The following is a 57,311-nucleotide window of genomic DNA, read 5'->3' as shown; positions in this document are numbered from 1 at the left end:
TGACCAAGGTTAGCACCGTGTGCAATGCTGTGTCTACCAGCATTTAGAAAAAGAATCCCAATAAATAGGATTTAGTGCTGCGGATTGGCTGGCGCGCGTAGGCAACGCCAGCCACGACAACAAAGGAGACGAGCAATGAACCGCATGTGGATGAAGATGTTCCTGGTCGGAGCAAGTGCTGTAATGATTAGTGCAGGCGTGCATGCCGAAACATGGCCTAGCAAGCCTGTCCGCCTGGTTGTGCCTTTCCCTCCGGGTGGCGCAACGGATGCCACGGCGCGGATCTATGCCCAGCATCTTGGCGCTCTACTGAAGCAGCCGGTTGTCATTGACAATCGTGCAGGTGCAGGCGGGGAGATCGGGTCGGAGTTCGTCGCAAAAGCTGCGCCCGATGGGTATACGCTTCTCATGGGTGCGCTGGCGAGCCAGGCGGTTCATGCTGCGCTTCCAGAGAGGCCGGCATACAACTTCACCACGGCCTACAGCGGCGTATCGCTCGCGACCACTACGCCCATGGCTGTGGCTGTCTCCACCAAGCTACCGGCCAATTCAATTCGGGAACTTGTCGATCTGGCGCGAAAACAACCTGGGAAGCTTTCTTTTGGATCGGCGGGTCCCGGGAGTGCACAGCAAATGGCGGGCGAGTTTTTCCAAGCGAAAGCGGGGGTGAAACTGCTGCATGTGCCCTACCGCGGCAGTGGCCCGGCAATCGCCGATCTGCTGGGCGGTCAGGTCGATCTCGTTTTCGATACGTTGCCGGCCTTGTTGCCTCAGATTGCAAGCGGAAAAATCCGCCTGATCGGATTAACTTCGGAGAAGCGGCTCCCTACGCTTCCCGATCTGGCCACCGTAGAAGAGCAGGGCGTGACGGGCTATCGCGTCACTAATACCTATGCGCTGCTGGCACCTGCGGGCACGCCGAAGGAAATCGTCAAGACATTGTCCGGCGCCATGCAGACGGTAGCTGCGATGCCGGCAGTTCAGGACTCGGTGCGCAAGCTGGGCGGGGAGGTGGCTTTCACGACGCCCGAGGAGACAGACCGACTGATCAAGGCCGAGGCAGTCAAGTGGGCCGGCGTTGTGCGCATGTCGTTAGAACAGGCAGCTACTGCGTCCCGCTAACTTCACAAGACAAATGCTCCGATGACCTCGACCATTGAAACGATCGCCATCGTCGGCGGCGGCTCTGTTGGAACTTCGTTCCTGTATCAACTACTCCAGGCGCTGACAAAAGGGCGGCACCGCAAGCCGCGCATTCTGATATTCGAACCCCAAACTGCTATTGGACCAGGGGGGGCATATCAGGATGATCAGGCGAGCAATTTGCTGAACATTCCTGCGGGTTCCATGTCCGCCATTGCGTCGGAACGTGGTGACTTCGTACGCTGGTTGCAAGAGCAGCCAGCAGATCTGCTGGCCAGGTTCGACGTGCAGGGCGTAAACCCTGCCGATTTCTATCCCCGTCCGTTGTTCGGTATTTATATGCGCGATGTGTATCGGCGCGCTGCCATGCTTGCCAAAGACCTAGAGATTGAGCTCGTGCATGTCCGATCCGCCGTCATCTCGTTGCGAACGCTTAGTGCAGGCGATGCGGAGGGCGCCATCGTATTGACCGCAGAGAACGGCGTCGGCTACTGCGCGAGCAGGGTAGTGCTATGTAATGGGAACCTGCCATCAGTATCGTTTCCGGAATTGATGGCGATTGATCAGTTCCTGAATTCTCCATATCCGGTAAAGGCGTTGACCGATCGCATCGGCCGTGACGATGTCGTGGGAATTCTTGGGTCTAGTCTAAGTGCCATTGATGCCGTCGTGGCATTGCAGGCGGCAGGACATCGGGGGCGCATCGTCTGTGTTTCGCGCGGCGGACGGCTCCCATCGGTAAGAAGCCCACGCAACCCTTCAATCTCCCTGCGCGATTTTGGAGAAGCGCGTCTGAATCGCATCCTCCTGGCGGGCAGGAGCGAGGTGACCCTTGTGGAAGTCTCGGAAATGCTGCTCGACGCTCTAAGGAGGATGGGTGGCACCTTTGACCGGGAGGATGTCCTTGGCTTTGACGGTAGTGCACACGAGAGCCTGGACCGGGAAATCGACGCATCGTTGGCCGGACCGCGACCGTGGCAAGCGGTGGCCTCGTCGACTAACGAGCATGTCGAGACAATCTGGCGTGCACTGGGAGCGAGCGAGCGCCAACGTTTTCTGCGTGAATGGAAGGGACTATGGATGGCGAGGCGCGCCACTTTCCCGCTGCGCAACGCATTGAAGATTCAGACGCTGTTTGCCGATGGGCAACTGTCGGTGCTGAACGGCTTTAGTGGTGCGGTATATGACCAAGACGCGGGCCAGTTCTCGTTGTCGCGACGTACCGAATCCGGCAACACGGAAAGCGTTTCATGTGATTGGCTCGTGAACGCGACAAGCTTTTCCACGGATGTCTCGTGTACATCGGACCGGCTTATCCGTAGCCTGATCGATCAACGATTGGCGACAGCGGATCCGTGTGGGGGAATCCAGCTTGATTTCGATACCGGCTGCGTCGTGATGCCAAATGGAGCGAGGAATGATCGCATTTCCTTGTTGGGAAGTCTTGCCACAGGTACGTATTTTTGGACGGCGTCCATGGAGATCAACGCAAGGTTAGCCTACGGTCAGGCGTGCCACGTCGCCAAAGGGTTGGATGCCGCGAGTTTGGGAGACGTGCATCAGGCTTAGCGGAATGGAAACAATCGAAAGTCCCTCGCCTGCGTAGAGCAGGCGGGGGTTTTGCACGTATCTCGACGGGCGATACTACCAGGCGTTGACGGATGAGATGAGTCGGGTATTGAGATACGCTTCGAGTGCTTCGGGGCCGCCTTCCGAGCCATACCCGGAATCACCGATGCCAACAAAAGGCAGTTCTGGATGCGCGGCCGCGCCTTGATTGAGCCATAGCATGCCCACCGCTACACGCTGGGCGAGAACATGCGCAGTCTTGAGGGAGCGCGTGAAACCATAACCGGCTAATCCGTAGGGGAGCCGATTGGCTTCTGTGATCGCATCTTCCAGATCTGTGTACGGCTGGATTGCAGCGACTGGCCCGAACGGCTCGTCATTGAAGATGCGTGCGGTACTCGGCACGTCCGTGATTACGGTTGGCATCCAGTAGTTCCCAGTCGAACCAATTCGTTCTCCGCCCGCGAGCAACTTGGCACCCTGCGCATGCGCATTCTCGGTCAGTTCTTGCATTGCCGAAAGGCGGCGCGGATTGGCTAGTGGCCCCATCTGTACGCCTTCCGTCGCTCCGTTTCCGACATTGAGACCGCTAGCGGTACGCGCAAGCGCGGCCGCAAACTCTGCAGCGATGTCCCTATGTACAAGGAAGCGTGTTGGGGCAACGCACACCTGGCCGGCATTTCGGAACTTGGCGGCGGCCAGAGCACTCACGGCCAGATCGATGTCTGCGTCGGCTGCCACGATGACGGGGGCGTGTCCCCCCAACTCCATAGTGGCACGCTTCATGTGTTTGCCAGCTAGCGAAGCTAGGTGTTTGCCAACCGCCGTGGATCCGGTAAAGCTGATCTTTCTGATTGCTGGGTGCGCGATCAAGAACTCCGAGATTTCGGAGGGGACGCCGTAAACCAATCCGACCACACCGTCAGGGAGTCCGGCCTCAACGAAGGCCTTGAGAAGCGCTGCAGGCGCAGCGGGGGTTTCTTCCGGGGCCTTCACGATGATCGAACATCCTGTTGCAAGGGCTGCAGAAACCTTTCGAACCACCTGATTGATGGGGAAATTCCAGGGGGTGAACGCAGCTACGGGTCCAACTGGGTCTTTCACGACCATCTGCATCGACGATGTACTCCGGGACGGAACGATGCGACCGTACACGCGTTGAGCCTCATCGGCGAACCACTCGATAATGTCCGCCGAACGTTCGATTTCCCCTCGCGCTTCAGCCAATGGCTTGCCCTGTTCCGCCGTCAATGCTTGCGCGGTACTTTCCATGTCCCGCCGGAAAAGCTCTGCCGCCTTGCGCATGAGACGGGAGCGGTCGACCGCAGGTGTCCGACTCCATACGGAAAATCCGCGCTGCGCCGCCGCTACGGCCGCCTCCAGATCCTCCAGCCCCGCATGGGCAACTCTGCCAATTACGACGCCACTTGCCGGATTGACCACGTCGATCTGGCGGCCCTGTGCTGCGTCAACGAACTTGCCGGCGATAAGAAGCTTGGTATCTGGATAGGTTGTCATCGTGGTTCTCAAGGATTCAGTGTTTTTGATTGGGCGGGACACGGTACCGATGCCAGTCGTGTGGCCGATTCGAGCCGTTGGTGGCAGTGGGCCGGCGCAGGGCTGGCGCGATGCCGCGAGGGCGACCGACAAGTTGCGCGCAGGCCTTTGGATACTACGGACAACGATCAGCAAGTGTCAACAAAATATGGGATTAATATCCCATATGTGAGGGGTGATGCCCGAAATTTGAGAGTCCGTCGTGCAGATGCGCTGTGCATAAAAACTGGCTGCGCTTGTTCGGATTTTTTCGCTATCAAGCGGTTTCGCGGTCTTCTAGACTCCGCTTGACTCTCTGCGCCAACATCAGGTTCCGGCGGGGGGCTCGGTAAACTCGATACGAGGAATTGCACAATGAGCACGGCAGATCAGTTTGCAGCGCACGTGGATGCGCAGGTATTGTGGGACGGCCCGTCACCGGCGACGAATTCGATACCTGAAGGCGAACTTCACGGCGACATCGCTTGGACGCGGAACACCCTCAAGGATTCAGACGGCGTGATCAAGCTCGGCGATGAAGTAGTCGCGGAACTGGACTCCCTAGTAGCCGATCTTCGCGTAAATTCCCTGCCCATAGAGGCCTTGTGCACGGCGGATTTTCACCTGCCTCACAGCCGGACCATGATGGCCCAAGCGAAGAAGATTCTTGAAGAGGGGGTCGGATTCGTCATTATCGACAAATTGCCGATGGAGCGTTATAGCGTCGATGAGGCTCGGTCCGTCTACTGGCTGTTGTCGCAAATGGTGGGACGACCCGTAGCGCAGAATTGGCAAGGCAAGCTGCTCTACGATGTCCGAGACTTGGGAAAGCCGCCAGGCAATGGCGTGCGGCCAGACATCACGAATGCGGAACAGAACTTCCATACCGACAACAGTTACAACCTTTGCCCCCCCGAATACGTCTCGTTACTCTGCGTGAGGCCGGCTAAGGAAGGGGGCGTCAGTAGTATCGTGAGCTTCTACTCCGTTTTCAACGCATTGCGACAGCGCCATCCGCAACTTATCTCTCGACTTTTCCAGCCTTACGTTTTTGATCGCCAACGAGAGCATGCGCCTGAAGATCTGAAGCTTATCGCTCATCCCCTCGTGCAGGTAGACAAGTCAAGGGCCGTGTTTCGACTTTCGCATCGGCACGTGGTCACTGGCTATCAGATGTTGGGCAGGGAGATGGACGACGAAAGCGCGTCCGCTCTTGAGACGCTTGAGTCGATCATGCGTGAACCAATTTTTGCGCGCGAGTTTTTTTTCGAACCGGGTCAGATTCAGATCGTTGACAACAAGCGGTGCGGACATCGCCGTAGTGGCTTCGTCGATCACGACGAGTTTGAGCGCAAGCGGCATTTGGTGCGTCTCTGGCTTCGCGATGAGGGGCGACGCTTCTACAACGGCTAGTGAGCCGTTGTCAGCTCATGCGCTTGTGGGCGGTAGGCTTGGCGCCGGTGAGAGATCACTCACCGCCAGACATAGGGCAAGAATCTGATCCACGAGCATCGGACGTCTGTTCCTTCGATAGACCAAGGAGAAAGGGACCGCCGGTATCGCGGGACTAGATGCAATGGTGATCAATTCACCGGATTCAATTTTCGCGCGATAGCCATGCCGTGGGAGCAGGCAGATGCCGAGTCCCCGCGTGGCCAAGGCGGCGAGCACGGACAGGTTATTGCAGGCCACGGCTGGGCGCATATCGACACCCGCGTCACGAAACCACTGCCGGATGATCGGATAATGGTGGGATTCTTCACTTAGCGCTAGCGTGGGTAGTTCGGCCAGCGCCGATGGCGTCAATGGACCACCATCGTCCGAGCGGTCAAAAGGCGCGGCCATCCACACAAAGTCATCGTAGCCGAGCGCCTCGCAACTGAGATCTGGATCGTCAATGCGACCGGCGATGATCGCCATGTCGACCTTTCCCTCCGCCAGGCGATCGACTAGCGCGCGAGTAAGCGCGACATCGAGCATGATGGACACGTTGGGGTGTTGAGACCGAATGCCCTCGACAAGTGCGGGCAACCACGTATTGGCCACTACACCAACCACTCCCAAGCGTATATGGCCTCTGACAGCCGTGTTCGCACGGATCCGATTGGATAACGTTCGCGTGAACTCAACCAGTTGGGTCGCTGACTCGAAAAAGTCCCTTCCTTTCGGTGTGAGTTGAGCTCGATGAAAGCTCCTGTCGAAGAGGTCCTCTCCAATAAAGCGCTCAAGCTCCTTGATCCTCGCGGAGACCGTCGACGGCGATGCGTGCAGGTGTGTTGCTGCTGCTTGGAAGCTTCCCAACTCGACGATTCGCACGAAGGTTTCTATCTGCTTGATGTTCATGGCTCGGAGCGCGTGCTCTGATTTCCAGGGGACATTCCGCGGTCAACAGGGTACGCACTGATAGTTCTATGATGTGGGAATACTATCCTATATATCGAGATGCGGTCATTGTGATGATGGATCCACAAGGTCAATGGTGGGTATGGTGCGAGTAGGCGCGCCGGGCATTTCCGTAGTCCAACGATGTTCAAGCTGGAGGAATGACAGATGAAACGTTTCGCTGTATGGCTGCTCGCAGGAATCGCATTTTTTGCGCAAGTGAATGGCGCTCAAGCTACGGATTTTCCGGTCAGAGGGAGGACACTATCGGTTGTGGTCCCCTTCCCTCCAGGAGGGGCATCGGACCTGATTGGCAGGCTAGTGGCCCAGAAACTTGGTGAGCTGTGGGGCGTGAGCGTCGTCGTCGAAAATCGCGCGGGCGGCGAGAGCATGATCGGCGCAGCAGCAGTCGCAAATGCCAAGAAAGACGGCTACTACATGGGCCTTTTCACTCTGGATTTCGTACTGAACCGAATCGTCCAGAGTGCCATGCCTTACGATGCCGCTCGGGATTTCACTGCGGTGGGGCAGTTGGCGCAATCGCCATTGGTGCTGGTAGTGAACGGCAGCTCACCAATCAAGTCTTTCGCCGACTTGCAGTCAACGTCGAGGAAGAAGCCAGACGCTCTGTCCTACAGCTCTTGTTGCAGCGTTATGTTGTTCTCGACGGAGATACTCAAGACCTCGACAGGGCTGAAGGGGATGCACATCCCTTATAAGGGAAGCGCGCCTTCGGTGCTTGCGGTGGTGGCTGGCGAAACGGACTATGCAATCGATACCCCGTTGTCTGTGAAGAGCTTCGTCGATTCGGGGAAACTCCGGGCGCTCGCCGTGACCTCTCGCAATCGTGCGCCGGCGTTTCCTCAGGTGCAAAGTCTTGGTGAGATCGGTGTACCAGGGACATATGAACTGGGTACATGGTGGGGAATCCTGATGCCTGCAGGCGTTCCCAAGGACGTTGTCGACAAAACGAATCAAGCTCTACAGAAGATCATGGGCATGCCTGATGTCAAGCAGAAGCTTGCCGAGCTCGGTTTGCAGTCAGCCTGGTCAAGTCCGCAGGCCTTCGCAACATTGATGGAGTCTGATTATCAGCGATATACGGAGGTCGCAAAGACCGCAGGGCTGACGTTCAAGCCGTAAGCGAATCCGCGGCGCAGTAGTGGAGCAATGACCTCGCTACTGCGCAACCTCTTCGAGCGCAAAACGCGAAAGGTAAGGGGCGACTAGCGGCGAAGGCCATCCTCATCGCGCGGGGATTCCGCTCGCCCTTTAGCTCCGCAGGGTGTCACTGTAGTAAGGGGGCTACGCTTTCGAATTGAAATGTAATTCTGGGTGAGGGGCTTGGCTGTTCGCGGTGCAAATCCCGGACTACGGCATTTACAAATTCATTGCCATTTCATGCCACGCCAACCCTCCGTGGTCTGAAGTTGAAGGCTTCACATATGTGTAGCCCATCTTCTCGTACAGGCCAATATGCCGGTCCTTGCACATGAGATGGATGGTTTGCTTTCCCATGTTCGTCATCTGCGTCACAAACGATTGCATCATCAGCTTCGCGTAACCTTTGCCTTGGTACTCTGGGTCGAGAACGACGGACATAACGACGACGTTCGGGGCATCAGGATCATGGCCGACAAGTTCCTTGAATGCATCATCCGACATGACGACCTCGTAAGCGCACCCGCAGTTGATGAAGCCCACGATCTTTCCATCGACCTCCAGGATCATGAACCCTTCCGGGTACGTTGCAATCCGAGTGGCAATTTTGTCACGCGTAGCGGCCTCATCGCCTTCGTATGCGGAGATTTCGATGTGGTAGCAGCGGTCCGTGTCGGAAGGAGTTGCCTTGCGGAAAAACGGATGAGCCATGGCCGGAGATATTGTTCTTGAGACTGCGTGTTGGACTATGGCTGTGGAGTGATCGATTGCTAAGCGCATACGAACGTGCGGGCTGCGCGGCGCCACACGCTCCCGCGTTTCAGACTTAGCTGCCGCCTGGGCTTGCCTTGCTCGATGCTAGGTCGATTGATGACCCAGTTGTCGAGAGATTTCACGGGCGCATTCCACAACGTCCGGCGCAAATTCGCGCATGGTCTTGGCGGTTAGCCGTTCCAGTGGCCCCGAGATGCCTACAGCAGCTACCGGCTGGTCCAGCAAATTAAATATCGTCACCGCCAGTCCACCAACGCCGACTCTCCATTCGCCATTGTTGACGGCGTAGCCCACCCGCATGACCTTGCGAAGCTCATCTTTGATCAGCGGCAGCGACGTAATCGTCGAGGGTGTGTGGCGGACTATCCGGTCTTCAAACTGGTCAAGAAAGCCATCGATCTGGTAGGCCAGAAGCGCTTTTCCCGTCGCTACTGCATAGGCGGGTGCTCGCCCGCCAACCATGGAGTACGCACGGATCGGTTGAAGGCTGTCAATTTTCTCGATGTACACCACGTCAATTCCATCGAGGATGGAAAGGTGCACCGTCTCTCCCGTCTTGTTCGCAAGCTTTCTCATGGCCGGTGCAGCAACTCGCCGAACATCCAGTCTTGCGAGTTGCCGGGCTGCCAACTCGAACAATCGGGTGGTTCCGCGATACCCTGAGCCCGTCTCGTCCTTTGCAACATAGCCGGCATGGACCAGGGTCTGCAGCGTGCGATGCGTGTTACTCCGCGTGAGCCCAACGCGCTCAGCCAGTTCGTCGATCGTATGACTTTCGCCGTCGATGTCGATAATTTCCTCGAGCACCATCAGGCCTTTCAGGAGGGTCTTGTCCATCTCGCGGTCCTAAATATTAGGACGTATCTTAGCATTCTGCGTTGGCAACAGGTAACTGGGCGGAGTGCTTACCGGAAAATTCGATTAGTCATATGAATACAGTGAGTTGGACCGCAAGTTGGCGGATCCGCTACGCTCCATGTGCGAGGCAAAGCACCAAAACTATTCCACAGGAGACTTCGTGAATAAAGTCATCGCAATCCCGTCTGAAGCCCTGCGGCGTCGACGCTTTTTGGCGCAGGGCGCCGCTCTGGCGGTTGGTGGGGTACTTGGTGCCCACGAGAAGGGATTGTTTGCCGCGACGCTCTCAAGGGATATGGCGTTTGAGAATGGGCATCGGGAACTTGTCGCATTCCCCCAGAAGCGCCCATTGATTCTGCTGACCAATCGGCCTCCCCAGTTGGAGACCCCATTCGAGATCTTCAACGAGGGACCAATTACCCCCAATGACGCGTTCTTTGTGCGCTATCACTGGAGCGGCATTCCGACCTCCGTTGACGCATCGACCTATCGACTTAAGGTAGATGGCCACGTCGGGCGCTCGTTGGACCTGAGTCTTGCCGAACTGCGCAAGATGGGGCAAGCCGTCGAGATTGTCGCGGTGAACCAATGCTCGGGAAACAGTCGCGGCTTTTTTTCCCCTCGCGTGAATGGTGGGCAGCTAGGCAACGGTGCCATGGGCAATGCGCGATGGACGGGCATTCCCCTTCGCACTGTCCTTGAACGGGCCGGCGTCAAGCCCGGTGCGGTGTCTGTTTCTTTCGATGGCCTCGATCGGCCGCCACTTGAGGGCGGACCAGACTTTGTCAAAGCGTTGACGTTTGACCATGCCATGGACGGCGAGGTCATGCTTGCATGGCAGATGAACGGCAAGGATTTGCCATTTCTCAATGGCTACCCGCTGCGTCTGGTGGTGCCCGGATACTTCGGCACGTATTGGGTTAAGCATCTCTCGCATATCGAGGTGCTGGACAAGAATTTCGAAGGATTCTGGGTCAAGTCTGCGTATCGCATTCCGAAGAACGATTGCGCGTGCGTGGAGCCCGGTAAGACACCCGCGGAAACTGTCCCGATAGGGCGGTTTGGCGTGCGCTCGTTCATCACTAGCCTTGGCCAGAACAGCATACTCCGCGCGGGGCTGACGACCACGATCAAGGGAATCGCCTTCGATGGCGGAAGCGGTATCGCAGAGGTTTCTTTCTCCGACGATGCGGGCAAAACATGGCGCCCCGCGAAGCTGGGCAAGGACCTGGGCAAGTATTCATTCCGCGAGTGGCATATCGACTATCGGCCATCGCAGAAGGGCAATTTGGATCTTCGCGTCAGGGCCCGCAGCCAGGCGGGCGAAGTTCAGCCAACCACCGCTCGCTGGAACCCGGCTGGATATATGCGCAACGTCGTAGAAAGCACGCAAGTCACGGTGGTTTGAGAGGCACGCGATGAACAACAAACTTATCGCGGCATTTGCCGCGGCCACGTTCGTGAGTCAATTTGCCTCCGCGAGCCCCAAGGAAATCAAACTGCCCCAGGAGACTGCCACGTACAAGGCCAGCACTCTCCCAGGCTACAACCTTGCATTGCAGAACTGCATGATCTGTCACTCTGCGCAATACGTCAGTACACAGCCGCCAACATCATCTCGCGCATACTGGGATGCGACCGTAAAGAAAATGAAGAAGCCTTTTGGCGCACCTCTCAAGGATGAAAATATCGAGCCGATTGTTGACTATCTGGTGAAGACCTATGGCGCGGAGGCGCAAAACACGGTCAAGGATCCTGCCCGGCCCTCTACTGCCGGAATGTCAAAATAGAACGAGCGCTATAGCGGGATGGCTCGTTATAGCGTTCTCGATGAAGTTATCTGGTGCGGAGCGCCGTCGTGAGGTGTCACATAGGGGATATGTGGTTTCCGTAGCGTCGAGCGCAGCGGAAGGTACCGGTCCTCACTCGGCAGCTCTCGTGGGGGATCGACATTTTCCGCCTGTCTGGGAACGGCCGATGAGCTTGATGGCCGCAGTAATCGCGTGTAGCCACCCTGACAATTGAGCCAGGGCGAGCGGTCAACGAGTCAGGCAAACATCGCGAGGACGGCTGGAAGCATAAGGCCGGCGCCAATGACCATGAGCACGGAATAGGCCAGTCGGCGTGATGCCTTTAATGACAAGGGCGGTGGCCACGCACGAGCGACCAGTGTGGCGAGCGCGACGACCGGTACCGCCGTTACAGCGACCGCCAGGGTCTCCTGCGAAATTTGACCTTGCCACGCATTGAAAGCAGTCCGAACTGATGAGGTGACCGTAAAGATAAAGATCAATGCGCAGCGGATGCCGATAAGCGAGAACGGTTGCCTATAAAACTGAAAAATCAGCGGTGGGCCCGAAACCCCGAACATGCCACTCAGCACACCGCCGAGTACGCCGCTCACCAAAAAGCTGACATTGCTTGATCGTTCGGGCAAGGAAGCCGGACGAAATGCGGCCGTCACGCCGCCATACATTACGACTGCGCCGAGAACAAAGTGAAGAATTCCGGACGCCGCTTGGCTCAAGTATTCCAGTGCCAGTACGCCAACGACGACGGAGGGGAGGATGCCGATCGTAGCAAAAAGTACGGCGCGCCAATCAACGTGGTGTAGTTTCCCGGGCAGCGCCATCGCGCTGTTTGCGAGCGTCACGAGGCTCGCCACCATCGCAATAACAGCTACGGGTGCAAGGTGGAGACCGCTGACTACGCCCACGGCAATCATGCCCAATCCAAAGCCGGTGACTGTCTGAAAATAGCTGGCCGCTGCCATAGTCACCAAGATAGGAAGTGCTGCGTCTAGCGTCATCGCCCTAGAACGTGTTCGCCAGTTCGGCAGCCGCTCGCTGCAATCGGGGTACAAGTGACAGCGACCTGGATAGCGGAGATCGCACGGCGGGCGCATGGACAGCAAGGGCAGCCAGAACCTGCCCATCAGGATCGTAGATCGGGACGGCGACACATGAAATGCCTGCGATGAACTCTTCATCGTCGACGCCGATTTGCTGTTCCACACAGCGGTCGAGTTCAGCCTCCAAACGCCCCATATCAGTAATGGTCTTTTCGGTATAGCGATCCAGAGGCAATTGTTGAACAAGCGCCGTACGCTGATTAAGCGGAAGTGCGGATAGCAGCAGTTTGCCGCTGGCTGAGCAATGCAAGGGTACCCGGGAGCCGGGCTGCAGGTCGAGCCTCAGCGGCCAAGGCGCTTCCATCCGGTCAAGATACAGAATTGAGTTTTCATGGAGAACGGTGACGTTGACCGTTTCTCCAATATCCTCGACCAGCTTTGCCAACACCGCGATGCGGAGTTGCTTGGGGCCCGACCGCGTGACGATCGCCAATCCGAGCCGCGCCAGCCGCGGTCCAACAGCATAGGTATTGCGGTTGCCGGGCTCGCGTATTACGAGTCCGCCTGCTACCAGCGCCGTGAGCATCCGATGTAGGGAAGCTTTTGGGGCTTCGAATCCTTGGAGAATCTCCGAAGGACTGAGCGGCCGATCAGCGGCCACCAGGAATTCGAGCAGAGATAAGGCTCGCAATGTCGGCGTTTCCCGTTCGAAGGAAAGCTCCGGCGTCAAAGGGACAGAGGGCCCGCCTTGCGCTGCCGGAGGGATCTGTTGGTTGAGAGAATTTGTCGGCATCATCGCGGACCAGGGACTATTTGTGCAGCAGGGATTCGAATGCCCTGATCAACCGATCAACATCATCAGTATCTAGAGCGCCCATCGTTGAGACCCTGAATAGTGTCCTGGAGAGATCGCCCTGACCTGCATAGATTACAAAGCCATGCGCTTTCAATGCGTCGTGGAGGTGAGGATAGTCAAGGCCGCTCGGGAGGGCGTAGGCACGAAGCACAACAGATGACATGAAGGCCGGGAGCAACTCTTTGATGCCCAGGGCAGCGAGTCCCTCGCGGACTCGGCCCGCCAACGAAGCATATCGGCGATGGCGGGCCTTCCAGCCACCTTCCTCGTCGTGCTCGCGGAGTGCTTCAACCAAAGCGTAGAGGGCGTGCACCGCCGGCGTGAAGGGGGTGTTGCGCTGATCCTGCAATTTGGCATGGCGCGCGATATCGAGATAGTAAGTACGGCTTGTTGCGCTCGCGAGGGCGCTGCGTCGCGCAATGACGAACGCAATTCCCGGAACGCCGTGCAGACACTTGTTGGCGGTGGCGGCTACGGCGTCGATGCTGCCATTGAAGTCGATTGCCTCCGCGCCGAAGCTGCTTACTGCATCGACCAGGAGACGAACCCCCTGCGCCTGACACAACTTGTCGATGGCCGCGAGATCGTTCAGGCGGCCCGTGGTGGTTTCGTGGTGGATCACAGCTACGTGTGTAATCCCCTTGTCGGAATGTAACGCAGCCCCGATGCGGGCGATATCCGGCGCGTCCATCCAGTCGTGCTTCACAAGGGTGTGCGGTATCTGATACTGCGCGGAAATCTGCGCAATACGCTCACCATAGACGCCGTTTTGTACGATCAGGAGCTTGCCGCCCGCCGGTACAAGTCCTGCGATCATACTCTCTACGGCCGCCGTGCCGGATCCCGTGAGCAGCACCGAAGCCCATTCGTTGCTGTCGAGTCCATACACGCCGCCGATACGCCGTCTGGCCTCATCCTGGAGGTCGAAGAACTCGCTCTCGCGGTGGCAAAGGTCCGGTTGCAGGAGGCTACGCCGAACACGCTGCGATAGTGTGACGGGGCCGGGGTTGAGAAGCAGCATGGAGGTTTCGAGAAAAGAGTTGGAAAGCGCTGGTGTATCGCATTGAAAATGCCCAACGCGGATACATCAACGGGGCAATTCAGTGGATGTCAAACATTTCGCGGCCTGTGCCTGTACGACGGTGACCGCAATGACGTGAAATACGTCGTCGGCGCTGCATCCGCGGGATAGGTCGTTGGCCGGCTTTCGAAGCCCTTGGAGGAGAGGTCCGATGGCCTTGGCGCCGCCCACTCGTTCGGCAAGCTTGTAGCCGATATTGCCAGCTTCCAGGCCGGGAAAGACTAGGACATTGGCATGACCCTGAACCTGTGAGTGTGCAATCTTCTTCGCCGCGATCTCCGCGACAATGGCTGCGTCGAGTTGAACGTCACCGTCGATGGCCAGTGCTGGTCGCCGTTGGCGGACTATCTCGGTCGCCCGAACTACCTTGTCCACCGCAGGGTGATGTGCACTGCCACTGGTTGAGAAGGAGAGCATTGCAACGCGTGGTTCCTCCAGCAGCAAGTTTGATGCACTATCTGCGCCCGCCATTGCGATTTCCGCGAGCTGACGATCATCGGGGTCGACCACCAGGCCGCAATCGGTAAAGATGACGCCGCCTTTGACCGTATGGAAAGGCTCGCAGAGCATCATGATGAAGAAACTGGAAACCAGCTTGCACGCCGGGTCGAGGCCGATCAGTTGGATGGCGCTGCGAACGACGTCGGCCGTGGTGTGCGCGGCGCCGGCAACGGAGCCATCCGCATGCCCCATCCGCACCAGCATGTTGGCGAAACATAGCGGCTTGCGGACTTCCGCCGCTGCGGTGTCTCGTGACATTCCCTTTGCTTTGCGGAGGCGGAAGAGCTCTTCTGCGAAGGGTTCGCCGACGTCTGCGTCCTGCGGGTCAAGGATTGTGATGTCACGAAGATCCACGTTGGCGTTGTCGGCGCTTACGGTAATCCTGGGGCGATCGCCCACCAGGATAGGGTGGGCGATGCCTTCGGCCATCGCGCGCCGCGCGGCGAGGAGGACCCTGGGGTCTTCCGCTTCGCAGAGCGCGATGCGCTGGGGATCCGCACGGGCACGATCGATGATTCGGTGAATCGCTTTCATGATGGGCCCCCCAGAGCCGAATCAGACGAAGTCCTTGTACTTGTCGAGCATGCGCACGGGCTTCGACAGCGCATCCCGACGGAACGGATCGCCGAGTTCGCGCGTACACATGATCTCGATGATTGTGGTCTTGCCATGATTCATCTGCAGATCGACAGCGCGCTTCAGCGCAGGGCCGACGTCTTCGAGTCGATCGACAACAATGCCTTCGGCGCCCATTGCCTTGGCAATGCCGGCAAAGCTCTGGTTGTCCAGTTCACCGGCCACGAAGCGGCGGTTATAGAAATCCACCTGGTTCTTTTTCTCCGCGCCCCATTGGCGGTTGTGGAATACCACCGCGGTAACCGGGATGTTGTGGCGCACGCACGTCATGGTCTCCATCAGGCTCATGCCCCACGCGCCGTCGCCAGCGTAGGAGATTGCCGGACGATGAGGCGCCGCAACCTTTGCGCCAATAATGGTGGGGAATGCGTAGCCGCAGTTGCCCCAGCTCATCGCGGCGAAGAAGCTTCTCGGCTTTTCAAAGCGAAGGTAGCTGTTTGCCACCGAGTTGATATTGCCGATGTCGGTGGACAGCATTACGTCCGGCGGCATGGCACGTTCGAGTTCGCGTAGCACCTGACGCGGGTGGAGGTAAGTGCCGCCTGTCGGCGTACGCTCGTGTTGCTGCTCCTCGATCATGTCAAGACTGTAGGGGTCACGCTCGTGCGTCCACTCATCGAGCTCCTTCTCCCATGCAGCCTTTTCTGCGGCGATTTCCGTCGCCCGGCTGTCGCGACTACTGTCGCAGGCGAGGGTACGATTCGCCAACCGCTGGGTGAGCGCCACGGCGGCGGCCTTGGCATCGCCGCAGATGCCGACTGAGATCTTCTTCACAAGGCCAAGCATCTTGTGGTCCGCGTCGATCTGGATGATCTTTGCGGTCTTCGGCCAATAGTCCATGCCATGCTGCGGAAGCGTGCCGAAGGGACCCAGGCGGGAGCCAAGTGCGACCACCACGTCGGCGCGGGAAATCAACTTCATGGCGGCTTTGGAGCCTTGGTATCCCAGCGGGCCGCACCAGAGCGGATGGCTGGCCGGGAACGAATCATTGTGCAGATAGCTGTTGACGACTGGGGCGCCCAGGCGGTCCGCCAAAGCCTTGCACTCCTCCACGCCGTCGGCCATGACCACGCCACCACCCGAAATGATGACGGGGAATTTCGCATTGGCGAGCAGTTCGGCCGCTTCATTCAGACTTTGCTCTCCACCGGGGCCGCGATCGAGTCGTTGTGGCTTCGGGATTTCCGCCTTGATCTGCCCGTAGAAGTAATCGCGCGGAATATTCAGTTGGGTGGGGCCCATCTCGGCCATGGCGCGATCAAAGCAGCGCCCGGTGAATTCGGCCATGCGCGCCGGATGCGTGACGTGTCCTTGGTACTTGGTGAATTCCTGGAACATCGGAAGCTGCTTGGCCTCCTGGAACCCGCCGAGGCCGATGCCCATGGTGCCGGCTTCCGGCGTCACGATCACCACCGGGCTGTGGGCCCAATATGCCGCCGCGATTGCGGTCACACAATTACTGATGCCCGGGCCGTTCTGGCCGATCACGACGCCATGTCGACCAGAAACACGAGAGTAGCCGTCTGCCATATGGCCAGCGCCCTGTTCGTGAACGACCGGGATGAGCCGGATGCCGGCCGGCGCGAAGATGTCCATCGCATCCATGAACGCGGAACCCATGATGCCGAACATGTCGGTGACGCCGTTCGCGGCCATAGTCTCAACGAAGGCTTCCGACGGCGTCATGGCCTGCGGGCCGGAATCGGTCGAAGCTGCGGCACCACCTTTGTTGCCTGTGGCGTACGTGTTATCTGAGTCTCGCATCGGTTGTCTCCAGTCTCTAAAAACGGAACAGATCGTTCCGAAAAAGCTGTTTGTGCAAAGTTAGGACGAAACTTAGGCGATGTCAACCGTGATTTCAGAGGCGCGGTGAAATTGGGCCCAAAAAATTGAATTAAATGGTTTCTTAACCGGAATTTTCACCATTAAAGAGGTTTATAAGGCGCTATTGCGCGGATGGCGGGCGCAGTCCATATCGAGGTTAACACTGATAACGGAACATTCCGTCTCAACTATGCTGATTACAGCGTCGAATTTAAAGACGTTGGCTGCCGGTGTGCTGCGGGAAATCAAGCGCGGTACCGTGCGAGTGAGGAAGGACTACAACTAAATTTGAGTTCATCGATAGGCGGCTTCCGATCGCCTACAGAACACGGAGACAACGATGTCACGACGTCAACTGGTTGCTGTACTGGCCGCAGCATGTGCATTGCCGGTCAGCTTTTCCGTCAGCGCTGAAAAGGCCTGGCCGCAGAAGCCGATCAAACTGATCGTTCCCTATCCGGCCGGGGCGGTCTCCGACTTTCTGGGTCGCCAGGCAGCCAGCGTGATGTCACAAGAGCTTGGTCAGCCGGTTGTCGTGGAAAACAAGCCTGGAGCCGGCACCAATATTGGCTCGGAGAACGTGGCGAAGGCTGCGCCCGACGGCTATACGCTCCTGCTGGCGAGTACCCCCAACTCCGTCAACATGACGCTGTTCCCCAAGATGACGTATGACACGCTGAAGGATCTGGCGCCGGTGTCGATTCTTGCAAACGTGCCGAATTGGCTGGTAGTGAACAGTAATTTTCCCGCGAAGAACGTTTCCGAACTAATTACCTATGCAAAGCAAAAGCCGGGGGAGGTAGCCTACGCATCGTCCGGTCCCGGTAGCCCTGCACACCTTGCTGCGGAACAGTTCAATCGCATGGCAGGGGTGAAACTACGCAATATCGCGTATAAGGGGGCCTCGCCCGCCATTACCGACGTCATGGCCGGTCATGTGCCGGTGATGTTCACCAACTACGCGGCCGTCCGGGGCGCAGTTGACGCCGGCAAGGTCCGGGTTCTGGCGACTGGAGGAGCAACACGCTGGCCATCGATGCCAAATGTCCCGACGGTGGCTGAGTCCGGTGTGGCGGGTTACGAAGCTGGCGCGTGGTATGGGCTGATGGCGCCGGCGGGGACGCCGCCGGAGATCATCGCCAAGATCAATCGTGCACTGGCGGGACTTCGCTCGCCGGCGATGGAAGAGTCATTCAGGAAGCAGGGTGCCGAACTTGTACTGTCCACACCTGACGAAATGAAGCAGAAGATTCAGGCGGAGATTCCTTATTTCTCAAAGCTGATCAAGGACGCCGGCATCACGATCGAATAGGGTGGGTGGTCGTTTTCTGCTGTGAGCGCGGCCGCGAAAGGGGCCGCGCTCTTTGTCAAAGCGTCGAGATTTCGAGGCCGCGCTCAGGAAGGGTAGATACGTTGAAGTGTGGAGAGAAAAGCTGACGCGGACTTGTAGCCCACGACACGCTCCGCTTTGAGCTTGCCATCCGCGTCATAGAAGATCGCCGATGGCGGGCCAAAGATCCCGAACCGTCGGAGCAGTTCCCGATCTTCCTGCGAGTTGGCCGTGACATCTGCTCGCAACAGTACAAATCGTTGCAGTTTGTTTTTCACGCTGGAATCCGCGAACGTGAAACGTTCCATTTCCTTGCAACTCGTACACCAATCGGCGTAGAAATCCAGCATGACCGGACGATGGTCGCCAGCGGCCTGTGCAAGCCTTGCCTCCAGTTCGTCAACGCTTTGAACCGATTCGAAGTGCAGATCGGACTGATGAGGACCAATCGCATCCGAATTCGCGGCGGCGCCCGAAATGATTGTGAGCTTGCCAAGGGGTTGTAATACGTCCCGTCCACCCGAGCTGACCCCCAGGATCAGCACCACGCCGAACGAAATGGCGAGAATGCCGACCGCCTTTTTCACCGCTGCGAGCGGGGCGGACCCTTGAAAGGGAGTTAATGCTCCCAACGCGACGCCCACGGCCAGGAGCAGGGTTGCCACGGCGAGCATGAACATCCACGACGGCATAATCGGATTCGCCATCCAGAGTGCCAGAGCCAAGAGCATGTAACCCGAGGCCGTCTTCGTATGTACCATCCATTGGCCCGTGCGAGGCAACAACACGCCAGCACCTGCGCCGACGAGAAGCAAAGGCGTGCCCATTCCCAGTGCCATCGCAAAGAGCGCGCTGCCGCCAATCACGGCATCACCGCTGCGGGCAATGTAGGCAAGAGCACCAGCAAGCGGGGCGGTCACGCAAGGCCCAACTATCAGGGCGGACATTGCTCCCATGACCGCTGCGCTGATGAAGTGTCCTCCGTGAAGCTTGCCAGACGAAGCTTGCAGGCGAGTCAACCAGGACTGGGGAAGCTGGAACTCGTAGACCCCGAACATGGCGAGTGCCAAGACGGATAGCAGCACGGCGAAGCTGGCCAGGACCCACGGCGCCTGGAGATACGCGGTCAGGCTTTCGCCGATGATGCCGGCCGTGACGCCCACGCCGGTATAGATTACCGACATGCCCAGCACGTACGCGGCAGACAATGCCAACGACCGCCACCGTCTCGCTTCGGTACCTACGACGATGACCGATAGAATCGGGACCATCGGAAGCACGCAAGGCGTCAGGGCCAGCAGAACGCCCATTCCGAAGAATAGCGAGACAACCAACATCAGACTTCGACTGGAGAGCGCCCGGTCGATGCGCGCCGACGCGTCTGGCACAGATGAAAGTTCCAATTCGGAAGTTTCTATCGGCGGCGTATGCTGCGCGACCGTTGTGACGTTCTGATTGATGACCGGGGGGTGCTCACTGGTTAGCGGGGAGATCGGCACATCATGCTGCTGCGGCGGGTAGCAAATTCCAGCGTCGGCACACCCCTGAGACGTAACGCGCAGTACCCAATCGCCAGGCGCGCCTCCTTCATCGAAGGGGAGCGTAATGTTGACGCCTTTGCGATAGATATCCACGTCCTTGTCAAACGTTTCGTCAAATTTTCGTTCTGGTGTGGGATATGCTGGCGCGAGCAGCCGTACGTTGTTCGAGTTCGAGGAGAACGCAAATCGTTCGCGATACATATAGTAGCCATCTTCGATTTCGAAGCGGATCGCCACTGTATGAGAGTCGACACGATCCGCCGTCAATCGGAAGGCTTGGTCGGGCGGCAGAAAGTCAACGCCCATGGCAAACCTCGGGGCGACGCACAGCAATGCCCATATGAGACTCGGGCGCGCGCCGGGGAGGGGCAGACGATCCGTCAGGCGAAGGCTCCAGCTTGCCCATAAATGTGCAAGCCGAGACAACGCAAGTATCCAGCGTGTAATCTCATTGGTCGGCTCTTTTTTCATTGGAACCTCGCAAACTCTGGGTCCGAGATTTTCTGTCTAGGCAGGCCGGTGATCCTTGGGAGTTCACTGAGCTTTGGCATGCCCGCCTGCAGATGTACCTCTCCCTTTTCGTCCTTCCAGACGAAACCAGGTGTTCCGCCGAATTTGAACCGCTCCATCAGGATGGCGTTGCTAGCCAGGCCTTTTTGGATCGTGGCAGCTTTGCTTGGGTCCGTTTTCACCGTCGAGTTCCACGGCTTGCCGTGATTCGACTCCATTGATCGGAAGGTGTCAGTTTTATTGGCCGAGCCCAGTATCTCAACTGCCTTGGGCAGACTTGAGGGCTTGATGACGGCAACCATGACCCATCTGACCTGCAGGCCCGCCGCCTCATAGGGTTGCAGCGCCTTCCACGCGAGGTGACAGTAGGGACATTCCGGGTCGGTGAAGATGTAGAGAACTCGCTTCGGATTGGCTTGCGTTCCTTCGACAACTTGCGGCGCCTTTTCCAGTTCCGCGTACAAGCCGGCGAAATCGGCTTTCGGCATGTAGCGATCTTCGTACTCGGCAGAGAGGATCTTCCCGTTGTCGGTCACAAGATTGCCGACTAGCATTGTTTTGCGGTCGCTCGTCGTGTAAACGATGGAATGCTCGCCGTCGCGCTCCAGTACCCAGCCCGTGAGGCCCGAGGCCGCCGGGAAGCTCTTTACGATACTGATCCCGTTCTTCACGGCGTCTTGGATGACACTCGGGTAACCCGATGTGTCGCCGGCAATCGAGGGCTCGGCGATGCAGAGGAACGTCAGCATGCCCGCGCACGCGGAACGGAGGACGGCAGTTTTTGGCTTTCGGAAGATTGGATTGGGCATCCGCAATGACAAGGTTTCATTGGCTGGACTCAGATCGCCACAGCGCAGTCGCGTCGAAGCGGCAGGTGTTCGCGATGAGAGGCAGTCCGTGGCAAGCACGGATGTCGCGGATGCTAGGATTCCAACATTAAGGCGTAGTTAAAGGCATGGACTGCGAGCCCAGACGATGCCCGAATGAGATTGCCACGCACGTTGCGTTGCGCGCCTGGTGGATCAATCATCAGCGGCGAATGGGAATTCGAGGCAGACGGTCAAGCCGGTCGACGGGCTACTCAAAGTAAGCGTTCCCTCATACTCGGACGCGATGGCTTTCACAATGGCGAGTCCGAGCCCGCTTCCCTCGGCGGACGGACTGCAGCGCCAAAAGCGCTCTGTCGCGTGCGTGATCTGATCAGGTGAGAGGCCTGGTCCACGGTCGACCACGAACAGTCGGACCACTCGGTTGTCCGTCCGCTCGATGCGCGCATCGACAACAGTGTCGAACGGTGCATGTCGCAAGGCGTTTTCCAACAGGTTGCGTATCGCCGACGCGAGGAGTGCTGGTGGGACGCTGACCCAGATTGGACTGGCGTCAGCGGGGGGAGTTACGACGATGCGTTCCATGGCGCCCATTGACGAACCCAGTTCCTGCACGGACTGCCGCAGAGTGTCCACGAAATCAGTCGAATGCTTTGCGGGATCGTCGTCGCCGGCTTCGACCCGAGCGAGGAGCAACAGGCTTTCGAGTGTGGCTTGCAGCCGCAACGCTCCCGCTTCCGCGTTGGCCATTGAGCGTTCCACCAGCGGAAGCGGTGCGTGATTGCGCAGGCCAAGTATGGCCACCTGGATGTTGGTCCTGATGGCCGTCAAGGGCGTGCGTAACTCATGCGCGGCATCATCCGAGAACTGTCTCTCACGCAGTAGTGCTTCCTGTACGCGAATCAAAAGATGCCGCAGCGTACTGATCAGCGGACGCAGTTCGCTGGGCGCAGAAATGGCGGGCAGCGGGCTGGTGTCGCCTGGAATGCGCTGCGAGAGGAGTAGTCGTATGCGTTCAAGTGGAGCGAGTCCGCGAGCGATCGCGAGCCATAAGATTGCGAGGCTGCCCATCACCGCGGCGAGAAATGGCACGCCCCCAGACATCGCATAGTCCCGCAGCAAACCACGTCTGACATTCTCCGGCTCCGCCGTCGAAATCCGTACACCATCACGTTGGAGCACGTAGACCCGCCAGGCCATCCCGCCGATCTCGTAGGTACCATACCCCGGCTGGGCATGCATCAGGCCGGGGCTTCCGGTGGTGCGAGCCAGCAATGTCGGTGCCGTCGTATCTCGGGAAAGACTGATCTCGCAGACCAAGCCGCCAGACGCATCCTTTGCGATGGGGAACGCGGGGGAAAATCGTGTGTTCGGTTGCGCTGTCGGAAGCCTGTCCATCAGGTTCGATACCATCCGTGCCGATGCCTGCAATCGGGCATCCAGCACCGATCGGACCTCACGGTTGAAATCCCGGTACATCCATACGGCGACGGCAGTCCACATCAGTGAAAGCGAGGTGCCGATGATGACGAGCAATCGAAATCTAAGACTCATGCGAACGCTTCCACCGGTCCCAGCCTGAACCCGAGTCCGCGGACGGTTTCAATTGTTCTCGGCCCGAGCTTCCGCCTCAAGTGGTGGATATGAACGTTGACGGCGTTGCTTTCCACACTCGTCTCTAGCCCATATATGCTGTCCTGGAGCTGAGTGGTAGTCAAAATCTGTTGGGGGTATTGGAGAAACACCTGGAGGAGTCTGAACTCGCGGCGCGTGAGCTCGATCAAGTCGCCATGACGATGTACCTCCCCGCTGTTGGGGGAAAGCGTCAGCGGCCCCCAACGATAGCGATTGACGATTGCCCCAGTCGAGCGTCTGAGAACGCTCTGCATTCTGGCGACCAGTTCATCGAGATCAAAAGGCTTTGTCAGGTAGTCGTCGGCGCCAGCTTGCAGACCCGTGATCTTGTGCCTGACGGAATCCCTGGCAGTCAGTGCAATAACCGGAAAGCTGACGCCATCTGCACGCCATTGTCGAAGGAGATGAACTCCATCGGTGTCGGGCAATCCGAGATCGAGCAAACAGAGGTCAAAATGGGACGCTCGTCGGACGCTCTGGGCGCTGCTGGCGTTGCCCACGGGTGTCACCTCAAATCCATGTATGCGAAGGCCGTTGGCAACTCCGTCGCGTACCAGCGGATCATCTTCAACGAGCAAGACGTGCATTATTCCTAACTCTCACGGGGACTGCGACGGATTCTTCCGTCGTGATGTTAACGGTCCGTTAACGCTTTCCGCGCAACCTTGGCCGGCTTCGCAGATTTACCGGGTTCCTCGTGCGGATCCGGATACATCACGCGGCAACCTCATTACGGACCTGACATCGACAGCATGCCCCCCAAAGGGTTCCTTTCCGCCATCTTCCTTTTTGCCGTGATGACCGCGACAGCCGCCACGCCCAAGGAATCCAGACTCTTCGACATCCTTCACAACCGGGGCATCTCAGTACTGCGCCCAATTGCGTCACAAGGCGGGTTGCATGCGTGGGCGGCGGAAAGTGACGGGCGACCAATTGCCATCTACCAAGCGCCAGATGGGGAGCACGTGGTAATCGGAACAATGCTCGATATGGCAGGGCGTGAAACCAGCAAGGCGGAGGTGATCGCCGCGGTACGCGTCGCTCTGTCGCAAGCCCTAACGGAGAAGTTGGCGGGCACAACCTGGATCGCAGACGGCAGGACCGATGCTCCACGCATCGTCTATGTGTTCACGGACTTGAATTGTGAATCGTGTTTCAAGTTCTGGCTTGACGCTCGACCTTGGGTTGATAGCGGAAAAGTGCAACTCCGGCATATTCTTGTCGGGTTGCGCGGGGTGGAGAGTGCAGGCCGTGTCGCGGGAGTTCTGACAGCAGCCGACCCTTCCTCCACCTTTCTGAGGCAGATGGACGAGTGCGCGATGAGGGCGGTACGCCCGCATCTGCCCTGGACGTTCCACTGCGAGATGCCGGCTGCCGCCGCGACTGAAGTGGTCCAGCACCAGATCGAAGCAAACATGCGCGTGCTGCGGCAGTTCGGATTCAACGAACTACCCGCACTAGTCTGGATCGACGGTCACAATAAGTTGAGAAGGCAAATCGGAGTGCCCGAGGACACGCTAATGGGCATCTTCGAAGACTGACTCTCGGGTGGTGCAGCAGGCGATGGCGCGGAGCAACGCCCGCCGCCAGGTCGCCAGCAATACTAATCATGACGTGCCATCTTCTATCGATGCTTCATGGTGCCTCGGTACGTGGAGAATAAGCAAGCGAAAGCTGCTGGCGGCCGCCTAGTGAGGCCTGCTTAAAAAAAGCTCGTAGCCAAACAGTGCGGCACTGCCTCCGGTGTGAACGAAAATAACGTTCTCATCTTTGGAAAAACGACCCGACCGAACATAGCTAATCAAAGCTGCCATGCTTTTCCCTGTGTAGACCGGGTCGAGAAGAATGCCTTCATGGCGTGCCATGAGATCAATCGCTTCTCTGACCGCTGCCGTCGGCAGGCCGTATCCCGGCCCGATGAACTCATCATCGACCCGTACTTGTCCAGGAATGTTTTCCACGGGAAGCTCGAGCTCGCGGCAGACGGCAGCGGCCAGATGCCCTACCTTGTTTGCTTGGAGGGATGTCGGGGCGCCCACGCTGATGCCAGAAATCGCGCAGGAGCTCCCCAATGCATCGAGGCCCACAAGGAGGCCTGCATGCGTACCGGCGCTGCCGGAGGCAACGACGAGGTGGTCTGGGGATACCTGTAGTTCGGCGGTCTGGGCCAGAATCTCCCCCGCGCACTCTACAAATCCCAGTGTCCCGATGACATTTGATCCACCAGCCGGAATCACGTAGGGCGAGCGGCCTGCATCACGCAGACGTTGCGCAACCTCTTCCACCAGGGCTGGTATGTCTGCGCCCGACGGCGCCGAGACAATCGAGGCACCCAGCACCTTGTCCAGCAGCGCGTTGCCCGACGAACTGTAATGCGGCTCCATAGACGGGACACGCGCCTCAAGTACGACCGTACATTGAAACCCCATCTTTGCTGCTGCGGCCGCTGTCTGCCGTGCATGATTGGATTGCGTTGCACCACTTGTGACAATCGTGTCCGCTCCCTGTCTCTGCGCGTCTCCGAGGAGAAACTCAAGCTTTCGGGTCTTGTTTCCGCCTGTGGCCAGTCGCGAGCAGTCCTCCCGCTTGATAAACAGCGAGGGCCCTCCGAGCAATTTTGTAAGTCGGGGCAGATATTCCAATGGAGTGTGCGTTCCCCCCAGGAACAGTCGTGGGTACCGTTGCAAATCAAGATTCATGACGGGCGCTCTGGGCTAGTGGCTAGTGGGTAAGAATCTTTGAAAGGAAGTCCGCTGCGCGGCTGGAGCGCGTGGACGCGCCGTCGAAGAATTCGTGCGTCGCGCAATCCTCGACAATCTGTCCGGCGTCCATGAACACCACGCGGTTACTGACACGTCGAGCGAATCCCATCTCATGGGTCACACACATCATGGTCATCCCTTCGCCGGCCAATTGACTCATGACATCAAGTACTTCGCCAACCATCTCGGGATCGAGTGCTGATGTGGGCTCGTCAAAGAGCATGACGATCGGGTCCATGCTGAGTGCGCGGGCGATCGCCACGCGCTGCTGCTGCCCGCCGGAGAGTTGCCCAGGATATTTGTCCTTGTGAGCAAGAAGGCCAACGCGGTCGAGCATCTTGAGCCCTCGCGCGTGTGCATCCGACTTGCTCCGGCCCAGTACCTTAATCTGTGCAAGCGTCAAATTTTCCGTGACGGAGAGGTGCGGGAAGAGTTCAAAGTGCTGAAAGACCATGCCGACACGGCTACGCAACTTGGACAGATTTGTGCGCGCGTTGGTGACGGAGGTATCCGCGACGAGAATTTCTCCCTTCTGGATCGGCTCCAGGGCGTTGACAGTCTTGATGAGCGTGCTCTTGCCGGATCCCGATGGACCGCAGACAACGACGACGTCCCCTTTGGCGATACGTGTTGAACAGTCGGCGAGAACCCGAAAGTCACCATACCATTTTGAAACATTATCGATACTGATCATGGCGCAACCTTTTATCTAACGACGGCCAGGCGGAACTGGAGTCTCCTCACCATCAGGCTAAGTGAGTAGCAAATGCAGAAATATGTGATGCTGGCGATTAAATATGTTTCGACCGGCCGATTGAAGTTGACGCCAACAATTGAAAAGCCCTTCAGCAGGTCATAGGCGCCGATGGCGTAGACCAGCGATGTCTCTTGAAATAGGACGATCGTCTGGGTCAAAAGCAGTGGCAACATTGCGCGGAATGCTTGAGGAAGCACGACGAGCCGCATGCATTGCCCATACGTCATACCCATGGCGTATCCCGCATGGATCTGACCGCGGGAGACACTTTGTATGCCCGCGCGCATGATTTCCGAATAATAGGCGGCCTCAAATGCAACGTAAGTGATGATTGCCGAGAGCTCTGCACCAATCGGATGACCAACGAATAGTGGTATCAGCAGATAGAACCAGAGGATGATCATCACAAGGGGAATCGATCGCAGCGTATTGACGTAGATCGAGGCCGGACGCTCCAGCCAACGCCTTCCCGATAACCGCATCAATGCCAACACCGTGCCGATGGCGATGCCGCAAAGCATCGCGATCAATGTAAGCTTGATCGAAAAGAAGAGCCCTTTTTTTATGAAAACAAGGAAGGTATCCCAGTTGAAGAAAGAGAAGTCGAGATTGTTCATTGCTTGAACCCCAGCATTCCAGGTATGCAGAATCGATTTTCGATTCGCCTCGCGGCCAGGTTTACCGCAAACGTCGACGCGAAATAAAGGAGGGTAACCGCGAGATAGATTTCAATCCCGCGAGATGTCTCCTCCTGCGCTTGCATCGCGAACATGGTCAATTCGGAAACGCTGACGGCAAATGCGACCGAAGAGTTCTTGACGATCGTCATAGCCTCGCTGGTGAGCGGCGGTGCGATGATGCGAAACGCTACGGGAAGAAGAACGAATCGATACGTTTGCCACCGGGTTAGACCGAGCGCCTGGCCAGCAGCCCGCTGACCTTTGGGGATCGCCTGAATACCGGTACGAACCTGCTCCGCTATCCGCGCGGAAGTGAACAGTCCCAATGCGATGACGACAAGTAAGAATCTAGGCGTACCTGACAGACCAGGTATCAACTGAGGCACAACGTGATACCAAAGGAAGACCTGCAGAAGCAATGGGATGTTTCGAAACAGATCGATCCATATGCTGCTTATTCGTAGGATGAGCTTATTGTCAAACGTGCGAATCACTCCGATAATGGTTCCAATAATGACACCGATTACGAGCGCGCACGTTGCGACGGAAAGGGTCCATCCCCAGGCTGAAAGCATCCAATCCAGGTACGTAATACTGCCATTCTCACCGAAGCATCTTGGCGAGATCTCGCCGCTGATGGTGTCCGTGCAGAAAACCTGCCAGTCCCATATATTCACGGCAGATCCTCACGCCTATTATTGAATGATGAAAATTGATTCATGGTTTGCAGAACATTCTGATAATAATTAGGAAAAGGGGGCCGTTTAGAGTGGTCCCCTTTTCTAATGAGGCGTAAGGAACCTACAGAGAAGGCTTGTCCGAGAGCGTCTTCATGTTGTCTCGAAGCGCCTGGCTCATCGGGACATTGAGCGAAATTCCCTTGGGTGGAATCGGCGTTTCGAACCATTTCTTATACATCGCATCAAACTCGCCACTTTTCATCAGGCCGGAGATCGTGTCGTCCACAAGCTTCTTGAACTCGGGGTCGTCTCGGCGGAGCATGATGGCAAAAGGTTCGACCTGGATAGCATCGCCGACGATTGCGTAGTCGCCCGGATTGCGCGATCCGGCGCGTTGGCCAAACAGGAGGATGTCGTCCATCCCGAAGGCCGCCGCCTGGCCAGACTGCACAAGCAGCATCGCTTCCGCATTGTCTTTTGCAGCGATAATCTCCATTCCCAGATTTTGCTCTTTGTTCACACGACGGAGTACAAGGAGATTCGATGAGCCAACCGTCGAGACTACCGTTTTGCCTTTCAGGTCAGTGATGGAATTGATGCCGGAGCTCGATTTCACAAGAAATCGGGTACCTGTGTAGAAGGTGTTCGTGGCGAATGCGACTTGTTTGGCGCGCTCTTTATTGTTGGTGGTGGAACCGCACTGCAAGTCGATGGTGCCGTTCACAAGCAGCGGAATTCTGTTTTGGCCAGTTACCGGCTGACTTTTGACTGCAATGTCATTGCGCCCGATGGCTTTCTTTACAGACCCAACGATCCTCTGGCAGATCTCCCAGGTGAAGCCAGTGGGCGCCGCATTGTCTCCAAGATAAGAGAAAGGAACGGCGGTTTCCTGGTAACCAAGCGTCATCGCTCCGGAGCTTTTGATTCGGCTTAGCGTATCAACATCTGATGCATATGAGTTGCATGCGATGAACGTCATCGCAGCGATAAGGAGGTGCGTGGATTTCATGGTCGTAGGCTTCCTGGTGGGATCGATGCATGGTCGTGGTTGGATTCATTAAAGCAAATTGAAAATTTGCCGAGAAGCGCATTATGTTCATGAGACCTTTGAGTTATTGTCCAAAGTGAATTGAGCAATATTTAGGTGCAACGACAAAAGCCACGACGGGCTGTCGTGGTTTTTGTGAATAGGTGACGTTTAAAGCTGCGTGATGATCAGGGTGGTGAATTCAAGCGCTTGCAACGGCATGAAAATCCCGAGGATAGCCCCTGGGGTAAGACAAGCTTGGTGATGCAGGGGCATCGCGCTCCCAAGGTGGGATGTCGCCGAATTCATTTGCCAGAAAATCTATAAAACTTCTAATGAGGGGATTCTCGTATTTTGAGCGGTAGTACATGGCATACAGCGTGTGAACTATCGCGGATCGGTATTGGGGAACTACCACGCGGAGATGGCCTTTGCTGATGTCGGAGGCCACCAGGTAGGTGGGAAGGCAAGCAATGCCTCGATGTTCGAGCGCGGCTTCTCGCAGCGCCAGGCTCGAGTTGCAGATCATGCGGGGTGATACTTTGATGTGCTGGGTATGGTCGTCTCGCCGGAATGTCCATGCCCCGTCGAGCGTCATGGCCGGATAGACAAGGCAGGCATGATGCGTGAGATCCTGGGGATGATCGATATCGGCATGATTGGCCAGATATTCAGGTGAGGCGCAGTACAACCATCGGATACAGGCTAGCTTCCGTGCGGCATAGCCCCAATGTGTGTCGGCGGTGATACGCAGCGCGATGTCAAAATTTTCCTCGGAGAGATTGACGTTGCGATCGTCCAGAATAATGTTGGCGTTGACCTCGGGATACGCTTCGAGATATCTGCCAACGATATTTGTCAGTTGCTTTGTGCCGAACGCGATGGAGCTGCTGAGCTTGAGATTTCCATGGGGGTGTCCAAACTGGCGCGCGGTGTCGAGAGTGTTCTCCACATCAGAGAGGATGGACGTTGCCCGCTCAAGAAACAGCCGGCCTCCCTCGGTAAGGGTGAGGCTTCGCGTCGTGCGCTTGACGAGCAGCACGCCCAAGCGCTCTTCGAGCTGAGCCAGGCTTTTGCTTACCGCAGATGGCGACAGATTGAGATCCCGCGCGGCGGCTGAAAGGCTTCCGGATTCGGCGATTCTTGCGAACACCGTCATTTGGGTAAGTGTGGCAAAGCTCTTCATCTCATACCCTATTCCACCGCGGTTCATCGTCTGGGACGGATCCCAATCACATCGCAATTCCCCAACCAGGCTCAGGGCCTTCCGGGAGGGCTTCTCCCGCGGCGTGCTGCACCGAAAGTGTGGGGCGGCGCCTCACATGCTCGATTGGTAGGCCGGACGCCACCATGATGGTGCGCCGACGATGGACATCTACGTCTCGTGAATTGCTTAGGAATGTTATTGGAATGGAACCAAACGTTCCATTCGGGTAAATCCCATGGTAGTGAATGGGGGAGTGTCAAAAGGACCACATGCGAAGCGGCCTTGCTACGGGACAAGAGTGCCAGGCACCGAGAAAGGCCGCGCTACATGGAGCGAGGGCTGGACTACGGGTCCAACATGGCTGAGATGCCTGGCAAGGTAAGGAAACCGACGGGCGACTCGTCTGCAGCCGAGGAGCCACCAGCGTGGCTTTTCGACTGGTCGGGGTGCATATGGAGGGCAACCGGAGGGCGACACCGGAGAATCCTGTGTCGGTTAGACCGACCCACATGTGGGTCGGATGATCTTAAAGATGTAGGATTGACGGAGTGGCCGAGCGTTGCATCACTTCGCTTCGAACTGTTGGAACGCCTCAAACGCGCGCACAGAATAGACGTACGCTGCTCCGGCATTGAGCGCCATCGCCGTGCCAAGTGCATCGGCCAACTCAGCTTCGGTCACACCTGCCTGCCGCGCGGCATTAGCATGGGAGGCAATGCAACCTTCGCAGCGGGTCGTTACTGCGACCGCCAGTGCAATCAACTCACGCGTTCGCGCGTCGAGCGCACCATTGCCATTCTGATTGGTATTCAGTGCCACAAAGCCTTCCATCAACTTCGGCGAGGCCTTCGCGAATACGGCGCCTGCGGCGCGATTCTTCTTAAGTTGATCGATCCAGTCCTTGATCATTGTTGTATCTCCATTTGGGTGACGACAAGGTGTGCATGCGCTTTCGCCTGCGTGTGCGGGAATGCCTCCCAATTCTTAGTCACGAGCACGTCGTAGTGAAAGCGCAAGTTCGTCCAAGCACCTATGAATTGCGTTCAAAGATCGCCAGGGAGTTGTCGCTTGCGACGGGATGAAACCTCGCCGATGGGGGCATGCCATCACGAAGTTCATCGCTATGCAATTCACCGAACCGCATAGCATCGCAATGGACGAGGGGGATGGTTGAAGGATGGTTCGCGTGACCGTCCGCCCACGGCCTTTATGCGACTCTCGTTCTCGAAGCGAATGCCGCGAAGAATGATCGCTGGTATGCAGCCCGCGAGAGCGCTTCGTCAGCGTTGAGGCGCAAGCGGGCAGGGGGCAGCTTACAGGTAGGTCGTTAGTCGTCGGAGCGCTTCGTTCACGGTGCTACGCGGGCAGGCGAGATTAATGCGCATGAAGCCTTCTGCCGTCGCACCGAACTTGGAGCCAGGATCGAGCCAGAGACCTACGTTCCGCAGCATGTGATCATGCAGTTCATTAGGGGGCAGACCAAGTGACCTGCAATCCAACCACGCGAGGTAGAGCGCGCCAGTCGGAACCACGTTGACTGGTAAAGCGTGATCGCGAACAGTTGCTGCGAAATGACGTTGATTTTCGCCAACGTAGTCAACCATTGCGTCCACCCACGACTCTCCAAATCGATATGCGGCTTCGCACGCGATGGCCCCAATCGTGTTCACCAGGTTCAGCCCGCTGCGTTCACATTGCGCACGGAAGGCTGCTCGGAGCCGAGGGTTGGGGATGAAGATGTTGGCGCACTGTAGACCTGCGGTATTAAACGTCTTACCGGGAGAGGTGCAGACGATGCAGTTTTCGGCAAGCCCGGGATCAAGCGAAGCGAACGGTATGTGCTGCAGGCTGCGGTCAAAGATCAGGTCCGCATGAATTTCGTCGGATACGACGATGATGCCGTGCCGCTGGCAGATCGCGCCCATTGTCATCAAGTCCTCGCGCGACCACACGTTTCCCGTTGGGTTATGGGGGTTGCACAAGATGAAGAGTTTCGTTCCCGGGCGAATGGCGGCTTCAAATGCTTCAGGATCGAATCGGTAGCCGTGTGTCGTGCGTGCAAGGGGGGCTTCTAACAGCCGGCGGCCGTTGATGACGATGTCTTGATGGAAGTGTATGTATACGGGCGGTTGTACCAGGATGTAGTCACCGGGGTGCGAGAACGTCTGGATTGCCATGTTCAGCGCATTGACAACACCGGAAGAAGGTACCAGCCACTCGGGCCGCACCACCCAGTTGAAGCGACGACGTTGCCACTCTATCGCTGCCTCAACATAGCTCTCTGAGATTTGGCCATACCCAAACACCCCGAACTCGGCTTCACGATGTATGGCATCGCGAATGGGTTGTGCGACGCGGAAGTCCATGTCTGCGACCCACATTGGCAATGGGTTTGCGGCTTGCTGATCCGGTGTCAGGCGGTGCCGCATACCATCCCATTTCATCGAATTCGTCTGGAGCCGGTTGATAGTCTGGTCGAAGTTGTACATAGAGGGTGCTCGAGATGGATCTCGTCATCTTGAGCAGTTTGGTTCTCCAGCAGAAGCGCAACGTTCTACAAACACCTTTGAGCCTCATTCAAAGATGGGAGTCGCCTCGTCCTTGCGCGGCATGCCCCGTGTTCCCGGTCACTGAACATGGCTCGAAAAATGCCCCATGCAGAGGGCGATATGTGACGAGGCGAATCCCGGGGCGAGGGCCTCGAGCGTGCATGAACGGCCAGATCAACGTGATTCCTCGCCGGCGCTCCGCCCGGCGTGCCTGATGACTTACCGATTGGCGCATCGTTGACACCGGGGCAATCTTAGAACTATCATGATCTATATTGTACTAATACAATATAGTACGTAGTCGCCACAATCGTGTTCTTTCGGGACGCTACGGCGATGCGCGGTTTCTTCCAGGTGGGTCCGCCTGCATAGCGTGATCGGCCAACGTCGATGGTTCCCGTCATGATCAATGGCTTCAGAATTTTCCCTGCATTCTGTGTCCCCAGTTGGGTTCGAAGCGTAAATGCCTTCACCTTAAGAGCGGACTTGATGGCCGGGCTTCTGGGAGCTGTTCTCGCGTTACCACAGGGCGTCGCTTTCGCGACGTTGGCGGGCCTTCCTCCACAGTATGGGATCTACAGCGCTGTAGTTCCTTGTGTTGTCGCGGCGTTGTTCGGCTCCAGTTTGCACGTCGTATCGGGCCCTACCAATGCAAACTCGCTAGCCTTGTTCGCGATGCTGAGTCCGCTTGCCCTCGTGGGTAGTCCGGACTACGTCAATTTGGCGCTTGCGATTACAGTGGCAGTCGGCTTGCTCCAGTTGTGTATCGGCGTCTTTCGACTCGGATCGTTGGCCAACTTCATATCGCCGTCTGTGCTGCTTGGGTTTACTTGCGGGGCCGCGATGCTCATCGGCTTGTTTGCTCTCAAGGATCTGTTTGGCCTCCAGTTGCCGCCCGGAACATCGGCATTTGGCGTACTGAAATACCTTGTCACTCATATCGATGCCATCAACTGGAGTGCAGTGCTTGTTGGAGTGGGCACACTTGGCACGACGCTGATCGTGCGGCGACTCGCACGGCACTGGCCGTTCATGCTTCTTGGTCTTATGGCGGGATTCGGCATCGCTTACGGCTTGAATCGATCCGGATTGTCGTGGGTGCAGCATGTAAGCGTTGTCGGCGCAATACCGTCGCCGTTGCCGCCATTGCACATCCCTCAAGTTTCTTTGGCTGCGCTGCCCAACCTGTTGGGAATGGCTGCAGCACTGACGATCGTAGCTATCGGGCAGTCGATCTCTATTGCGAAGGCAGTGGCTCTGCGCTCAGGCCAGCAGATCGATAGCAATCGCGAAATTATCGGGCAAGGCCTCTCCAACATCGTTGGTGGCATCTTCTCTTCCTATGTGTCCTGCGGCTCGTTGAATCGGTCGATGCCCAATTTCGAAGCTGGAGCGCGAACACCGCTCTCCAGCGTGTTTGCGGCCGTGGCGCTTGTAACGCTGGTGTCTGTCAGTGCTGCCGTTCTGGAGCAGATTCCGCTAGCTGCGATCGGTGCAATGCTTATTCTGGTTGCCTGGGGGCTCTTTGATGTAGAGCGTTTGCGGCGCGTCTCGCGGCTAAATCGCACCGAGTTTGCAATTGCGTTGAGCACTTTGATTGCAACACTGGTTCTCCGTCTTGAGGTGGCAGTGCTTCTGGGGACGGCTCTCTCACTTGGGGCATACCTGTATCAGACGTCTCGTCCTGCGATTCGTAACCTCCTTCCAGATGCCAATCGTATCGAGCGTACATTTACGCCTTTGGATGAGCTGCCGGAAGTTCCAGAGGTTTGCCCGCAGCTTAGACTGGTGCGTATCGAAGGGGCCATTTTTTTCGGCGCCGTGCCCCACGTCACTGAGCAGCTCCACGCCGACGAAAGAAATGGTCAGAAGTTCGTGCTCGCCATGGTCAAAAGTATGAACTTCATCGATCTCGCCGCCGCAGAAATGTGGGAGAAAGAGTTAAAGGAGAGGCGCGAAGGCGGTGGAGATCTCTATTTTCATCGACCTCGGCGTCAGGTACTCGATACCTGGAAGCGTAGCGGCTTCCTGCAAACTCTGGGACACAAAAACATCTTTTACGGCAAAGATGATGCGCTCAAGCATATTGTTCCCCGACTTGATCCCGCGGTTTGTGCGACGTGCCGCGCACGGGTGTTCAACGAATGTCCGCCAAGCTTGGTGAGTCGTACCCCGGACGCTTCTGAGCAGCAATGCAGCTAGTATCACGGGTTCCCATCGTCGTGCAAACGGTGCCGCGGCACCCTTGACGACCTCATGCGTGGTGATGGGTTACCTGCTTCAACAGATCGAAGTACGTCGGGAAGGTCTTGGACACGCAGCCAGGATCATTAATGACAACTGGATTCGGTCCGAAGGCCGCCAGCGAGAAACACATTGCAATCCGGTGGTCCTCGTACGTGTCGATGCCGTGGCCTGGGGACAGCCACGCGTCCGGTGCTTTTACCTTTAAAAAATCTTTCCCCTCGTAGACTTTCGCCCCGAGCTTTCGAAGTTCCACGGCCATCGCGGCCAATCGATCAGTCTCTTTTACTCGCCAGCTAGCGATATTCGAGAGCGTTGTTTCGCCTGTGGCGAAGAGCGCCACGACGGCGAGTGTCATGGCGGCATCTGGCATGTCATTGCAGTCCACGCTGATGCCGCGAAGTGGGGCCTCCGGGTTACGACTGACTTGTATCCACTGGTCTGTCATCTCGATCGATGCGCCCATGTCCTTCAGTGCCTGCGCGAAGCGGATGTCGCCTTGACTACTTGAAGATCCCACACCTTCAACACGTAACGGGCCGCAACCAATCGCGCCGGCCGCCAGAAAATAGGATGCCGAGGAGGCGTCGCCTTCAATGGTCAGATTCGTCGGAGACTGCAAGCGAAGATGAGCTGGGATGCGGAAGGTCGCATGATCGATGACCTGGACAGGTACCCCAAATACCTTCAGAAGCTGGATCGTAATATCAATGTACGGACGGGAGATCAGCCCGTTGCGAACGCGTAGATCAATATGCTCGGAAACCGAGTCGGCCTGGGTCAGGGCAATCAACAATGCCGTCAGGTATTGGCTGGACGCGGAGGCGTCCAATTCGATGCCATTTCCCTCAACAAACACGTCGCTGCCTTCAATGGTAAGAGGAGGGTAGCCTGCTTTTGCTTCGTAGCGGATATCGGCGCCAATGCTATTCAGGCTGTCCACAAGGGCGCCAATAGGGCGCTCATGCATCCTCGGCGCCCCGGAGAGATGGTAGGTCCCCTCTTGCAGAGATAGGGCGGCCGTCAGAAAGCGCATGGTGGTGCCCGAGTTTCCAACTTTGAGATCGGCCTTCCTCGTCGGGAACGAGCCGCAGCAGCCCTCGATGACGTAGTCGTTTCCCTCTCGTCGCCATCTAATCCCAAGTTGCGCCAGGGCGCCGAGCATCAGATCTGTGTCATCGCAAACAAGAAGGTTGCGAATGCGTGTCGTACCTTGGCATAGCGCTGCCAGCAGGAGGGCACGATTCGAGACACTCTTGGAGCCCGGAATGGTGACTGTGCCGCTAGCACTTTGCGTGGGTTCAATCGCCAAGCGTTCAGAAGTTGACATGATTGCTTACTGTTTTGAGGTGCGAAGCAGGTAGAGGACTCAAGCGTCTTCGCTGCGGAGAAGTGCAAAGACTCCCGCACCGCGGGAGTCTTACGCTCGAATCGGTCGGGCGTGCTGTTATGCCCTTTGTTCGTTGGCTACGGGGGCGGGATCTTTTTGGTAGCCCGCTGGCCTGAACGCTCGATCTGGACGCATGAAGAACGAGAGAATGATGCCAAGCACCAAAAGTCCCATTGAAATCGCGAAGGGCAACTGCCAGTTACCAGTGCGGTCGATCACCCATCCAAAGACCAGAGGCGATGTAATACCTGCCAGACCGAAGCCCACGTTCATGAAGCTGCTGGCGGTCCCCGCATAGTTGGGTGCGATATCCATCGGGACCGACCACAGCGGAGCGATTACAAGCTCCATGAGGAAGAAGGCCGCACAAAGGCAGAAGCACACTGTCGTAAGGTCGCGCACAAATAGCACTGGCGTCAGGAAGATCAGAGCGCCGGTCATTCCGCCCACGATGACGGTCAGACGTGCCCGTTGAACGTTGCCGGTGCGCTCATAGATCTTGTCGCTCCAGATGCCACCAAGCGTATCGCCGACGATGCCTGCAACGAAGACGCCCGACGTAAAGAGTGCCGAGCTCTTCAGATCCAGTTTGAAGTTGTTCAGGAAGAACGAGGGCAACCAGGTCAGGAATACCCACAGTGTCCACGCGTAGCAGAAATCCACTGCCGTCACGGGCAGCATGCGGCGCAGTAGCGGAAAAACGGGGACGTTCGCCTTGGAGCCTTTTGCCGGGGCTTTTGGCAATGTCTCCAGTTCGGCCTTCGTAATACTTGGATGCGATGCAGGCTCGTCGCGGAAATACCAGAACCAGACCACTACCCAAACAATACCAATGACGCCAGCAATGATGAAGGAGACGCGCCAGTTCCAGAGGGCCATCAAGAACGCAATGAGGGGGGTGTAAGGGCGCTACCCACGCGTGCGCAAGCGTGCGTGAGGCCTTGACCCAACCCTCGCCTATGAGCCGGCAGCCAACGCGCCATTGCGCTGGTGGCCGTTGCCAGGGTGGGAGCCTCGCCGACGCCAAGCAGGAAGCGACAGGCAGCCAACGAGAGCAGGCCACCAGCAAACGAGGTGCAGATGCACGCAATCGCAACGATAAGTCCGAAGACCGTGAGCATGCGCCTGGCGCCAATCTTGTCACCCAGCCATCCCCCGAACAATTGGACCACGGCATACGGGTAGGCGAACGCGGAGAACACGAACCCGAGCTCTGTATTGCTAAGGTGCAGATCCTTTGCGATGGCGCCCGCGGCCGTGGCAATGTTTACTCGGTCCGAATACTGGATGAGGTACAGCAAGCAGATCAGGATCAGTACCCAATCGCTGGCCCTGAACTTCCAAAACTTTCTCGATACGTTTTGCACTCGTTGTCTCCTGGGGTGTCCGCACGCAACCTCATGTCGCATGTTGTTATATAAAGTATCGTGGCAGAGTAGATGTTTACAGGACAATGCGCAAGCTAACCTGACGTTACGACTGAACCATCCTATTTGTATATTTGTTAATAAAGACGATAAAACGCCACTTTATGAACAATAAAAAGCTTTTTGAATCACAATGATGTGAGGCTCGGGAGCAAAGTAGTACTTGCTGTAGTCGAGTCTATGGAATATGATGTTCTATAACAAATAAGGACAAGGATTGTCATGGACATGACAGAACCGCTGGATTCGAAAAGTGTTGAGCCGCTCTATGTTCAGCTCGCGGGTCGATTGGCGGCGCGCATTTCGGAGGGTGAACTGTCGCCGGGAAGCAAGCTACCCACCGAGGCCGAACTCATGTCCGCCTATGGCGTGAGCCGCATCACGGTCCGGCAGGCAATTCAGATGCTGACGCGCAATGGGCAGGTGACCGCCCATCGGGGCAAGGGAACGTTTGTCACGCGAACTGGGCTGCATCAAGACTTGGGTATGCTTCAAGGCTTTCAGGAGGCTCTGCGAAGCCAAGGTGTTGAGCCAGAAACGGAGTTGCTGGAGTTTTCGGCCTCAGCGGGACGAATTGATTCGCAGATCCCACCCGGACTAAATTTTCCAGTCCGACTGCGCCGTCGCTATTGTCTGAACGGTGAACCGTTTGCAATCGTCGAGGCATTTCTTCCGGAAGCGGCTGCAGCGCTTGGGGAAGTCAGGGCGAGGCAGATGGCGGTCTACGAGATTGTCGAGCAGTACATGGGGCTGCGCATTGGTCGTGCCGACGTGGGCATCCGCTGCGGCCGGCCTGGCGATCAAGTCGCCAAAGAGCTGGGGCTCCGACCTAGTTCAAACGTCCTCGTTATGGAACGCACGTCGTTCAGTGGGACGGGTCAAGCTTGTGAGCACATGCGTATCTACATTGTGCCTGAGAGCTATACGTTCAAACTCAGTCTGCCTGGTCCCTTGGAAATTGCGCGGGCGCTGAGGCCGACAGCGACGGCGGGACGATAGCGCTATGTTCTGACGCTGAAATTCGAGACGACCGAAGAGTCGTAAATACCCACAGGAGACAACCCACTATGTCCTTCCATTCGAGAAGGAGGGTGCTGGCCGCCCTTACGCTTGGCGCGGGAGCTTGCGCGCTTGGAGTATCCGCCCGTGCCCTCGCTGCGAAGTATCCTGCTAAGCCCATTCGTCTTATCGTGCCGTTCCCGGCAGGTGGTCCGACTGACATCGTTGCAAGACCATTTGCGAAATTCTTGGGCGACGCATTGGGTCAATCAATCGTCATTGACAATCGGGGCGGGGCGGGTGGTTCCATTGGGGCAATGGCGGTGGCTTCCGCACCGGCGGATGGCTATACGCTGTTGCTCGGAACTGTGGGGACTAACGCCATAAATCCATCGCTGTATCGAAAACTTGGCTATAGCCCAGATAAGGATTTCACGCCGATTGCAACATTGGCGAATGCGCCAGTGGCGATTGTTGTAAGCCAAAATTCAGGCATTTCCTCACTCGCGGATCTTGTGGCGAAAGCGAAAGCGAAGCCCGCCACTATCAACTATGGGTCCGCCGGGAATGGCACTCCAGGGCACCTGGCCAGCGAACTGTTTGCGGCGAGAGCGGGTATCAAGCTGTCACACGTCCCGTACAAGGGAAGTGCGCCCGCAATGACGGAGTTGATTGGTGGCCAGATCCCACTGATGTTCGATCCGCTGCAATCCGTGCTGCCGCATGTGAAATCCGGAAAGATCCGCATTCTCGCGCTGACCAGCCGACAACGCTTCGGTGCATTGCCTGACGTGCAGACCGTGGCAGAGCAAGGGTATCCGGGGTTCGAAGCCTTGGCTTGGTGGGCGCTCTATGGCCCAGCGGGGCTGCCGGCAAATATCACCGAGCGTCTGAAGTCGGAGGCGCAGAAGATTGTTCAGTCCAGCGAATTCGGAAGCTTGCTCACGCCAATGGGCTTGCAACCGATGAGCGTTCCCCTTTCAGATTTTCAACGATCTGAAGCCGCCAAGTGGAGCGATGCGGTTCGTTCCACGGGCATAACTATCGAGTGATTCACATGATACTGAATGAAGAGGAAAAAGCAATGCTTGCGGGTGAGGCAGGCATTGTGGCGAAGACCGCCATCGAGCACCAGATCAAGGTGGGTACGTTCTTCGGTGCAAAGGATTTCGTTCCCGTCACCCAGGCGCACGTCATGGCCGATACCGAGAGTCTCGGACAAGCCGGCGTGATGTGGCTGGAACGTCTGGCGGACGCCAACGAGGGCGGCGTACGCATCCCGACGATCACCGATCCGCGAGGGACCGATTTCTCTAAGGCGTCCGACCTTGGGCAGGCCGAGTGGATGGTTGAGCTCGAGCGTCGCGCGATCGAAGCCTTCTCACGCCTGGGCGTCAGCATGACTGACACCTGTATCAACTACCAAACCGTGTTGGCAGCGACTCGAGGAGAGCACGTTGCATTCGGTGACACCGGTGTCGTGATCTATTCCAACTCCGTAGGCGGCGCGCGCTCCAACTTCGAAGGTGGCCCCTCGGCGCTGTCGGCGGGACTGACAGGACGGACGCCCCGATATGGCTACCATCTCGACGAGCAACGCCAGGCGACCCTGAGGTTGCGTGTGGATTGGACGCCGAAGGATCTCAGCGAGTGGGGTGCGCTGGGTGGTGTGGTGGGCAAATTGTCGGGAAATTATTGGCAAGTACCCGTCGTGGAGGGACTTGACCGGGCGCCGACCTCGGACGAACTGAAGCACTTCGGTGCAGCGATGGCGAGTTTTGGATCGTCGGCATTGTTCCACCTGGTCGGCATTACGCCCGAAGCCTCACGGCTGGAGGATGTAGGCGGGCACAAGTTGCCCGTGGCGCATCGCATCGGCGAAGCAGACCTTCGAGGGCTGCGGGATCACTATGCTGTCGAGAAAGGTATCGACGTAGTTGTCTTCTCGGCGCCGCAGCTCAGTCTATTCGAACTGCGTGACATCGCCAGACTGTGCAAGGGGCGTCAACTCAAGAAGCCATTGCTGGCGGTGACTAGTCCCCAGGTAAAGCCGGACTGCGATCGCTTTGGATACACGCAAACGATCGAGGAGGCGGGTGGCAGCGTGCTGTCTGGCATGTGCTTCTATCAGTCTTATGCGCGAGAAATGAAGGAGGCCAAGGGCTGGACGCGCCTGGCCACCAATAGCGCGAAGCTCGTCAACATTCTGGGTGGGTATGGATATGTGCCGATGTTGGCAACGATGGAGGAATGCGTGGACGCCGCCGAAACTGGGGAACTGAAATGAAGAAGGATACGTATATCGCCCGTCATGCGATGGGCAAGAAGGTGATTGGCCAAGCCTTGGTAGCTCACGATGGTTTTTCGGCTCGTTATGACCTGAACCGCCTCCAGGGTGTCTTTTCCCGTCCAGCTCATAAGCTCGCGGGTCAATCCTATATTGACCGCATCCTCGTGCTTGACACTGCAAAGGGCGGGGTTGCAACCGCGTGGATGCTGCATGAGATGCGTTCTCGCAACATGGTGCCGCAGGCCATCGTGTTCAACACAGTGAATACGATTTTGGTCCAAGGCGCTGCATTGGGTGACGTCTCGATGATGGCCGGCTTTGATGTCGATATCACAGAAGCCATTCCTCACGGCAGTTTCGTCGAGATCGATCCCGAAGCGAAGTCGATTCGGGTTCTCGATCCGTCCGAAGTGCCGACGCAAGAGGCGCTCGAAGAGGGCCTGGCTCGAGTGCATTTCCCTAAATAGCGCTGCTGCGGCGAGGTAGGCGGCATCTGCCACAACGGATGGCAAGCTGTCTACCCGCCAAATCAACGTAACCACATCGCCCGAATCACGCCTTCGTGTGTGGGACCGTGTTCTGCGCAGCGTCGGCGGGTTGCGTCGGGCTCCAAGCCGGCGGCCCTTTTAGTTGCGGCCGTGCACGAGGGAACAAAATTGAATGCCATCACCGACGCGCCAGTCACAACTGGTGCGCTGCAGCGGCTCGACCGCCGTGCGTTGCTACTTGAAGATCTGGGAAAGATCGTCGCGAGCGACGCGATTCTGTTCGAATCCGAGGACACCACCCCTTACGAGTGCGATGGCCTGGCTGCTTATCGTCAGAAGCCCCTCGCCGTCGTTTTACCCTCCACCGAGGAACAGGTGGGCGAGATTCTGCGTCTCTGCTGTCGGCTGGGAGTTCCGGTTGTCCCGAGAGGTGCTGGCACAAGCCTATCTGGTGGCGCAATGCCAGTGCCCGACGGCTTGGTCTTGTCGCTTGCAAAATTTAAGACGATCAAGCGGATCGATCCAGTGGCATGTGTGGCGGTAGTGCAGCCGGGTGTCAGAAATCTGTCGATATCCGAGGCCGCCGCACCCTACGGCTTGTACTACGCCCCCGATCCATCCTCTCAAATCGCCTGCACGATCGGCGGGAATGTCAGCGAAAACTCCGGAGGCGTCCATTGCCTTAAATACGGTCTAACGATACAGAACGTATTGCGTGCTCGAGCTGTGACGATGGACGGGGATGTTGTGGAACTGGGATCGGAGGCACCCGACTCCCCAGGGCTCGATCTCTTGGCGTTGCTGGTGGGGTCGGAGGGGATGTTGGCGGTTGTCACGGAGGTGACCGTAAGGCTGATCCCTAAACCGCAGCTAGCCCAAGTGATTATGGCTAGCTTTGATGACGTAGAAAAAGGCGGTGATGCCGTGGCCGCTGTTGTCGCCGCAGGGATCATTCCTGCCGGGCTTGAGATGATGGATCGCCCTGCCACCGCTGCGGTAGAGCAGTTTGTACATGCTGGCTATGACCTCGATGCCGCAGCCATTCTACTGTGTGAGTCCGATGGGACGCAGGAGGAGGTTGGTGAGGAGATTGTGCACATGACGGAGGTGCTTCTCGCAGCCGGCGCCACCGGAATCAAGGTCTCCCAGTCAGAGGCAGAAAGGTTGCGTTTCTGGAGTGGCCGGAAGAATGCTTTCCCGGCCGCCGGCCGAATGTCCCCCGACTACTACTGTATGGACGGCACGGTTCCGCGGAAACACATCGGTACGCTGCTCAAGCGCATCGAGAAAATGGAAAGCAAGTATGGCTTGCGGTGCATGAACGTGTTCCACGCTGGCGACGGAAATATGCATCCGCTCATCCTCTTCAATGGTGCCGATCATCAGGAGTGGGAGAGAGCAGAGCTGTTCGGCGCCGATATTCTCGAGACCTGTGTCGAACTTGGCGGAACCGTCACTGGCGAGCATGGCATCGGTGTGGAAAAGCTCAATTCGATGTGTGTGCAGTTCTCACCCGAAGAGATCGAGGCGTTCTTTGCAGTCAAATCAGCTTTCGATCCGCGCGGGCTGTTGAATCCTGGAAAGGCCATACCAACGCTGGCTCGATGCGCGGAGTACGGAAAGATGCATGTTCGAAAAGGGCTGCTGCCACATCCACAACTTCCTAGGTTTTGAGATGTACCAGAGTCACCTTATTCACACTGTCCTTTGGTGGTGCCAATGCAATCAGTTCTAACTCAACTTGTCGACACCATTCGAGAGGCGGGAAGCAAGAAGCAGCCTCTGCGGTTCCGTGGTGGCGGAACGAAAGATTTTTATGGGCAATCGCTCGTCGGAGATATCGTCGATACGCGTGGTTACGCCGGGATTGTCGACTATGACCCCGCAGAACTGGTCATCACGGCGCGCTGTGGTACTGAACTTCGAGAGATCGAAGCTGTGCTAGCAGAGAGCGGGCAGTGCCTGCCATTTGAACCACCCCATTTCCGCATTGATTCAGCGCAGAGCACCGCCACGATTGGAGGAGCATTCGCAGCAGGCTTGTCGGGGCCGCGGCGGCAATCTGTCGGAGCGCTTCGCGATTTTGTGCTCGGCGCGAAGCTAGTGGATGGGAACGCTCAGCTCCTCAGCTTCGGTGGACAGGTGATGAAGAATGTTGCCGGCTACGACGTCTCGCGACTGTTGGCGGGATCTCTAGGGACCCTGGGACTGGTTACCGAGATTTCGCTGAAAGTGCTTCCGATTCCGGCTGCGACGCTCACGCTGGAATTCCAGATGAATCAAGAAAGCGCCCTGGAATTCTTCAACAAGTGCACCAGCCAGCCGTTGCCCATTGCGGCAACGGCATGGTTCGAAGACACCGCCTTAGTGAAGTTGGCCGGCGCCCGTGCAGCGGTGCGGGCTGCAACGCAGAAGTTGGGCGGCCAAGCGCTGCCTGAACAGATGGCAAAGGAACAATGGGAAGGTCTTCGCGGCCAATCCCACGATTTTTTCGCGCGGCATCACTCCGAGCCACTTTGGCGCATTGCGGTTCCTAGTGTTGCGCCTGCCCTTCGGCTCAAAGGCGAGCAGCTTGTCGAATGGGGGGGAGGGCAGCGCTGGTGGCATGCACCCGATGACCATCTGGCCACAGCCGAACAGGTACGACTTGCCGCTCGGGCGGTGGGTGGACATGCCACTCTCTTCCGGAATGGCGAGAAATCCAACGGGGTGTTCACCATGCTGCCCCCGGCAGCGTGGGCGATCCACAAGAGACTGAAAGCGACGTTCGATCCCATGGGTATCTTTGGGGTGGACCGCATGTATGTAGGTCTTTGAAACTACTGCCAACAGCGACACAGAATGCAGACAACGTTAGCGGACTTCCTCATCGGTTCCGATGATGCTGAGGAGGCAAAATCTATCATCGAGAAATGCGTGCATTGCGGCTTCTGCACAGCGACGTGTCCCACCTATCAACTTGTCGGCGATGAGCTCGACGGTCCTCGGGGCCGGATCTACCTGATGAAGCAGGTCTTGGAAGGCAACGAGCTGTCGCAAAGCACGCGCAAGCACTTGGACCGCTGCCTGACTTGCCGAAATTGCGAGTCGACTTGTCCGTCGGGCGTGACTTACGGTCGCCTGGTGGATATCGGGCGCGTCATCGTAGATGAGCGTCTGGACACGGCAGGTATGAGACGTCCGACCAAGGAGCGCTTAATCAGATGGGCGCTTAGGGAGGGGCTGACACGGCCACGGTTGTTTGGCGCTGCTATGCGAGTTGGCCAGATTATGCGGCCTGCCCTGCCGGAAGTGGTTCGAAGGAAGATCCCAGTCAGGCAAGCCGTCGTGCCTGGCGGAGAAGTGTCCACGCGTAAGCACGAAAGGAAGATGCTTCTGCTTGAGGGATGCGTACAGCCAACGATGTCGCCGAATATCAATCTCGCTACGGCAAGAGTCCTGGATAAGGCCGGAGTAGAACTGGTTGTCGCGCGCAAGGCTGGTTGTTGTGGTGCCATTCGCTACCATACTGGCGATCACGATGGCGGCTTGGATGACATGAGACGAAACATCGATGCATGGTGGCCGCATGTTTCGAATGGCGTGAATACCCTTGTCATCAATGCATCGGGGTGTGGCGCAATGGTGAAAGAGTATGCTCATCTCCTGCGTAATGACCCGGCATATGCCGAGCGCGCCAGGGTCATTTCGGCATTGGCCAAAGACTTGTCGGAGGTGTTGCCTGAATTGATGCCTGTATTGACCAATGGGATACAGTCAACCTCGACGCAGGAGCCGGTAGCCTATCATCCGCCGTGCACGCTGCAGCATGGACAACGTTTGAAGGGCGTCGTGGAGCCGTTGCTTGCCGCCTTTGGGATCGAAGTCAGGCTCTGCGCGGACAGCCATCTTTGCTGCGGTTCTGCGGGTACTTACTCGGTACTGCAACCCGAGTTCTCGATGCGCTTGCGCGATGACAAGCTGAAGAAGCTGACGCAGACCGGCGCTCAAACCATCGCTACGGCCAACATTGGTTGTATTTCACATCTTCAGAGTGGAACGATGCAACCTGTCGTACATTGGGTTGAGCTGATCGATCGCGTGCTAGCAAACGGAAATGGTGCGGCAAAGGTGCTCGAGGACAAGGCTGCTTGATGCGCTGCGAGCGGTGTTCTTTGCAGACTAGCAAGGATGTGCGTGGGTTTCGACGGTGGTCGCGACCCATGCAACTTGCTCGGAGGGCTCGTTCTGAACCTGCTCGGGAATGACGCCGGCTAGAACTCCCCAGCGCCAGTAGCCTCTTGCTTCGGCGCTGCGCGTGTAGTGACCAACTTTTCGAAGGCCGCGTCGAAGACCGCTGTAGGGGGTTCCGTCCGTCCCACGTGCGACCACTGTGAGCGCAGCCTTGCCTCCTATCTGTAGTACGGTCAGGATTGTGCGGTATCCGGGTAAAAGAGCGGATACAGACGCTGCGCGGCCTCCTGAAGCAAGGGCAACTGAGTCCGAAGTTGGGTGAGTGTGGTTCTCGCTGTCGCTGCGTGACAGACGAGGGCGACGTTGCACCGCTCTCCTGGCCGCGCGATCGGCACGGCAAGACCCACCATCCCAATTACAAACTCCTCTTCGTCCCAGCCCACGCGCTGTGCGGCCAGCTTGTCGAGTTCGGTCGTCAACATCGGACGACTGACAATGGTTTGCGGCGTCATGCGATTTAACGCGATGCGATCGAGTAGCGCTTCTCTTTCCACCCTGGGAAGCAGGGAGAGAAACAGTTTGCCACCGGCAGTGCAGTGCAGTGGGTGTCGGGAGCCAAGTTCCAAGTGCATGCGCAAGGGCTGACTGGTCTCGACGCGGTCTAGATACAGCACCCGGTCGCCATCGAAGGCGGAAAGATTGCAGGTCTCACCGAGTCGATCCACGAGAGCACGTAGTACGGCCCGCGACAACCTGCGGAACGCACTGTTGCCTATCACAGAGGTGGATAGTTGGGTGCTGCGAGGTCCGGGAATCAGGCCGCGCTCACCCGGCATGCGCACAAGGAATCGGTTGGCAACTAGGACATCTACTAGCCGACCGGCGGACGCCTTTGGGATGTCCAGGCGCATGGATATTTGCCCGATCGTTACCGACTCCGAGGCGCTCGCGACGCATTCCAGCATGCGCAGCATCCGAAGCATTTTGTGTTCGGTGGAGTTCTGTTGGTCGTCGTCCATGGCGTGACTTTCGATGGCGATAGGTGAAATCGAGCCGCGAATGCGATTTTCGACTCAGTTTCTGTGAGTTTGAGTAGTTCTACTTGAGACGACAGAGACGGGAGACAAAGATACCAAGACAAGCACCTCTGCATCGCGATGAGCCTCAGAGGCAGGCAAATCATAACGGAGACAACAGTCATGCGGACATACGACTATGTGATCGTCGGCGCCGGTTCTGCCGGATGCGTCCTAGCCAATCGCCTGACCGCAAACGGGCGGTACACAGTGTGTCTGCTCGAGGCCGGTCCCAAGGACAGTTACCCCTGGATCCATGTGCCAATTGGCTATGCCAAGACGATGCAGCACGACCAGTACAACTGGCGCTTCTACACCGAGCCCGAGCCGGAACTCGCCAACCGAAAAATCTACCAGCCGCGCGGTCGGACCCTTGGTGGCTCCAGCTCCATCAACGGGCTGATTTACATCCGTGGTCAGCAGCGTGACTACGACGAATGGGCGTCACTCGGGAACAAAGGCTGGTCTTGGGAGGATTGTCTGCCATATTTCCGCAAGCTCGAAACCAACGACCTTGGTGGTTCTCGGACGCGGGGAGATGCCGGACCGATGCACGCGACGAGCGTGCCGGCCGGCAATGAGCTGGTCGACGCTTTCATCGCTGCATCGCAGCAAGTTGGCGTGCGCCGCGTGGATGACTTCAACACCGGTGACCAGGAGGGCGTCGGCTACTTTCAACTCACGACACGCAAAGGTCTTCGTTGTTCGACTGCCGTGAGTTACCTCAAGCCCGCTATGCCAAGAAGCAATCTGCATGTTGAAACGGAAGCGCAGGCTGCGCAGCTTCTGTTTGCGGGCAAGCGGGCAATCGGTGTGAAGTATCGCCAGTCAGGGCAGTTCAGGGAAGTGCATGCGAGGCGGGAAGTGCTCTTGTGCGCCGGCGCCATCCAGTCGCCCCAGCTCTTGCAGCTTTCCGGCGTGGGGCCGCGCGGGTTGCTCCAGCAGTTTGGAATTCAGCCGGTTCACTTTCTCGAGGGCGTGGGCGAAAACCTGCAGGATCATTTGCAGGTGCGGCTGATGTATGAAGTGAGCAAGCCGATTACGACGAATGATCTGATGCGTACGCCATGGGGCAAGACGAAGATGGGTCTGCAGTGGCTGCTGAGTCGTAGTGGGCCACTTGCTGTCGGAATCAACATGGGTGGGATGTTCTGCCGCGCGCTGCCGGAAGAAAACCTGACTCCGGATATTCAGTTTCACTTTGCCAATCTCTCGGCAGACAGTACGGCGGGGGCGGTGCACGATTTCCCGGGATGCACCTATTCCATCTGTCAGCTTCGACCTGAATCACGTGGTCACGTGCGCATCAATTCCTTGGATCCATTCGAAGCTCCAAGCATTGTCGCCAACTACCTTTCGACGGATACCGACCGCCGTACCACGATTGCGGGAGTGAACTTTGCACGACGGGTGGCAGCAGCAGGTGCCATGGCCCCCTATATGAAGCGAGAGTATCGACCAGGTCCCGATGTGGTGACCGACGATGAAATCCTGCACTTCTGCCGCGAATACGCGACAACCATTTTTCATCCTTGCGGCACGGTCAAGATGGGACTGGCGGACGATGCGCGCGCAGTAGTGAACAATCGACTGGAGGTGCATGGCCTGACAGGCCTGCGCGTGGTGGACTGTTCCATCATGCCCACGCTTACTTCGGGAAATACCAATATTCCTACGGTCATGATCGCCGAGAAAGCCGCCGACATCATTCTCGATGCCGCCGGGAACGCCGATCGGGCCATCAACCTGGAGACGATCGCGAAGACCTCGTCTGCTACTCGTGCGTTGACGGAGGAGGCCACCGCCTGCATTCGCTTGTAGTTCTTAGATAGTTCGATCAAGTTCATTCCGAAGGAAAAGTGTGGGAGAACACCGCGCGTCCTTCAGACGAGGAGACAAACATGAATACCAACCCCAAGGCCCTTCGGCGCGTTGCGACTGCTAGTGTCATCGGCGCCATCATCGAGTGGTACGACTTCTTTCTCTACGGCGTCGTGGCGAGCCTTGTGCTTAACAAGCTGTATTTTCCCAACAGCGATCCGGCAACAGCGACGATGCTTGCCTACGCCACCTTTGCAGTGGGTTTCGTAGCGCGCCCGTTAGGCGGCATTATTTTCGGGCACTTTGGCGACAAAGTTGGACGAAAGAGCGTACTCGTCATCACGCTGATGATCATGGGCCTCTCCACAGTCGCTATTGGCCTGGTGCCAACGTATGCGCAGATCGGTTACTGGGCCCCTGGGATCCTGTTGTTCCTGCGGGTGCTTCAGGGAATCGGCTTGGGCGGTGAGTGGGGTGGGGCCGTACTGATGGCGTATGAATGTGCGCCGGAAGAGAAGCGTGGCTTCTATGCGAGCTTGCCGCAGATTGGCCTGTCAATTGGAGTACTGCTTTCCGCCGGGATCATCGGTGCGCTGTCGATGGCGCTGACCGACGCGCAGTTTATGGCCTGGGGCTGGCGCGTTGCATTCGGCATTTCGTTCCTCTTTGTGCTGTTCGGCATGTGGGTGCGGCTGAACGTCATGGAGTCGCCAGAGTTCGCTCAGATGAAGCAAAGTCATGGCGAGGCGCGCGTACCATTCGTCGATATGTTCAAACGTTTTCCAGCAAACGTCGTGCTGGGTCTCGGCGCGCGGCACATTGATGGCGTGTTCTTCAATATCTTTAGCGTCTTTACGATCAGCTATCTGACCTCCAAGATTGGCATGACTCGCGAGGACGCGCTGACGGGGGTGGGAATTGGCGCGTTCGTGCTGACGATTTTCATCCCGATCTTCGGTTATCTGTCGGACCGGCTTGGACGTCAGCGCCTGTATGCGGTAGCAGCGATTCTCACTGCACTGTCGGTGTATCCCGCGTTCTGGGCCTTCACCCATTCAAATGGCGATCGAACCCTAGTTTGGGCTGCCATTGCGCTGCCGTACGGCATTCTCTACGCCGCCGTGTACGGGACAGTTGCAGTATTCCTGTGCGATCTCTTCGATGCGCGAGTGCGTTACACCGGTATCTCGTTTGTCTACCAGGTTTCGAGTATCACGGCAGGCGGTCTGACGCCGATCATCGCAACCTACTTGGTCACCATCAACGGTGGCGATCCCTGGTATGTCTGTGCTTATGTAGTGATTTCTGGGTTGCTCTCCTCGTTGTGCGCGTTTGCCATTGCGCGGCGTGTGAAGAGGGAGCGCGACTCTTACGAGCGAGAACGGACACATCGGGGACATCCGTCGCTTAAAAAATCCATCAGCATGTAACGAATTAGTGAGTTTCCATGGACATTCAACATTCTCGATACTCCGTCACCGCTGCGTCGGTCCTCGGAGAGTTCAAACGCTGCGGCATCACGCATGTTGTTACGGTGCCGGACATGTTGCAGATCGCGCTGCACAAACTCCTGGAGGAACCGGCATGCGGCATTACGGTAGTGCCGACAACAACGGAGGACCAGGCCATAGAAGTCGCTGCGGGTCTCTACGCGGGCGGCAAGCGGGCTGCGGTCCTGATGCAGAACCAGGGTTTGTTCGCGTCGATTAACAGCATTCGCGCTCTGGGGTTGGACTCGAAGATTCCGCTACTGATGCTGGTCGGCCAGTTCGGCAGGGAGTTTTCGAACCTCGGCGACGATCCTAGAAAGTCCAAGCGGCGCATGGTCAGGATTCTGGAGCCACTGCTTGAGACTCTAGATATTCCTTACTGGCGGTTGGAAGGCCCGGACGATGTCGACGGTGTATCCAAAGCATGGAATGCCGCCCAAGAGCGCGGTGGCCCCGCGGTGGCGATCGCAGGGCATTTTGTGGGATGGTCGCAACCCAGTGAGATTGCGGTCGCGTAAGGGCGAAGGGGAACCAAGATGAATATGAGAACAGTCGAGGCCTGCGAGGTCATCCAGCAAACCGCGCCCGATGCGGTCTATGTCACGACGATGGGTGCCATGAATGGCATGGACAAGCTTGAGGTCGATGTACTCAGTGTTGCGTGTGTGCCGCTGATGGGCGGAGCCGCTTCGCTTGGTCTGGGCATCGCATTGGCTAGGCCAGACAAGACCGTATTGGTGCTCGACGGTGATGCGAGCCTGCTGATGGAACTTGGCGGTCTGGTCACCGTTGCCCAGGCTGGCCCGGCCAATTTTGTCCACGTGGTATTCAATAACAGCATTCAATTCAGCGGATTGGGCAATCTCGAGACCCCAGGAAATGCGGTGGCTGATTTCCCGGCCCTGGCCAAGGCTGCCGGATACCGCGCCGTGCGGCGCTTCGCGAGCATCGATGAATTGACCCAGCAGCTTCCCGGCATCCTCGCGGGTCCGGCGCCTGCATTCATTGAACTCGCAGTCGAATCCGAAGTGCCCAAGCTCGGAACCGATTTCCCGGCGGTGGAGATGACCGATGCGCGCTTCACGCGGATGGGAGACGAGCTGCGGCGCGTTCGCGCTGCATTGACCTCTATCTGATTCCCGAATAATTTTTCCGCCTCCTCTGCGGCGTCGATGCGTCCGGCAACTCCGTCTCGCCGGACGCATCTTTTTTGCGACAGACAAAGCCATGAATGCTCCTGCATCAGAGCGGGTAGTTGCCACGAAGTCAGCCGCCACCCTTCTTAGGAAGCTTCAGGATGAACACGGGCCGCTGGTTTTGTATCAGCCGAAAGGGTGTGTTGGGCGGACGGGGCTGGCATGCTTTCCGATCCGGGAGTTTCTGCCGGGTGCCAACGAATTGAAGATCGCCGATATTGCCGGTGCCGCGTTCTACATCCGCCGTGATGATCTCCGCGATCTGCAGAAAAAGCAGATTGTTGTAGATGCCGGACCGGGGAGTGGAGGGCTTTTCGCCTTGGAGCGACGGTTGGGGGTCCGATTCTTTGCACGCTTGCGGCGAGTTGCGCCATCGCGCGGGCTGGCGGCTCAGGTTGGCGCATCCTGACCGCCCGTATCCTTCGATCGCGGGCGGCCTCTTCACACTTGCGAGCCTTCTTCTAGACCTCTTTGGTGTCGAAGATAAGTAGATCGGCGCCGGCTTGGGCAAAGTTCCCGAGATCTGCGGCGGCGGCAGCGCCTTCCGACGACGACATGCCTTGCTGGATAGCCTCCAAAGAATCGAAGCCGAGTAGCGCCACCAAATGGAATGGCGAATCACCAGCAGGACTCGCTACTGGCCCAGTGCTAATCTCATAGCTGCGCAAGCCGGGAATCCTCTTCGCAATCGGAACGTGTTTCGACAGATAGTAGGAATCGAAAGCATCCTTGTCCGCAGGCTTCTTGTACAGCACCACCAGCTTCGCCATTTTTCGTTCTCCAGTTGATGAACGCAACTGTACGCGCCGGGAACACGTTTGTCTGCACAAGATAGGTCGGCTAGTTGGCTCAGCGCGATCGCCACGTCCTGTCCAACTGCTGCATTGCCGATCACCCGCAGCGCTTCGCTGCTGGCAGGTCGGAAGTGCTCTTCGGGGAACGGCTTATTGGGTTGCCTACTTTTCTATCTGAAAATGGGCAATCGTCTGGCCCGCGTTGACCGCACGCTCTAGCCAGTCTGGCAAATCACCATGGCCGTCCCAGGCGTGGCCTTGGGCATCCCGGAATCGGACGGGTCCGGGTAGGCTAGGAGCTGGCTGTTCGACAAAACACCCCGCCTTCTGCAGGTCGACCAGGTGCAGCCCGAATTTCGCCATTTGGGTTTTGATCCACACGATTGTGTCGGCGCGTTCGCGCAATCGTTGGGTATTCAAATCTGGGGGCAGAGTCATGCAGCAGGGAGAGGGATGGCGGAACGAAGAAAACGGAATCGCGCAGGCCACCGTGAGCTCGGGGGGCGCGTGACTGATTCTAACGCGTCTGGCCATGGTGTAGAGGCTGGTTCCGACTCAGGAATACCCGCCTCCCGCTCATCTAGTGGCCGCGTTGCGCACGGTGCGTCTGACATCGCTAGATCAGAAGAAAATATGCTCATGGAGACGCTTTTCCTTGGTCGCCCAATTAGTGCATTTTTTTACGAAACTTGTTTAGGCTTTGCGGGCGGTCCGCGTCTCGCGTCAGGGTCGGTAGCTCCCGTTGTCGTCGGCATTGCGATATCCGGCCATTATCGCAATGGTTTGGCGGCACGCGGTTACCGTGGGAGGGGCGTGCGCGCCCGGTGCAAATCTTGAGTAATACGCCATAACTTGGGGCCAGAAAACCTGACGCGTTTGCCGCGAATAAAGCCCGTGTGAGGTTTGCGGGGCTGCTGGACTGGCGATCGGAACGGTCGTCCTCGGAAAGATCTTCACAGCGGGAAGCCAGGAAAGCTGAGTCGCACCATTAGCCTCTGGAGTGTGACCAGCGGTATTTCGATATCGTCGAAGTGGCTCCTCCAGGCGTTCGGGACGGGAATCCCGCGCACCGCGCAGGTCCAGGAAACAGGCAGCCCCGTCTGCCGGCAGGCGAGCGCAAAGGTATAGCGGAAGCTGTCCGCCCCCTTGCCCGGCCCCACAATGCCCACGTCCCGGTGGAGGAAGCGGTGAAAATAGGTGGAGAAGCGCGCGGTCCGGCGTCCCGTTCGGTCGGGGGGCAAGAGCGGGAACAGATCACTGCCGGGAGGGAGGGCCGCGACATAGTCGAGCAGGCCCAGTCGGCAAAGAATCGGATGGATGGGCTGCAGGTACTCGGTGACATAACTCTTGGAGAGGACGAAGCGCCGGTGCTCGAACTGCCAATAGGGCACGGGAGGCGTATCGGCACTGTAGCGGAGGTGGTCGGTACGCAGCGCGGCCGCCGTATCGAGTCGCACGCCCGTGCACAACAGGATCAGCGGTAGCCAATAGGCGGCAACTCCGCCCGCGCCGCATTGGAGCGGGAGTTCGCGAGTCGTGAATACTCGATGCGTGAAGATGCGGGTGAGCTCGCTCGGTGTGAACGGCGCATGCGAACGCGTGGCGGGAGAGGACAGAGCGACGGTCATGCCGCGCGCGGGATTGGTGTCCAGTAGCAGTGTGCCGTACCCGAAGGCGAGCAGGGCATGAGCTAGGCCGAACATCTTGCGCGCGGTCGGCGCCGCGTAATGGGCGAGCAGGTCGTTCCGAAAGGCGCGCAAATGTCCAGGGGTCAGCGCGCGCGCCTCGCTCACATGACTCAATGCGCCTAAATCATGCGCGATCACGCGCATCTGTCGCGCGGTCTCGGCGGTCGGAAGACGCGCGGCTTCCCAGTGTGATGCGAGTTCGGTCAGGCTGAGATTGGGCTGCGGCATGGCAGATCTCCGTGTGGTAAACCGGGCTTCCCCAGGCGGGCGAGCGAAATGGGCTGTCGTCACAACGGAAAACCCGCAAAGGTGAGCCGCGCCACCGCCTGCTGCAGTGCGGCCAGCGGTATCTCCTTGCCGTGCCCGCGACGCCAGGACGCGGTAGGGTGGCCCAGCAGGGCACACACGAAATCCGCGGGGAGCGCCGCCTGGCGGCACGCCTGGGCAAAGGTCAGGCGAAAGCTGTGTGCTACCTTGTTCGGCTCGGCGAGGCCCACCTCCTCGCGCAGAAAGCGGTGGAGGTAGGCGGAAAACCGCGTGCTCCGGTTTCCCATGTGGTCGGGCGGGAGCAACGGAAACAGGTCGCTGCCGGCGGGGAGGCTTTCGACATAGTCCAGCAGGCCCAGCCGACACAGGATCGGGTGGATCGGTCGGGCGCATTGGGACGCGGCGGTTTTGACGACCCGGTCGACGACGCGCCAGTAGGGAATGGGCGGCGTATCGGCACTGTAGCCAAAGTCGCCCGTGCGCAAGGCCGCTACCTCCCCTGGTCGCGCCCCCGTACCCAGCAGGATTAGCGGCAGCCAGTAGGCGGCGATCCCGCCCGCGCTGGGTGCCAACGGCAGGGTGTGCGCCGTAAAGATTGGATGACGGAAAATGCGGGTCAGGTCGTCCGGCGCAAAGGGATAGCTGGTTGTCACGGCAGGGGCGGGGGACGGGCGGATCGCCATGCCCCGTGTGGGATTCGCAGTCAGTAGGGTTTCACTGACGCCAAATTGCAGCAGGGCTTGGATGAGGTCGAGCATCCGGCGCGCGGTGTGCGGCGGATAGTGGATTAGCAGATCGGCCCGAAATACTTCAAGGTGGGCAGGGGTCAGCCTGCACGGATCGGTGACGGCACTGATCACGCTCAGGCAATCCGTGACGTGACGCATCTGTCGCGCCGTGATGGCGTCCGGATGACGTTTCACCGGCCAGTGCGCGGCGAGTTCGCTCAGGGAGAGGGGGGGCTGGGCCATGATGAATCTCCGGGACGGCGCACGGTGCGAGATGCGGCCCCACCAAGGTCGCGCCACGCGCGCCGCGGCTGGCCGGCCAGCATCCGTTGGCGCCGCCGCGAGTGCGACAGACCGTGCGTGGCGCCCCGCGCAATCGCGACGGCGGTCACGCGGGCGATGGGATAGAGGGTCGAGCGCAGGAGCGGCCACCAGGCGCTCGGGTCCGGCGAGCCCGCCAGGTCCTGGCCGGTCGCCAGCTTCTGTACGCAGGTGGAGGCGGCGGCGATAGCCTGAGGAGAGATCGAGCGATAGGTCGCCAGTCTGGCCCGCGCCTCGGCGGGTGGCAGCGCGGGCGAATGTCGTGTCCCCCGTTGCAGACCCTCAAGTTCGAGACCGAGCAGAAGAGTGGGCACCATGGCCCGGAGTCCGCCTCGCGGCGCGGCCGCGCGGCCAGGCAGGGGAAAGGCCGCTTCCCAGTCGCGGCCGGCGAGGATCCAGTCCAGGCGCGCCCTCAACCCGTCGTACAGCCATGCGGGCAGCGTCGGCGCCGCACCGGGCAAGGCGCAGAAGTAGGCGAGTGCCTGCGCTACACAGTCGGTCGGCGGCGCGAGGGCTAGTCCCGTCGGGAAGACCACCCGATCGGGATGCCGGAAGCGCACCTGACCATTGGGGTCTGGACATGCCACCACAGTGCTGGCTGCGTCCGGTACCGTGCGCCCCGGGCGCACCGGGCGCACCGGCTGCGTCCACGGTAATGGGAAGGCGGCTTCCCACGGCTGCCCGTCCAATACGGCGCGGAAGCGCTGACGCCACGAGGCCAACAGTTCGCCGTCCAGTCGCACGCCACGGCGCATCCGCAGGTGGGTCCACTGCAGCATCTGCTGGACGGCCAGCGGACTGTCCACCTGGGTCCACGGTTGCTCGGCCAACCAGCGCTGTAGCGCAGGGCGCTGTGACAGGTTGGCCTCCCACGTCGGCGCGGTCGACAGGTATTTCAGCAGGACCCAGCGAATCTTGCGCATCACGCTTCTCCCACCTCCGTTGGCCGCGTCACGGCACGCGCGGCCGGTATGCCCTGGCCGCCAAAAAGGGCAAGGATGGCGGCAGGGTGCTGACCGCGCGGCGTGCACGCTCGGGGGGCTAGCCAGGGCAGCTGCAGGAGATCGTCAGACCCCTCGCAGCGCACCGGCGCGGCAGCAAGCCCAGTATGGGACGGCACGCGCGCGTGTCTACCTAAGGACGTCTCGCCACTTGAACAAACCTGAACAAAGAACATGCTGAGGTTGTCTCGCGTCTGGCTTCTCCAAAATTATATGTTTTCGTATATTTTAAGGGAGTGCTTGCACCCTCGCTCTGTGGGGCGCCACCCGCCGTTTGCCAGGAGAGCCATATGGGACGCTCAGACCCGATTCCAGCCTGCGCCAGGCGCCTGGGCCATGACCTGCGCGCCTTACGATTGGCCCGCAATGTCACGCAGGCCGCACTGGCCGCCCACGCAGGCGTCTCGGTGCACAGCCTGAAGAATCTGGAGCGGGGTATCGCCACCCTGCGGACCCTAGTACTCGTACTCGGGGCCCTGCAGCGCGACGACTGGCTGGCACTTGCCGGCGTAGCGCTGCCTGTCGGGCTGGCGGACAGCAGTCGGCGGATCGTTACGCCGCGTCAGCGGGCCGCTGGCGCGCACGTCGCGGGTGGGCATGCCGCACGCTAGCCGGTCAAGGTGGTCGAATCCGCCGGTTATGGTGCGCGTCCGGTCGGTGACTGCAACCGTGATGGGCCGGCCGCGCACCATAACCGATGGTCATGGCGACGCTCGTGTGAGGCACGCGCCCCGTGGGGCGCCTGCGCCGACGTGGTTGCGGTGTGCCACGCGTCGGCGCTCACCAGCCACGCGGTGACCAACCGTGATCTCTCCCGTCATCGCCCCTGCTCGCAGCCTCGAGCCTGGCCACCGGCGCCTGAGGGGGCACGTGCGGTTCGCCCGAGGGCGCTAGGGATACAGCGGACGCGACCCGTCGGCATCGTCGGCGCACGCGGCCACGCGCTCGGCGTCGGATCCTGACGCGTTGGGTCCTAACAATGCCCACAGCAGCGCCAGGCGCTCGTCCCGGCAGGCTGTGTCGCCGGAGTCGCTCAGGAATGCGCATAGGCGGGCGTGCAGGGCGGCAACAATGGCCGGAGTCAGCGGCGCGGGCACCGTGGGCCGCGGCGCTGCCGCCGGGCGGGGCCGGACGGCGGGCACAGGCGCAGGGGCCGGCGTCGGTGGTTCGCGGTACCGGGCCCACAGGTCGTGCAGGGGCGCGCGAATGGCCTCGGCGGGGGTGACGGCGAGGCCGGCGGC

Annotated in this window: 51 protein-coding genes and 1 pseudogene; 22 read left to right on the top strand and 30 right to left on the bottom strand. The window is 58.3% G+C overall.

Annotated features, from left to right (window positions below; all coding sequences use genetic code 11):
* Window positions 1–135: 135 nt before the first annotated feature.
* Together FFS21_RS11985 and FFS21_RS11980 are read left to right on the top strand one after the other, a co-directional pair.
* Window positions 136–1,122: a Bug family tripartite tricarboxylate transporter substrate binding protein gene (locus FFS21_RS11985; protein ID WP_137925061.1), complete on the top strand. Its 987-nt coding sequence runs from the start codon at window positions 136–138 to the stop codon at window positions 1,120–1,122.
* Between the two features lie 21 nt (window positions 1,123–1,143).
* Window positions 1,144–2,712, top strand: coding sequence for an FAD/NAD(P)-binding protein (locus FFS21_RS11980; RefSeq protein ID WP_137925060.1), 1,569 nt, complete (start codon window positions 1,144–1,146; stop codon window positions 2,710–2,712).
* A 75-nt stretch (window positions 2,713–2,787) separates the two neighbouring features.
* Here FFS21_RS11980 and FFS21_RS11975 read toward each other — a convergent pair whose 3' ends face one another.
* On the bottom strand, window positions 2,788–4,230 hold the full coding sequence (locus FFS21_RS11975; protein WP_137925059.1) for an NAD-dependent succinate-semialdehyde dehydrogenase: 1,443 nt from the start codon (window positions 4,228–4,230) through the stop codon (window positions 2,788–2,790).
* 393 nt (window positions 4,231–4,623) lie between these two features.
* Here FFS21_RS11975 and FFS21_RS11970 point away from each other — a divergent pair, with 393 nt between their 5' ends.
* Window positions 4,624–5,661, top strand: coding sequence for a TauD/TfdA family dioxygenase (locus FFS21_RS11970; RefSeq protein ID WP_137925058.1), 1,038 nt, complete (start codon window positions 4,624–4,626; stop codon window positions 5,659–5,661).
* A gap of 15 nt (window positions 5,662–5,676) precedes the next feature.
* Here FFS21_RS11970 and FFS21_RS11965 read toward each other — a convergent pair whose 3' ends face one another.
* Complete coding sequence (locus FFS21_RS11965; RefSeq protein ID WP_137925057.1) at window positions 5,677–6,591, bottom strand: LysR family transcriptional regulator; 915 nt, start codon at window positions 6,589–6,591, stop codon at window positions 5,677–5,679.
* 207 nt (window positions 6,592–6,798) lie between these two features.
* Here FFS21_RS11965 and FFS21_RS11960 point away from each other — a divergent pair, with 207 nt between their 5' ends.
* A complete protein-coding gene (locus FFS21_RS11960) occupies window positions 6,799–7,773 on the top strand; it encodes a Bug family tripartite tricarboxylate transporter substrate binding protein (protein ID WP_137925056.1) in 975 nt (324 codons plus the stop codon).
* Window positions 7,774–8,010: 237 nt separating this feature from the next.
* On the opposite strand, the gene FFS21_RS11955 is transcribed toward FFS21_RS11960, so the two are convergent.
* Both FFS21_RS11955 and FFS21_RS11950 read right to left on the bottom strand, forming a co-directional pair.
* On the bottom strand, window positions 8,011–8,502 hold the full coding sequence (locus FFS21_RS11955; protein ID WP_137925055.1) for a GNAT family N-acetyltransferase: 492 nt from the start codon (window positions 8,500–8,502) through the stop codon (window positions 8,011–8,013).
* Window positions 8,503–8,649: 147 nt separating this feature from the next.
* Window positions 8,650–9,402, bottom strand: coding sequence for an IclR family transcriptional regulator (locus FFS21_RS11950; RefSeq protein WP_137925054.1), 753 nt, complete (start codon window positions 9,400–9,402; stop codon window positions 8,650–8,652).
* A 181-nt stretch (window positions 9,403–9,583) separates the two neighbouring features.
* On the opposite strand from FFS21_RS11950, the gene sorA reads away from it, so the two are divergent.
* Window positions 9,584–10,831, top strand: coding sequence for a SorA family sulfite dehydrogenase catalytic subunit (gene sorA / locus FFS21_RS11945; RefSeq protein ID WP_502705167.1), 1,248 nt, complete (start codon window positions 9,584–9,586; stop codon window positions 10,829–10,831).
* Window positions 10,832–10,841: 10 nt separating this feature from the next.
* Window positions 10,842–11,213 carry a SorB family sulfite dehydrogenase c-type cytochrome subunit gene (gene sorB / locus FFS21_RS11940; RefSeq protein WP_137925053.1) on the top strand — a complete coding sequence of 124 codons (372 nt, stop codon included), beginning with the start codon at window positions 10,842–10,844 and terminating at the stop codon, window positions 11,211–11,213.
* A gap of 257 nt (window positions 11,214–11,470) precedes the next feature.
* Here sorB and FFS21_RS11935 read toward each other — a convergent pair whose 3' ends face one another.
* The 5 genes from FFS21_RS11935 to xsc form a co-directional block, all read right to left on the bottom strand.
* Window positions 11,471–12,232: a sulfite exporter TauE/SafE family protein gene (locus FFS21_RS11935; RefSeq protein WP_137925052.1), complete on the bottom strand. Its 762-nt coding sequence runs from the start codon at window positions 12,230–12,232 to the stop codon at window positions 11,471–11,473.
* 4 nt (window positions 12,233–12,236) lie between these two features.
* On the bottom strand, window positions 12,237–13,004 hold the full coding sequence (locus FFS21_RS11930; protein ID WP_249359331.1) for an IclR family transcriptional regulator: 768 nt from the start codon (window positions 13,002–13,004) through the stop codon (window positions 12,237–12,239).
* 79 nt (window positions 13,005–13,083) lie between these two features.
* Window positions 13,084–14,151 carry a 2-aminoethylphosphonate aminotransferase gene (locus tag FFS21_RS11925; protein ID WP_137925051.1) on the bottom strand — a complete coding sequence of 356 codons (1,068 nt, stop codon included), beginning with the start codon at window positions 14,149–14,151 and terminating at the stop codon, window positions 13,084–13,086.
* Between the two features lie 66 nt (window positions 14,152–14,217).
* Window positions 14,218–15,246 (bottom strand): phosphate acetyltransferase, encoded by a 1,029-nt coding sequence (gene pta, locus FFS21_RS11920; protein WP_137925050.1) that lies wholly within the window; start codon window positions 15,244–15,246, stop codon window positions 14,218–14,220.
* A 21-nt stretch (window positions 15,247–15,267) separates the two neighbouring features.
* Window positions 15,268–17,112 (bottom strand): sulfoacetaldehyde acetyltransferase, encoded by a 1,845-nt coding sequence (xsc, locus tag FFS21_RS11915; protein ID WP_171020390.1) that lies wholly within the window; start codon window positions 17,110–17,112, stop codon window positions 15,268–15,270.
* A 400-nt stretch (window positions 17,113–17,512) separates the two neighbouring features.
* On the opposite strand from xsc, the gene FFS21_RS11910 reads away from it, so the two are divergent.
* A complete protein-coding gene (locus FFS21_RS11910; RefSeq protein WP_137925049.1) occupies window positions 17,513–18,484 on the top strand; it encodes a tripartite tricarboxylate transporter substrate binding protein in 972 nt (323 codons plus the stop codon).
* Between the two features lie 83 nt (window positions 18,485–18,567).
* Here FFS21_RS11910 and dsbD read toward each other — a convergent pair whose 3' ends face one another.
* From dsbD to FFS21_RS11890, 4 genes are all read right to left on the bottom strand, one after another.
* Entirely contained in the window at window positions 18,568–20,514 is a 1,947-nt protein-coding gene (gene dsbD / locus FFS21_RS11905; RefSeq protein WP_137925048.1) for a protein-disulfide reductase DsbD, read from the bottom strand.
* Window positions 20,511–21,302, bottom strand: coding sequence for a thiol:disulfide interchange protein DsbG (gene dsbG / locus FFS21_RS11900; protein ID WP_171020389.1), 792 nt, complete (start codon window positions 21,300–21,302; stop codon window positions 20,511–20,513). Before dsbG (FFS21_RS11900) ends, dsbD begins: the two co-directional genes overlap by 4 nt.
* Before the next feature lie 273 nt (window positions 21,303–21,575).
* Window positions 21,576–22,916 (bottom strand): ATP-binding protein, encoded by a 1,341-nt coding sequence (locus FFS21_RS11895; RefSeq protein WP_171020388.1) that lies wholly within the window; start codon window positions 22,914–22,916, stop codon window positions 21,576–21,578.
* Window positions 22,917–22,930: 14 nt separating this feature from the next.
* On the bottom strand, window positions 22,931–23,602 hold the full coding sequence (locus FFS21_RS11890; RefSeq protein ID WP_137925045.1) for a response regulator transcription factor: 672 nt from the start codon (window positions 23,600–23,602) through the stop codon (window positions 22,931–22,933).
* A 165-nt stretch (window positions 23,603–23,767) separates the two neighbouring features.
* Here FFS21_RS11890 and dsbG (FFS21_RS11885) point away from each other — a divergent pair, with 165 nt between their 5' ends.
* The gene (dsbG, locus tag FFS21_RS11885) at window positions 23,768–24,556 is read left to right on the top strand and encodes a thiol:disulfide interchange protein DsbG (protein ID WP_137925044.1); all 789 of its coding nucleotides are present in this window, start codon (window positions 23,768–23,770) and stop codon (window positions 24,554–24,556) included.
* A 147-nt stretch (window positions 24,557–24,703) separates the two neighbouring features.
* Here dsbG (FFS21_RS11885) and FFS21_RS11880 read toward each other — a convergent pair whose 3' ends face one another.
* The 8 genes from FFS21_RS11880 to FFS21_RS11845 all read right to left on the bottom strand — a co-directional run bounded on the left by FFS21_RS11880 (window position 24,704) and on the right by FFS21_RS11845 (window position 32,617).
* Window positions 24,704–25,714 carry a D-cysteine desulfhydrase family protein gene (locus tag FFS21_RS11880; RefSeq protein ID WP_137925043.1) on the bottom strand — a complete coding sequence of 337 codons (1,011 nt, stop codon included), beginning with the start codon at window positions 25,712–25,714 and terminating at the stop codon, window positions 24,704–24,706.
* Window positions 25,715–25,736: 22 nt separating this feature from the next.
* On the bottom strand, window positions 25,737–26,471 hold the full coding sequence (locus FFS21_RS11875; RefSeq protein ID WP_137925042.1) for an amino acid ABC transporter ATP-binding protein: 735 nt from the start codon (window positions 26,469–26,471) through the stop codon (window positions 25,737–25,739).
* A gap of 11 nt (window positions 26,472–26,482) precedes the next feature.
* Entirely contained in the window at window positions 26,483–27,151 is a 669-nt protein-coding gene (locus FFS21_RS11870) for an amino acid ABC transporter permease (protein ID WP_137925041.1), read from the bottom strand.
* Entirely contained in the window at window positions 27,148–27,891 is a 744-nt protein-coding gene (locus FFS21_RS11865; RefSeq protein WP_137925040.1) for an amino acid ABC transporter permease, read from the bottom strand. The genes FFS21_RS11870 and FFS21_RS11865 overlap by 4 nt, the downstream gene beginning before the upstream one ends.
* Before the next feature lie 124 nt (window positions 27,892–28,015).
* Window positions 28,016–28,903 carry an amino acid ABC transporter substrate-binding protein gene (locus FFS21_RS11860; RefSeq protein WP_137925039.1) on the bottom strand — a complete coding sequence of 296 codons (888 nt, stop codon included), beginning with the start codon at window positions 28,901–28,903 and terminating at the stop codon, window positions 28,016–28,018.
* 220 nt (window positions 28,904–29,123) lie between these two features.
* Entirely contained in the window at window positions 29,124–30,107 is a 984-nt protein-coding gene (locus FFS21_RS11855; protein ID WP_137925038.1) for a LysR family transcriptional regulator, read from the bottom strand.
* Window positions 30,108–30,692: 585 nt separating this feature from the next.
* On the bottom strand, window positions 30,693–31,037 hold the full coding sequence (locus tag FFS21_RS11850) for a carboxymuconolactone decarboxylase family protein (RefSeq protein WP_137925037.1): 345 nt from the start codon (window positions 31,035–31,037) through the stop codon (window positions 30,693–30,695).
* A gap of 404 nt (window positions 31,038–31,441) precedes the next feature.
* Entirely contained in the window at window positions 31,442–32,617 is a 1,176-nt protein-coding gene (locus tag FFS21_RS11845) for a MalY/PatB family protein (protein WP_137925036.1), read from the bottom strand.
* Window positions 32,618–33,079: 462 nt separating this feature from the next.
* Here FFS21_RS11845 and FFS21_RS11840 point away from each other — a divergent pair, with 462 nt between their 5' ends.
* On the top strand, window positions 33,080–34,879 hold the full coding sequence (locus FFS21_RS11840) for a SulP family inorganic anion transporter (RefSeq protein ID WP_137925035.1): 1,800 nt from the start codon (window positions 33,080–33,082) through the stop codon (window positions 34,877–34,879).
* A 52-nt stretch (window positions 34,880–34,931) separates the two neighbouring features.
* On the opposite strand, the gene aroA is transcribed toward FFS21_RS11840, so the two are convergent.
* A complete protein-coding gene (gene aroA / locus FFS21_RS11835; protein WP_137925034.1) occupies window positions 34,932–36,251 on the bottom strand; it encodes a 3-phosphoshikimate 1-carboxyvinyltransferase in 1,320 nt (439 codons plus the stop codon).
* 117 nt (window positions 36,252–36,368) lie between these two features.
* Window positions 36,369–37,720 (bottom strand): annotated as a pseudogene (locus FFS21_RS11830) (MFS transporter).
* A 240-nt stretch (window positions 37,721–37,960) separates the two neighbouring features.
* Between FFS21_RS11830 and FFS21_RS11825 the strand changes: the two are divergent.
* From FFS21_RS11825 to glcF, 7 genes are all read left to right on the top strand, one after another.
* Complete coding sequence (locus tag FFS21_RS11825) at window positions 37,961–38,737, top strand: GntR family transcriptional regulator (protein WP_137925033.1); 777 nt, start codon at window positions 37,961–37,963, stop codon at window positions 38,735–38,737.
* A gap of 68 nt (window positions 38,738–38,805) precedes the next feature.
* A complete protein-coding gene (locus FFS21_RS11820) occupies window positions 38,806–39,789 on the top strand; it encodes a Bug family tripartite tricarboxylate transporter substrate binding protein (RefSeq protein WP_137925032.1) in 984 nt (327 codons plus the stop codon).
* A gap of 5 nt (window positions 39,790–39,794) precedes the next feature.
* On the top strand, window positions 39,795–41,024 hold the full coding sequence (locus FFS21_RS11815) for an aconitase X (protein WP_137925031.1): 1,230 nt from the start codon (window positions 39,795–39,797) through the stop codon (window positions 41,022–41,024).
* Complete coding sequence (locus FFS21_RS11810; protein ID WP_137925030.1) at window positions 41,021–41,494, top strand: aconitase X swivel domain-containing protein; 474 nt, start codon at window positions 41,021–41,023, stop codon at window positions 41,492–41,494. The genes FFS21_RS11815 and FFS21_RS11810 overlap by 4 nt, the downstream gene beginning before the upstream one ends.
* A gap of 228 nt (window positions 41,495–41,722) precedes the next feature.
* The gene (locus FFS21_RS11805) at window positions 41,723–43,189 is read left to right on the top strand and encodes an FAD-linked oxidase C-terminal domain-containing protein (RefSeq protein ID WP_502705169.1); all 1,467 of its coding nucleotides are present in this window, start codon (window positions 41,723–41,725) and stop codon (window positions 43,187–43,189) included.
* 45 nt (window positions 43,190–43,234) lie between these two features.
* The gene (gene glcE / locus FFS21_RS11800) at window positions 43,235–44,332 is read left to right on the top strand and encodes a glycolate oxidase subunit GlcE (protein WP_137925029.1); all 1,098 of its coding nucleotides are present in this window, start codon (window positions 43,235–43,237) and stop codon (window positions 44,330–44,332) included.
* 24 nt (window positions 44,333–44,356) lie between these two features.
* Window positions 44,357–45,649 carry a glycolate oxidase subunit GlcF gene (glcF, locus tag FFS21_RS11795; RefSeq protein ID WP_137925028.1) on the top strand — a complete coding sequence of 431 codons (1,293 nt, stop codon included), beginning with the start codon at window positions 44,357–44,359 and terminating at the stop codon, window positions 45,647–45,649.
* A gap of 272 nt (window positions 45,650–45,921) precedes the next feature.
* On the opposite strand, the gene FFS21_RS11790 is transcribed toward glcF, so the two are convergent.
* Window positions 45,922–46,707: an IclR family transcriptional regulator gene (locus FFS21_RS11790; protein ID WP_137925027.1), complete on the bottom strand. Its 786-nt coding sequence runs from the start codon at window positions 46,705–46,707 to the stop codon at window positions 45,922–45,924.
* A 180-nt stretch (window positions 46,708–46,887) separates the two neighbouring features.
* Between FFS21_RS11790 and FFS21_RS11785 the strand changes: the two genes are divergently transcribed.
* From FFS21_RS11785 to FFS21_RS11765, 5 genes are all read left to right on the top strand, one after another.
* Window positions 46,888–48,585, top strand: coding sequence for a GMC family oxidoreductase (locus tag FFS21_RS11785; protein ID WP_249359329.1), 1,698 nt, complete (start codon window positions 46,888–46,890; stop codon window positions 48,583–48,585).
* Window positions 48,586–48,665: 80 nt separating this feature from the next.
* Window positions 48,666–50,015: an MFS transporter gene (locus FFS21_RS11780; protein ID WP_137925025.1), complete on the top strand. Its 1,350-nt coding sequence runs from the start codon at window positions 48,666–48,668 to the stop codon at window positions 50,013–50,015.
* Between the two features lie 17 nt (window positions 50,016–50,032).
* Window positions 50,033–50,593, top strand: a complete 561-nt coding sequence (locus FFS21_RS11775) for a thiamine pyrophosphate-binding protein (RefSeq protein ID WP_137925024.1) — start codon at window positions 50,033–50,035, stop codon at window positions 50,591–50,593.
* 99 nt (window positions 50,594–50,692) lie between these two features.
* Window positions 50,693–51,211 (top strand): thiamine pyrophosphate-dependent enzyme, encoded by a 519-nt coding sequence (locus FFS21_RS11770; protein ID WP_249359327.1) that lies wholly within the window; start codon window positions 50,693–50,695, stop codon window positions 51,209–51,211.
* A gap of 91 nt (window positions 51,212–51,302) precedes the next feature.
* Window positions 51,303–51,680 (top strand): DUF779 domain-containing protein, encoded by a 378-nt coding sequence (locus FFS21_RS11765; protein ID WP_137925022.1) that lies wholly within the window; start codon window positions 51,303–51,305, stop codon window positions 51,678–51,680.
* 52 nt (window positions 51,681–51,732) lie between these two features.
* On the opposite strand, the gene FFS21_RS11760 is transcribed toward FFS21_RS11765, so the two are convergent.
* The 5 genes from FFS21_RS11760 to FFS21_RS11740 form a co-directional block, all read right to left on the bottom strand.
* Complete coding sequence (locus FFS21_RS11760; protein ID WP_137925021.1) at window positions 51,733–52,041, bottom strand: EthD family reductase; 309 nt, start codon at window positions 52,039–52,041, stop codon at window positions 51,733–51,735.
* A gap of 186 nt (window positions 52,042–52,227) precedes the next feature.
* Entirely contained in the window at window positions 52,228–52,428 is a 201-nt protein-coding gene (locus FFS21_RS11755) for an H-NS family nucleoid-associated regulatory protein (protein WP_502705168.1), read from the bottom strand.
* Window positions 52,429–53,018: 590 nt separating this feature from the next.
* A complete protein-coding gene (locus tag FFS21_RS11750) occupies window positions 53,019–53,981 on the bottom strand; it encodes a site-specific integrase (protein WP_137925020.1) in 963 nt (320 codons plus the stop codon).
* A 59-nt stretch (window positions 53,982–54,040) separates the two neighbouring features.
* The gene (locus FFS21_RS11745) at window positions 54,041–54,991 is read right to left on the bottom strand and encodes a site-specific integrase (protein ID WP_137925019.1); all 951 of its coding nucleotides are present in this window, start codon (window positions 54,989–54,991) and stop codon (window positions 54,041–54,043) included.
* Window positions 54,967–55,992, bottom strand: coding sequence for a hypothetical protein (locus FFS21_RS11740; protein WP_137925018.1), 1,026 nt, complete (start codon window positions 55,990–55,992; stop codon window positions 54,967–54,969). The genes FFS21_RS11745 and FFS21_RS11740 overlap by 25 nt, the downstream gene beginning before the upstream one ends.
* Before the next feature lie 368 nt (window positions 55,993–56,360).
* Here FFS21_RS11740 and FFS21_RS11735 point away from each other — a divergent pair, with 368 nt between their 5' ends.
* Entirely contained in the window at window positions 56,361–56,681 is a 321-nt protein-coding gene (locus FFS21_RS11735; protein ID WP_137925017.1) for a helix-turn-helix domain-containing protein, read from the top strand.
* A 279-nt stretch (window positions 56,682–56,960) separates the two neighbouring features.
* On the opposite strand, the gene FFS21_RS32270 is transcribed toward FFS21_RS11735, so the two are convergent.
* The coding region (locus FFS21_RS32270; protein ID WP_212745235.1) for a hypothetical protein at window positions 56,961–57,311 on the bottom strand (351 nt) is incomplete at its 5' end.

The organism is Cupriavidus sp. 2SB (genome assembly GCF_005503625.1).
Taxonomy (GTDB): Bacteria; Pseudomonadota; Gammaproteobacteria; order Burkholderiales; family Burkholderiaceae; genus Cupriavidus.
The sequence above is the reverse complement of the archived record's forward strand: the minus strand, read 5'-3'. Positions and strand labels throughout refer to the sequence as shown.

What these genes read in the sequence shown, in the direction of transcription:
- FFS21_RS11985 (WP_137925061.1), top strand. Translation starts at nt 136, where the DNA reads ATGAACCGCATGTGGATGAAGATGTTCCTGGTCGGAGCAAGTGCTGTA.
- FFS21_RS11980 (WP_137925060.1), top strand. Translation starts at nt 1,144, where the DNA reads ATGACCTCGACCATTGAAACGATCGCCATCGTCGGCGGCGGCTCTGTT.
- FFS21_RS11975 (WP_137925059.1), bottom strand. Translation starts at nt 4,230, where the DNA reads ATGACAACCTATCCAGATACCAAGCTTCTTATCGCCGGCAAGTTCGTT.
- FFS21_RS11970 (WP_137925058.1), top strand. Translation starts at nt 4,624, where the DNA reads ATGAGCACGGCAGATCAGTTTGCAGCGCACGTGGATGCGCAGGTATTG.
- FFS21_RS11965 (WP_137925057.1), bottom strand. Translation starts at nt 6,591, where the DNA reads ATGAACATCAAGCAGATAGAAACCTTCGTGCGAATCGTCGAGTTGGGA.
- FFS21_RS11960 (WP_137925056.1), top strand. Translation starts at nt 6,799, where the DNA reads ATGAAACGTTTCGCTGTATGGCTGCTCGCAGGAATCGCATTTTTTGCG.
- FFS21_RS11955 (WP_137925055.1), bottom strand. Translation starts at nt 8,502, where the DNA reads ATGGCTCATCCGTTTTTCCGCAAGGCAACTCCTTCCGACACGGACCGC.
- FFS21_RS11950 (WP_137925054.1), bottom strand. Translation starts at nt 9,402, where the DNA reads ATGGACAAGACCCTCCTGAAAGGCCTGATGGTGCTCGAGGAAATTATC.
- sorB (WP_137925053.1), top strand. Translation starts at nt 10,842, where the DNA reads ATGAACAACAAACTTATCGCGGCATTTGCCGCGGCCACGTTCGTGAGT.
- FFS21_RS11935 (WP_137925052.1), bottom strand. Translation starts at nt 12,232, where the DNA reads ATGACGCTAGACGCAGCACTTCCTATCTTGGTGACTATGGCAGCGGCC.
- FFS21_RS11925 (WP_137925051.1), bottom strand. Translation starts at nt 14,151, where the DNA reads ATGCTGCTTCTCAACCCCGGCCCCGTCACACTATCGCAGCGTGTTCGG.
- pta (WP_137925050.1), bottom strand. Translation starts at nt 15,246, where the DNA reads ATGAAAGCGATTCACCGAATCATCGATCGTGCCCGTGCGGATCCCCAG.
- xsc (WP_171020390.1), bottom strand. Translation starts at nt 17,112, where the DNA reads ATGCGAGACTCAGATAACACGTACGCCACAGGCAACAAAGGTGGTGCC.
- FFS21_RS11910 (WP_137925049.1), top strand. Translation starts at nt 17,513, where the DNA reads ATGTCACGACGTCAACTGGTTGCTGTACTGGCCGCAGCATGTGCATTG.
- dsbD (WP_137925048.1), bottom strand. Translation starts at nt 20,514, where the DNA reads ATGAAAAAAGAGCCGACCAATGAGATTACACGCTGGATACTTGCGTTG.
- dsbG (WP_171020389.1), bottom strand. Translation starts at nt 21,302, where the DNA reads ATGCTGACGTTCCTCTGCATCGCCGAGCCCTCGATTGCCGGCGACACA.
- FFS21_RS11890 (WP_137925045.1), bottom strand. Translation starts at nt 23,602, where the DNA reads ATGCACGTCTTGCTCGTTGAAGATGATCCGCTGGTACGCGACGGAGTT.
- dsbG (WP_137925044.1), top strand. Translation starts at nt 23,768, where the DNA reads ATGCCCCCCAAAGGGTTCCTTTCCGCCATCTTCCTTTTTGCCGTGATG.
- FFS21_RS11880 (WP_137925043.1), bottom strand. Translation starts at nt 25,714, where the DNA reads ATGAATCTTGATTTGCAACGGTACCCACGACTGTTCCTGGGGGGAACG.
- FFS21_RS11875 (WP_137925042.1), bottom strand. Translation starts at nt 26,471, where the DNA reads ATGATCAGTATCGATAATGTTTCAAAATGGTATGGTGACTTTCGGGTT.
- FFS21_RS11870 (WP_137925041.1), bottom strand. Translation starts at nt 27,151, where the DNA reads ATGAACAATCTCGACTTCTCTTTCTTCAACTGGGATACCTTCCTTGTT.
- FFS21_RS11860 (WP_137925039.1), bottom strand. Translation starts at nt 28,903, where the DNA reads ATGAAATCCACGCACCTCCTTATCGCTGCGATGACGTTCATCGCATGC.
- FFS21_RS11855 (WP_137925038.1), bottom strand. Translation starts at nt 30,107, where the DNA reads ATGAAGAGCTTTGCCACACTTACCCAAATGACGGTGTTCGCAAGAATC.
- FFS21_RS11850 (WP_137925037.1), bottom strand. Translation starts at nt 31,037, where the DNA reads ATGATCAAGGACTGGATCGATCAACTTAAGAAGAATCGCGCCGCAGGC.
- FFS21_RS11845 (WP_137925036.1), bottom strand. Translation starts at nt 32,617, where the DNA reads ATGTACAACTTCGACCAGACTATCAACCGGCTCCAGACGAATTCGATG.
- FFS21_RS11840 (WP_137925035.1), top strand. Translation starts at nt 33,080, where the DNA reads ATGATCAATGGCTTCAGAATTTTCCCTGCATTCTGTGTCCCCAGTTGG.
- aroA (WP_137925034.1), bottom strand. Translation starts at nt 36,251, where the DNA reads ATGTCAACTTCTGAACGCTTGGCGATTGAACCCACGCAAAGTGCTAGC.
- FFS21_RS11825 (WP_137925033.1), top strand. Translation starts at nt 37,961, where the DNA reads ATGGACATGACAGAACCGCTGGATTCGAAAAGTGTTGAGCCGCTCTAT.
- FFS21_RS11820 (WP_137925032.1), top strand. Translation starts at nt 38,806, where the DNA reads ATGTCCTTCCATTCGAGAAGGAGGGTGCTGGCCGCCCTTACGCTTGGC.
- FFS21_RS11815 (WP_137925031.1), top strand. Translation starts at nt 39,795, where the DNA reads ATGATACTGAATGAAGAGGAAAAAGCAATGCTTGCGGGTGAGGCAGGC.
- FFS21_RS11810 (WP_137925030.1), top strand. Translation starts at nt 41,021, where the DNA reads ATGAAGAAGGATACGTATATCGCCCGTCATGCGATGGGCAAGAAGGTG.
- glcE (WP_137925029.1), top strand. Translation starts at nt 43,235, where the DNA reads ATGCAATCAGTTCTAACTCAACTTGTCGACACCATTCGAGAGGCGGGA.
- glcF (WP_137925028.1), top strand. Translation starts at nt 44,357, where the DNA reads ATGCAGACAACGTTAGCGGACTTCCTCATCGGTTCCGATGATGCTGAG.
- FFS21_RS11790 (WP_137925027.1), bottom strand. Translation starts at nt 46,707, where the DNA reads ATGGACGACGACCAACAGAACTCCACCGAACACAAAATGCTTCGGATG.
- FFS21_RS11785 (WP_249359329.1), top strand. Translation starts at nt 46,888, where the DNA reads ATGCGGACATACGACTATGTGATCGTCGGCGCCGGTTCTGCCGGATGC.
- FFS21_RS11780 (WP_137925025.1), top strand. Translation starts at nt 48,666, where the DNA reads ATGAATACCAACCCCAAGGCCCTTCGGCGCGTTGCGACTGCTAGTGTC.
- FFS21_RS11775 (WP_137925024.1), top strand. Translation starts at nt 50,033, where the DNA reads ATGGACATTCAACATTCTCGATACTCCGTCACCGCTGCGTCGGTCCTC.
- FFS21_RS11770 (WP_249359327.1), top strand. Translation starts at nt 50,693, where the DNA reads ATGAATGGCATGGACAAGCTTGAGGTCGATGTACTCAGTGTTGCGTGT.
- FFS21_RS11765 (WP_137925022.1), top strand. Translation starts at nt 51,303, where the DNA reads ATGAATGCTCCTGCATCAGAGCGGGTAGTTGCCACGAAGTCAGCCGCC.
- FFS21_RS11760 (WP_137925021.1), bottom strand. Translation starts at nt 52,041, where the DNA reads ATGGCGAAGCTGGTGGTGCTGTACAAGAAGCCTGCGGACAAGGATGCT.
- FFS21_RS11755 (WP_502705168.1), bottom strand. Translation starts at nt 52,428, where the DNA reads ATGGCGAAATTCGGGCTGCACCTGGTCGACCTGCAGAAGGCGGGGTGT.
- FFS21_RS11750 (WP_137925020.1), bottom strand. Translation starts at nt 53,981, where the DNA reads ATGCCGCAGCCCAATCTCAGCCTGACCGAACTCGCATCACACTGGGAA.
- FFS21_RS11745 (WP_137925019.1), bottom strand. Translation starts at nt 54,991, where the DNA reads ATGGCCCAGCCCCCCCTCTCCCTGAGCGAACTCGCCGCGCACTGGCCG.
- FFS21_RS11740 (WP_137925018.1), bottom strand. Translation starts at nt 55,992, where the DNA reads ATGCGCAAGATTCGCTGGGTCCTGCTGAAATACCTGTCGACCGCGCCG.
- FFS21_RS11735 (WP_137925017.1), top strand. Translation starts at nt 56,361, where the DNA reads ATGGGACGCTCAGACCCGATTCCAGCCTGCGCCAGGCGCCTGGGCCAT.